The following is a 57,671-nucleotide window of genomic DNA, read 5'->3' on the forward strand; positions in this document are numbered from 1 at the left end:
GGCATCACGCCCGGCTTTTTTATGGCTGTGATCAGTCAGTTATGGATTGGAATTCCCCCACATGACGCAAACATTAAGCAGAACCTCCCCGCAGGCAGAAAGCGCCTTTGCCAAGACGCAGAGCCAGTTCTTTACAAGAGGCAATGCCGTTGAAGAGCAGGTTCTTGCAACTGAGGCCCGCGAAGTGAAGGCAGCTCCGCTGCGGGCTCGGTGACACAACAGACAGACCACCGCAAGAGAGGGACGTTAACCCTCACGAATAGCGTGCCACGAGGGTCTGAGATGCAAGGCCCCAGATTCAAATACGATTTCAGGTGTTCAACTATGTAGGAGACCCCATGCCGGAAAGCATGGCCGAACAGCGTTCTCTTTTGGAGCGAAATCCGTTCAGGTAGCAGGATCTACGGAATGGCCTTTACGAGTCCCTCCCGTGCTCTCTCCTATGAGTGAGCATGTACGGTGAAATGACCACGGGATAAGTCAAAGCAAATATTGTTGCTCTCATCGCGACCTAATTGTCTCCATCTTCCTAGGCGAGGAAGACATGGCGGAAGAAGGCTTCTATGAATCGCTCCCACGATGACGACGATGTCGCGTTCGCGCAAGTCGTTGAAAAGCTCAACACTGAGCTGACCGCTAATCTGGAGTAGCTCGAACCTACAGACGAGCCCCGCTTGTTGCAGCAAGACTACGTGAACGAAGTAAGTAACGTCTTTTGCTTATGTGATTTTGGTCATGGCAGCACCTCCCTAATCGGCATCAACAAACGCTTTTAGAGTATGCATGGAACAATAGCCGTAGCCTGGAACTATGTGACCAGCATCACAAGCTGGGAGGGGCAACCATGGCTATTCGGATGCGCGTGTGATACAAGTACTAGTCGAGGCGGTTGCCTAAGATAACCAAGGGTAGAATATTGAGTAGAACAGCCACTAACGAGCCGATGTTTTGGGATCTGCCTGTACAAGCAGGTAACAGCTTAATTTTTGGACCAAGAGAAGCTCAGCTGTTCATGATGACGCAATGGGCGGGAGTGAAGGACAGCGATTTCGCCGCAGCGGCCAAGTCGGTGCTCAACGCTCTCCACGGCCGGGCATCTCCAGACCATGCTCGTGAGCTATTTGCGAAGGCGATCAAGTCAGCTCGCCTCTGATCGGCCGCAGCAATCAAAGTCGTTGCGAAATAGCTGCCAACAATCTCTTTAACGCGCCATCGAGATCAAACTCGACTTCCAGCAATTCGCCCAGCGTCAATGGGCGCAGCTCAGGGCTTGGCAGAGCGCGGCCAGCTGAGCCGGGCCGGGTGCGGCCGGTCACGAGGCATCCAAACGATCAGCCCATGGTACAACATTGGGCCGCGCATCGTCGGCAAGTGAACGAGCGGAGAACAGCGAGCCCAGATCCGATGAACGCGGGCGTAAAAACACGGCGCATCTGATTAATGAAGGGATGGGCAACAAGCGCTGCGGCCCCTCACCTCCGATTGGCCCTCTGCGGGCCAGTTTTTTTTGCTAACCATGACCCTGTCTCCTGTGAGGGATTGGGGAGAACCTTCCGGATCAGCGTTTTCTAAGGACGGCCGGTCCACATGCGCCGGGCACGGTCCGCCGGCCGTCGGTTCAACCCTGACGAACTGGTGCGGCCTGAGGCTCGCTTTTACCTTCCTGCCCTTAAGTCCGCCATCCTGCTTGTCCGGCGCCGCGGCCCCGAAAAAAGCAGGGCGCCAAGATGACTACGGGCGATGTTCTGACCAAGCTCCTGGCGGCCTGTGGACCGGGAAGCATGCAGGATCTGCGCGACCGGGCGATCTTGATGGTTGCGTTTGCCTCCGGTGGACGCGGCCGCAGAGAAGTGTCAAGGGCTGCCCCACCAGCAGCTGACGGTGGAAGAGCCGGTCGCCGCGCACGATGTGAGTCCCTCCCCTCTCGCCATCCGCCTCTTGGTCGCACCGACAGACGGCGCCGAAGAGCTGCGCAAATGCTTGAGGGCCGCAATCGCGCCCAAGGTGGAAACTGGGCACCTTACTCGCAACAACTACTCCTGGCCGAAAGGCCACGGTACTGCGCCTCATTCCCTGCTTTCTCGGCTAACCAACGGTCACGGGGTTTGCAACTGGCTGGTCTCGGCATGAGCTCGACTGCCAACATGCCGTCTTCCAGCAACGGAATGCTCGCGCAGAAAAGCTGCATCGGGCCCACCCCATCACTTACCTCGAAGGTCAGCTTCGCCCTGCCATCCAACTTCACATGCTCGGATACCTTCCTGACGATCGCGGCAAACTTCCCCGCGGTCATAGGCGTGCGTCCGTCCTCGTCAACATCCCAGAGCTGGACGAAGATTTCGGACCACGCCTCTGGGTTAGCTCCGCAGTCCAGAGCGGAGAAATGCCCCGCCTTGACCTCGGTGACATGGTAACCGGGTTTAATCGCGCGGCCGTCATAGGTGAATACCAGCGGAAGGTCTTGGTTGGCGTCGCTCATTTCGAGCAGCTTCCCGAGACTGATGTCACCAGCATCGGAGAGAGTCTTGTCTATAGTATCCATCTGCGCTACTCCTTACGGTTCAATAGTACAAGGATCGTTGAAGTATGGATGACCGTCAAGCCCTCGCGTCATTTTCGGCGTTGTCTCAGGAGACCCGCCTCCAGGTCGTTCGGACACTCGTCGTCGCAGGTCAGGACGGCCTGGCCGCCGGCTCGATTGCGGAGGGGCTGGACGTCTCGCCGTCAAACCTCAGCTTCCATTTGAAAGAACTGGGCCATGCGGGTCTGATCAGTCAGCGGCGGGAATCTCGATCCATCGTCTACAGTGCCAGCTATGATGCTCTCGCCGACCTCGTGAAATTCCTGATGGAAGATTGCTGTTCGGGTCACCCAGGCATCCGGGCTTCACTTGAGCGCTCCGAAGAGTGTTGCGACGGGTCGACGAAAAGCCAGGAAGCGACCGTTGCGTGACATCAAAATCCCCGCGGGCATCGTGTCGGCGCTGGGCCTGACGCAGATCATCGGATACGGCACCCTCTACTACTCGTTCTCGATCCTGTCGCCCGCCATAGCCAAGGACCTCGGCCTCAGCCTCGAATGGGTCTTTGGCGTGTTCTCGCTGTCGCTGTTCGTCGGAGGGATGTTCGCACCCATTATCGGGCGGCACATGGACAAGGTCGGAGCCGCGACAGTGATGACGGCAGGGTCCGCCATCGCGGCCGCGACTCTGGCGCTGTGCGCATGGTCGCCCTCTGTCATGGTCTTCGCCCTTGCAATCGTCATGCTGGAGATATCTTCGGGGATGGTGCAGTACCAAGCTGCGTTCGCGACGCTCGTCGAAAACGAGCCCAGGACCGCATCCCGGAGCATCACTTACCTAACCCTGATAGGCGGGTTCGCATCGACGATTTTCTGGCCAATCTCGGCGGCCCTCACCGGTTATTTCACATGGCGTGAAATTTACCTCGTGTTCGCAGCCCTGAACCTGCTCGTTTGCATGCCGCTGCACTTCTGGATCATGCGTGCAGGCAAGGCCGCTTCTCGTCTTGATCCGAACAGGGCGCCCAATATCGTTGTCGGCGCTCTACCTCCCGAAGCCCGCCGACGGAGCATGATCATGGTGTCCTTCGCGTTTGCCATCCTCGGCTTCACACTTGCGGCGATCCTAGCCCACCTGGTGCCGATGCTGCGGACGCTTGGCCTCGGCACCATGGCAGTCGTAGTCGGATCGATCTTCGGTCCCGCACAGGTCGCCAGCCGTCTGATCAACATGATCTTCGGCACGAAGCTTTCACCACCCATGCTCGCGGTGACCTCAGGGCTGCTTATGGTCAGCGGAGTCTTCATTCTCGGACTTTCGGGCAACTGGCTACCGGGCGCAGTAGCCTTTGCTATCTGCCTTGGCCTTGGTTCCGGTATCAACAGCATCGCACAAGGCAGTCTGCCACTGTATCTGTTCGGCTCCGACGGCTACGGAGCGGTAACAGGCAAGATGGCGGCGGCCAGGCTCGCCATCGGAGCCACCGCGCCGTTCATCTTTGCGATCGCCATGCAGAACCTCGGGATCAGCATGGCCCTCATCGTGAACGCGGCACTTGGTTTCGTTGGGGTTGTCGCGTTCGGGGTCGTCGCGACGTCTACCCGACGACCAGTGGTATCCGCCTCCCAGGTGTCAGACCAACCTCAGTGAGGCACACTGGGCTTCGCGGATAATCTCGTTCTCCATAGTTTTGCGCCCGAGAATGCGCTCAGCTTGAGCACTCAGTCGTCCAGCTTCTTCACCTCAGAATTACGGATCACCGTACTCGCTGCACTTAGACGTCGGGCCATCTTCGTACGCTGCCCTGCACGGACACGCCCGCTCAGGTACTCCGCGATCCTGAAGAGGCGAAAGAATAAGGACGGCAGAGGGATCTGGAGGCCGTGATTTAAAGGCAGTGTACGGTGCCTTTTTGCAGACTAGCGACTCAGGAAAGTTGCTATCTACGCTCAACGCCGATCCTAATTATAAACGGGCAGCGTAGTTGGAGGCGTGAAGTCCGAAGTTGGGGAACTCGTCGCGCACCCACTGGCCAGCAAAGCAGCAAACAAAGCAATAATCTTCATGTCGACCTCCGGTGGTATCCATCACCGTTCTAAGGTCACCACCCTATTGTTTCGTTAACGCAGGCACGCTCTCCTGAGCGCCAGGATAACCAGGTGCTATTGAGTGCTTCCGACGGAATTTCTAATTTAGACGCCCCTTGAAGGCAATCTTAATCACCTTGTGGTCAGGTGCGCAAAACGGGGGATTCCATGCTCAAAATACTGCGTCCTATAATCGCAATCATCACGCTCGGCTTCGTCTTTGCCTCCGGAGCGCATGCGCAGGAATGGCTCGTTCAAAGAGCTACGAAACAGGTTCAGTTCACGATCGACAAGCAAAACTGGCATGCCGTGGTACAGGGGCAGACCATTCCCAACAAGGCATGGATTTCAACCGGCCCACGCGGCAGGGCCGTCCTCTCGCGAGGCCAGGAGCGGATCCAGATACAACCAGGAACTCTCGCGGCAATTATCACAAGCGGCTATTTGACCCGTAAGACCGAGATTGTTCAACAAGCCGGTAAACTAGTGCTGGAGATAGAAAAGCGCGCCCGGCCCCATACGTATGTTCACACGCCGTTTTTGGCAGCCGTCGTCAAAGGAACAACCTTCGAGGTTGCGGTCACGGCAAAACAGGCGACTGTTTCTGTTGAAGAGGGCCTTGTGGAAGTCACTTCCTTCACCGGAGGACAACGAACGAACGTGGGGGCTGGTCAGCGGGCAACCGTTAACGGAGCCCAGCGGATGTCCGTTGCAGGCGCAGTTGCAACGCCTTCGGTTGTCTCGGTATCACCTCGTGCGGCGTCGGTGCCAGTTCTTGGGCAGCAAACTCCGATTGGTCGAGAGCCTGATGACACCGTGCAAGGACCGCAGGGAGCGACCGCTAATTCGGAAAGCCCAGCTTCGTCGGGCACCACGCAGTCTTCCCAGAGATCTGAAGGAAACGGCGGGGGCAACGGGAGCGGAAACGGCAATGGCGGCGGCAATGGGAACGGCAACGGTGGTGGCAACGGGAACGGGAACGGGAACAACGGCAACGGCGGCGGCGGCGGCGGCAATGGCAATGGGAACGGCAATGGCAACGGCGGTGGTAACGGGAACGGGAACAATGGAAACGGTGGGGGCAACAGCAACGGCAACGGCGGCGGCAACGGCAACGGAAACAATGGAAACAATGGAAACGGTGGGGCCAACGGCAACGGGAACGGCAACAATGGAAACGGCAACGGGAACGGCGGCGCCAATGGGAATGGGAATGGGAATGGAAGGTGACAAGGATACGATGTCAGTTGAATAGGAGTTCAGACAGGCATGAGGCGGTCACTCAAATTCTCCGTTAAGCCTCGCAGGTTGATTGCCGCTGCCATTCTGCTCCTGTTGCCGTTCGTCCTACCGGGGATCCCGACGATCAGGCAGATTGACAGCGAGCTCGTCGATCTGCGCGCCGAGCTTTCTCCTCGAGCCGCGTCCGGCCGGTTCATTTTCGCGGCCATCGACAAGGAAAGCTTGGAGCACATTGGCGTTTGGCCGTGGCCCCGCTCAGTTCATTCCAAAGTCCTAGACGAATTGGTGGCGAGAGGTGCTTCTGACATCTTTCTTGATGTGGACTTTAGCACCGCATCGTCTCCCTCGGAAGATCAGGAACTCGCGGCGGCACTTGCTCGCGCGGGCGGCGGGGTACTTCTACCGGTTTTCGAACAAACCGAGCGCGCAGATGACAGTTCCGCAACAACGCTAACACAGCCCATAAGTCTTTTTGCCGATCTCGCGTGGCCGGTAGCCGCAAATGTTGTCCTTGACGATCAGGGACAGTTTTGGAGCTTTTCGAACAATCTTTCTCTAAATGGAGAAGAGCTTTTATCGGCCGCCGAGGTGCTTGCCGGCGCACATGATCAGGGCGCAACAGAACTACAAGTCGACTTCTCAATAGACCCTGCCACGGTCGATGTGATCTCAATCACCGATTTGCTTATGGGCAAGATTGCTCCCCAGCGTCTGGATGGGCGCGCGGTTGTAGTTGGAGCCTATGCGAGTGAATTGAAGGACCTGTTTCCTGTGCCGATTTACGGGGTGCTCGCGGGCCCGATGCTCCACATCCTTGCTGCGGAGACGCTCTTGCAGAACCGGCTTCCTCAACAGCTGCCAGTTTGGCCATCGGGCGTACTGCTCACGATAGTCATCATGATTGGGATCGTCGGGCTTCGCACAGGACGAGCCAGAACCGCCTGTATTTCGGTGTTTCTTTGCCTCTCGTTGATTGAGTTGATAGCCTACGTCCTGCAGAAAGAATGGTCTCTTCATCTGGGCACGACCAGCTATCACCTCATGCTCGCCATGGGCCTCGGACTTCTGCTCTCCGAAAAGGTCAACTTCAGTTCCTGGCTCCTCGAAGTTGCCGATCTGCGGCGACGCAATACGCGCCGCATTCTTGCGCGGGTAATCAGCGACAGTGCCGACGCCGTCATTGTTCTCGACGGAAGTGGACGTATCGTGGAGCTTAGTCGTACAGCAATGACATTCCTTGGCACCTCCAATCGCTTCGAACGAGGCGGAGAATTCGCTTGTTTGGCTCCAGCGCCGCTTGTTGGGCTGGTGGACCGGCTCCCAATGCATTCGCAGCCGGGTGAGAAAACTCTAACGTCCGCGAGAGATGAGCTCGTGCTAGCGACTGACGTCGGAGATCGCCATTTTGACGTTATCGTGACGACCTCGCGTCTTGAGTTGGACGAACCAAGAGCCGCCACGAACGCCTCCCTTGTCCGCTGCTTAACCGTTCGGGACATTACGGCTCGCAAAATGTACGAGGCCAAGTTACGAAGGCTCGCTCAGCTCGACGATTTAACCGGTGCATTCAATCGGCGGGAATTCGTCTCCCGGGTGAACCAGTCTCTGCAGCAGGGTGTAACAGTCGCGGTTGGGATCGTCGATCTCCATCGTTTCGCGACCATCAACGCGACCGTTGGCCGACTTGTTGGTGACCAGTTGCTGTGCGCAAGCGTCCGACGGCTCATGGCCGGTGCCCAGGCCTTCTCGAAAGACCCCGCATGCGCCAATGTCGGCCGGCTTGGCGCAGATGTGTTCGCTATAGCGGTAGCATTTCCCCCCGAGGGCGATCTGGCAACATTTCCACAATCTGTCGTGGAGCTCTTCAACAAACCCCTCGACGCCCTAGGATCCAGGATTCAACTGGATGTAAGGGTCGGTGTCTGTTTAGCAACGGAACGCGGAGGCGCCCTCGCCTCTGTGGAAGCCGCGGAGCTTGCACTGGACGCGGCTAAGGCGGTTGGTGGATCGGGCTGGCAAATCTACGATCCCGTGGCGGCGGCTCGACAAGCCCGTTTGATGCGCCTCGAGCGGGATATGCGCGCTGCCTTCAAAGACGGTCAGTTCTTTCTTCTCTATCAGCCGCAAGTTGAGCTTGCCTCCGGCAGGCTGGTGGGAGCAGAGGCTTTGATGCGCTGGAAGCATCCTGATCTCGGCCTCGTCTCACCGATCGACTTTATCGGAGTAGCAGAGGCGAACGGGTTCATTTGTGACCTCGGGCGCTGGGCTCTTGAGGAAGCTTGCTCGGCGGCAACTTCCTGGCCGCGCCATCTTTCGGTTGCGGTGAATGTATCAGCACTTCAATTTGCAAAGGGGGATCTCTGTTCAGATGCCCGCGAGGCCTTAACCCTCTCGGGCCTGGAACCTCATCGACTTCATATCGAGGTGACTGAGACCGCATTTCTTGTAGATCCAGAAGGACTTCTTCGGCAGGTCTCCAATTTGAAATCACAGGGTATAGGAATAGCGCTCGATGATTTCGGGACAGGCTATTCATCGCTTGCCTACATCTCGCGCTTTCCCTTCGACAAGATTAAGATCGACCAAAGCTTCGTGCGGGGGATTAGCCACAATCCTGCTCACCAAGCCATCGTCCGGGCGGTCCAATCGCTGGCTATGGGGCTGAATATGATCACCGTATGCGAAGGAATTGAGGAGAATGGCGAGCGAAGCGTGCTTGCGGAGTTCGGGTGCCAACAGGGGCAGGGCTATCTATTCGGAAAGCCACAGACCTCTGAACAACTGTCGTCGATGGAGGCAACCGGGAAGCATCCGATTGCATTAGTCTGACACAGAGGTTGCTTATTGCCGGCCGTAGCTTTCCCGGTCGACAGCGTAGATTGTCTGCGACGATCTGGACCTTTCAGAGGATTGACGAAGCGCGTCGGCGCGCTCGTGAAAATCGTTAGGAAGACGATGCATTGTCGACCGGCTGGTCGGCGATCTATCAGAAGGAGCGGTCGCGACAAGCATTCGATCTTCCGTCGGTTCGCTCAAATTAAACGCGTAGATAAGTAGGCGGGTGGAACCCACCCCGGTCTCTTCCGTTTAGCACTCGAATGAAGAAGGGGCTGTCCATACGGCATTTTTCCATCAGACCCCTGCCGGTGCGGCTGGCAATCCCCTTCCCACTGTCGTGTCGCCTAGTAATGGAGAATGGAATTGCCTGCCTGGAGTTATGAATTAAGTCCGGGCCGATAACCACGAGAGCCACCTTTGGCGATGCCTGGGATCGAAGGACCTACGGGGTAATCGAATACAGTATCAAGATCCTTTCCACGGTGTCCAAATCACGCGGCTTATCCAGTCCCTTGCCGATCTGGAGGGCAATTGCATGTCTGCGGTAGCGTGCGCAGCACCGTTCGAAAGGCGCGCCGCATGATAGCTGTCCTAAAATTCTGGCATATTACGACCATCGCAATCTGGGCGGCCGGGCTTATCAGCCTGCCCGGTCTGTATGTCCAGCGTGCCCATGTCGGTGACAAGGAAGCGCTCTATCGGCTACAGATGATGGTTCGCTTCGCCTACGTCACGCTAATCTCGCCAGCGGCCTTCCTGGCTGTCGTCACAGGCTTGATGTTGATTTTCGGCCAGCAGACATTTGCGGGATGGTTCTCCATCAAGATGTACCTCGTGGCGTGTCTTGTCATCCTGCATGTGCTGACGGGGCTGGTTATCATCCGGTTGTTTCACGAGGGTGAAACATATCCAGTATGGCGGTTCGTGATGGCAACCGCTGTGACCTGTATCCTTGTGCTTGCAGTTCTGTTTGTCGCTCTAGCCAAGCCAGCAATACATGCCGATTTCACCGGAAGCCTGTTTGAGCCGGGCGGGCTCCACCCTTTGATCGAAGCTGTCAATCCTTGGGCGACACCATGAGGCCAACACCATGATCGAAGATAAGTTTGCCTCCATGCCATCCCGCCATTCCGGTGATGATTGCCGCCAGCACCGAGACCAGGAGTCCATGGGGCAAGACGTCAGCACTTTCCGTCACTCGAAGGCCCCAGTTCAATCCGGCCACGGCAATCAGCATCATGGCGGCGATAGCGTGTGCCCAGCTGGCCACACGCTCTCTGATCCCGGCAACCGAAAGCAGTTCGATCGTGCCCACGATACCCGCTGCGACACCCATGAAGAACGCCCCACCGGAGGACCAGACGCCGACGCGGACCCAGAATTGATCGGCCGACCACCAGTAAAGGAGATCTACGGCCAAGGTGGCGAACACAAGTGCGATTGGAAAATGAACAGTCATTGCGTGCAATGGGTGTCCCGCCACCGCGATAGCCGAGCTCGCGTCCTTTTCCTCGATCTTCGATATGACCGGATTTTCGCTGTCGGCCGTCTCATCCATGAACTGTCTCCTGTCCTTCCCTTAATACACCTGTTCCGAAATTGGTTCCGAAAGGCTCTCTTGGGATCAGGTATCCTGCTCCTTGCAAGTTGTAGCGGAGATCTGTCGGCGCTTGATCCGGCCGGACCATCGGCCGGATCAATTGCCCACCTCTGGTGGGTCATGCTCGCAGGCTCAATCCTGTTGTTCCTGTTGGTGGTCGGCCTATTCCTGGCTACTGTCTTTGTCCCGCGCTTTGGACGTAGCATCTCGCCCCGCAACTGGATAATCGGCGGCGGCATTTTCCTGCCGTTGCCAATCCTTTTAGCGCTCACCTTTTACGCGCTTTGGCAGGGCGAGTATCTGTTGCGTGGAGGCGGCGGTTTCCCCTTGCAATCCCCCCTCCGCGTCGAGGCCCACGGCACAATGTGGCAATGGCGCTTTTCATATCCCGATATCCGCGGCGCAACGCCCACGTCAGGAACGCTTCATATCCCAACCGGAAGGACAGTAGAAATTCGCGTCAGTAGCAGCGATGTGATCCACAGCTTTTGGGTTCCGCGTCTGGCTGGGAAGATCGACGCCATCCCTGGTCATACGAACTATCTGCGGCTGCGTGCGGACAGGCCAGGTCGGTACGGCGGCGTGTGCTCGGAATATTGCGGAACCGGTCATGCGGGGATGCGCTTTGTAGTTCAAGCCCATACACAAGAGGACTATCTGGCGGCGCTCGCCGAGGAGGGCGGCCGATGAGCAGGAGCGGCGAGCAGCATCGATCCCCGGTGGCATCACATCATGCCCTAGAACGAATATGGGAGACGAAGCCAGGCTGGGGACGGCTGGCCGCCGTCAATCATAACACCGTCGGCAAGCGCTTCATGCTGACGGCTATTGTGTTCTTCGCGATCGGCGGAATTCTGGCCATGCTTATCCGCACGCAGCTAGCATCATCCAAGAGTGCCTTCATGGATGCCGAACAGTACGCGCAGGTGTTCACCATGCACGGTACCATCATGATGTTCCTCTTCGCCATCCCGTTCTTCGAGGGATTGGCCATCTATCTTCTTCCGAAGCTCCTCGGCACCCGCGACCTCGCCTTCCCGAGGATGAGCGCCTACGGCTATTGGTGTTACCTGTTCGGCGGGAGCATGTTGATTGTCGCTCTACTCGGCGGCGTTGCGCCGGCCAGCGGCTGGTTCATGTATACCCCGCTATCGTCGTCGGTCTACTCACCCGGGATCAATTCCGATGTCTGGTTGCTGGGCATCACATTCGTGGAAATATCCGCTCTCTCCGCGGCGATCGAAATCATGGTTACCATCCTGAAGCTGCGAGCGCCCGGCATGTCGCTCGACAGAATGCCGATCTTCGCATGGTATATGCTGGTCGTGGCTACAATGATGGTGATTGGCTTTCCGCCACTGATACTGGGATCCATGCTGCTGGAGATGGAGCGGGCCTTCGATCTGCCCTTTTTCGATCCGACCCGCGGTGGCGATCCGCTGCTTTGGCAGCACCTGTTCTGGCTCTTCGGGCACCCGGAAGTCTATATCATTTTTCTACCGGCCGCCGGTGCCATCTCAACGATCCTTCCGGTGTTTGCGGGCATCCCGCTGGTCGGTTACCGCATAATCATCGCTGCCCTGGTGTCCATGGCTTTCCTGTCCTTCGGTCTGTGGGTCCACCATATGTACACTGTAGGCATTCCGCATGTCGGACTATCCTTTTTCTCGGCCGCCAGCGCTCTGGTCGCCGTGCCGACCGCCATCCAGATCTTCGCTTGGCTGGCCACCATTAGCCACGGAACCCCTCGATTTTCTGTCCCTATGCTCCACATTTTCGGATTCTTTTTCGTCTTTGTGATCGGCGGGCTGACGGGCGTTATGTTAGCCATGGTTCCGTTTGACTGGCAGGCGCATGACACGCATTTCGTCGTGGCCCACCTGCACTATGTGCTGGTCGGCGGCTTCGTGTTTCCAATGCTTGCGGGGATTTACTACTGGCTGCCGCATATCAGCGGGCGCAGACCGGTCCAGCATCTCTCCCACGCCGCCTTCTGGATGGTCTTTATAGGCTTCAACGTCACATTCTTCATGATGCATCTGACCGGACTTCGAGGCATGCCACGGCGGGTTTTCGAATACCCACCGGAGGCGGGGTGGGAGGTGCTGAACTTCATCTCCTCCATGGGCAGTTTCGTCATGGCAATGGGTTTCGCGCTCATCGCGCTCGACTTCATCCTGATCTTCCGGTTTGGGCGCCCTTTTCGCCGAAACCCATGGCGTGCAGGAACGCTCGAGTGGGCGATGCCCACCCCTCCTCCCTCCTACAACTTTGCTTCCCTGCCGATCGTGGATCGACGCGCCGACCTTCTGGAGCCGGATCGGCTGGGGCCGCTGCTCGCGTCTGGGCAGGGGTATCTCGGCTTCACCCGCAATGGACGAATGGAACTCTTGGGCGTGGAGATCGTAAGCGGCCGACCAGAACAGGTCGTCATCTTGCCACACCGCACATATCTTCCGCTCGTGGCGGCCCTCACCACCGCAGCGTTTTTCCTTTCGATCCTCTTCAAGCTCTATTGGTTGGCACCGCTCGCATTGGCTGCCACCATTATAGTCTTCCTCGGATGGACACGCGACACGGCCCTGAACCATGACACGGGACTGCTGGCGATCGGTCACGGCCAGGCGTTGCCATCGCATATACAAGCAGAGCGTCCGCCGTCATGGTGGGCAATGGTGTTCGCGATCATCGCCGATATTACAGCTTATGTTTCACTCCTGTTCGGTAGCCTTTTCCTCTGGATCTCCGCGCCCAACTGGCCCCCACAACAAGGCCTGGAGGTCGGAAGTGCCGTACCATTCGCTGTATTAGCTGTTGCTCTGGGAACCATTGTATTGGCCGGTCGGATGGCCAGCGCGTCCGGTCGATGCCGCGCTGGTTGGCTCTATCTGGCTGTTTTGGCACACGCCATTGCGGCAGCCATCCTTGTTTGGCTTGCCTTGTTCGTCGCTCCGGACCCTCGCACTCACGCGGCAGCAGCTTCAGCCTTTGTGGTCCTTCTCTATGCCGCGCTCCACCACGGGATCGGCACCGTTTTTGCGGGTTATGGTATCTGGCAGATCCGGAAGGGCTTCGTTTCAGACAAACGCAATCTCGACCTTCGATTGGGGGAAATCTGGCACACCTACAGCGCATTGTTGGGAGCCATATCCGCCTTATTTCCCGTGTTGCTCGCAGGTTTGATCAGTGGAGGCTCGCCATGATAAGCCATCCTCTGATCTCGATCATCACAGGTTTTGTGCTGTGGAGCGTGATCTTCCTGCTCCTCTATGGCGTACAGGCGACCGGCTGCCACCTCGCTTGGGATAGGAGTGTAGTGAGTGGGAGCTTTACTGCGCATCGCCTTGTACTTGTCAGCCTCCTCCTCCTGTCGTTTGGCTTCTTCCTCATCGCCTTTCTGAGGACTAGGGGACGCCACTTGAGTCGCAGATCGACCGACCCAACAATCAAATTTATGCATGAGGTTGCGAAATATGTGTGGTGGTCTGCTTTGTTTGCCATACCGTTCTGCTCTGCAGGTGTCGTCTGGCTGACCTTGTGTGGCACGTGACCTCTTGCCGTCTCCTTAGAGCATCAGACGCTGGGTCGTGGCTTGGACATCGAGATTGAGCGCGCGCATTTTTGTTTCTCGAAGTACGGTTTCCAGCACCAGCTGTCGTGGTCACTGATAGCTCTCGATCTAAAAGCGCGCCCTTCGGGACTCAATACTGGAGCGGAGACTGGGCGACCATCGCTTTCGTCGTCCGCACCGCGCGCCTACTTGACCCGCACAGCCATCGTTAGGGGGCATGAACAGAGCCAGGTCGATGCTCTGCTCAATTGGAATGATCTGGCCGGGTAACGTTTGCTAGAGACTGCCCTAGGCCCACCGATCTTCCGATGCAATGGAACGGCCGATTGCGCACCTGGTTAGCTCCGTGATGTCATCCATACGCCAACCAATGTCACCGCGAGCCCGGCAAACATCGCGAAGGTCAAAGGCTCCGAGAACAACATCCACGCCCACAGCATTGTAACGGGTGGGCTGAGGTAGATGGCGGCGCTCACCTTTGCAACCGGGAACAGCCGAAGACTGGTATAGTACACGGAATAGGCTAGGAAGGTTGCGATCAGCACCAGCCAGACCATTCCGATTGCAAACTCTCGTGTCATTGGCGGCACAAGGCTACCCTGCGTCAATGCACACAGGCCAAAGAGAACCGAAGCCATCAGGGTCTGGATGCAAAGGCTCTGATGGACTGGCATATGCTGCCTCTTGCGTCTCCTGTGCAGGACCGAGGCGATGGCAAACACCAGCATCGAACCCGCCGTCAGACCGTATGCCCAGGCCGGAGCTATGCCGAAACTGAGGCTGTCGTAGGATACGATCAAGACGCCGACGACGGCAATCGCGGTGCCCCGCCACTGACGTGCCGTCAGCCGTTCACCAAGGACGGGTTGTGAAAGGGCGGCAACCGCCAGGGGAAGAAGGTCGGCAATAAGCGCGACCAGCCCGGTGGGCACGTTTTGCTCTATGGCGAGCGCGAAGCCTCCCAGATATAGGAAGACCGCCATGATGCCGAACAACGCCTGATCTATCAGCGCACGCATCGTTATTCTCGGTCCGATTGCCAACGCGAAGGGCAGGAGGATCAGTCCTGAAAGCAATGTCCGCCAGAAGAGCAAAAGCATGACGCTTGCCTCCTGGTTGGCATACCGGATGCCGACGAAGCCTGAACTCCATCCAATGATGAGAAGCGTGGCGAGCAATGGCCATAACAGAGGATGGCGACTGGCAGAGACGGCAGTGAGAAAGTTGTCGGTCATTGGGGCCAATAGCGAGGAACACGAGCTACCGGTAAAGGGAAAGCGCAGATATCGCACATGACAAATATCGATGAGCACATGACATCTCTTAACTCACTGTCATGACCTGAAGTTCGTGGTAAGGATCGTTCGACGGACGTAAGAGGGATATGGCCATGAACGAGCTGAACAGTCGCCGCCTCGAAATCGACGCTCTGCGGGCGCTTTCCGCAATTCGTCAACACGGCGGAATTACCAAAGCAGCAGCTGCACTCGGTCTATCCCAGTCCGCCGTGAGCCATAAAATCAAAAGGCTCGAGGTTAGTCTCGACTGCGCGCTGCTCGGACGGAAATCGGGAGGGCCGATGTTCACGGCCGCTGGCGAAGACCTGCTGGACTACGCTGGCCGCATCCTTGAATTGCACGACGAGGCGATGATAAGTCTCTCCAAAACACCGCTCGCCGGGAGACTTCTACTAGGCCTCACCGAAGACACCGCATGTACTGATCTCGCTCGCATCTTTGGCCGCTTTCGGCGGCTTCACCCAAACGTCACGCTCCGCACCAAGGTACGCATGAGCTTGGTGCTTCGCGCCATGCTGGAGCGCGGAGAACTTGATGCCGCAATCGTCCAGGTCTTTAGCCACGAGGTGCGACCGAACGATGTGGTCCTCTACAGGGAAAAGCTTCACTGGGTGAAGCATCCCGAGTTGATGATCGGGAAAGATGAACCGATCCCGTTTTTGTCGTTCGATGACGAATGCTTCTATCGACAGTGGGCGCTGGACATCGGCCAGGTCGATACGGTTCTCGAAACGGTATTCGAGTGTTCAAGCGCCGCTGGAATTGTATCCGCCGTGAATGCGACAATGGGTGTAGCGTTGCTGAGCGACCGCCATATCCATGGCGAGATGCAGATCATGACCGACCGTTTACCTATGCCGCCATCCCTTGCTTACGTTGTGCGGCGGGCACGTAGGTCTAGAAATCAGGCTCTCGAGAGCCTTATCGTTGAAATCGTGAGGGTCGTCGGTCGTCACGGGGGATTAGCCCTGACTGGCTGAAATGAGGTATAGTTACCTAGCCCTCAAGGCTGAAATCCACGCATCCGACAATCAAATCTCAGTCAAGGTGAGGCGCGACTTCTGAAGGTCCCCACCAAAGTCTCCCGTAGCCAGTGCCTTTCCGACAATACGTCACCAGGGCAACCTCAAGCGAACGATAGAACCCGATCGCTGATCCGCTGCAAAAGCTGTTGCCAAGGCGGTCGGAGTTCCCTGTCGAACCGGCGAAGGCACGGTCAAGGCAAAAGAGACACCGAGAAATGCCTTTGTAATCTCCTTAATCAAGTTTCCGACGCTTCATCAGCGGTCTCGATGAGGCATGTCTGAACGGTGACCGGCTTCACCTCGATCGCCTTACCGCAACGGCATGTCCCAGATTTTTTACCCCGGACCGAACCCACCCCACTCGGGAAGTCGAGCTGGGACCCCGGTTCGCCGCCCTCCTCACCAACTAACAAATCTGCGACTTGCCGCCCTCCATTGCATTGCGGCCTTATCAGGTGCGGTTCGATCGTCCCCGATCATTGCGACAGCCATCGAGGCCGCAATGGCGCGGCCCCGAACAACGAAAGGAACATGACAATGGCTACCATCGGCACATTCACCTCCACCGAAAACGGCTTCACGGGCTCTATTCGCACTCTCGCCCTCAATGTCAAAGTGCGCATCGCGCGGGTTGAAAACTCCTCGGACAAGGGCCCGCAGTTTCGCATCTACGCGGGCGCCGTCGAACTCGGCGCTGCCTGGCTGAAGCGATCTGAACAGACCGATCGCGACTACCTTTCGGTCAAGCTCGACGACCCGAGCTTTCCCGCTCCGATCTACGCAACGCTCGCCGAGGTAGACGGCGAGGAAGGCCTTCAGTTGATCTGGTCCCGCCAGAACCGGGACTGAGGAAGTCGAGGCTCCGCCATTCGGCGGGGCCTCTCTACTAAATAGCCGCTACACGCACAGATTGCGTAACATGAAGTCTTCGCCATTCAATTAATTTTCCTCGTCTCCATCACAGCTTCGGGCGGAAACGTCCCTTAACAATGAAAGCGGCTTATTCGCTGAGGCTGGACAACACCTCTCTTGATGTTCCAAGTCTTTGCCAATTTCCGCATATCGCGCCAGCTTCTGATCGCCTTCTCAGCCGTCACGTCGGTGGTGCTGATGTTCTACGCCGTAGTGTTGCTCAAAAGAATGCTAGGTGCACGACTACCGGCCGGGACGAGCGTCGGCCATTCCCCAAGCGGTTGCGCGCGCTTCTTCCATGGATTATAGTCAACATAGTCATTATGGTTAGGAGCGACCTTATGCAGCCATCAGTACATGAGGATATGAGCTGGACGGTGGCCGGTGCCAAGGCGAAATTGTCGGAGGTCATGGAGAGAGCGCAGTCGGCGCCCCAGACGATCACCCGGAACGGAAAGCCGAGCGTGGTCGTCGTCTCAGCAGAAGAATGGCAGCGGAAAACCGCCCGCAAGGGATCACTTGCGGAGTTCTTGTTGGAATCGCCTCTCCACGGCGCTGATCTGGATCTTGAGCGGCAACGTGATGAACCCCGTGACTTGTCGCTGTGAGGTTGCTCCTCGATACGAATGTTCTGTCGGAAGTCACGAAGCCCCGTCCCGACGAGCGTGTTCTGCAATGGCTGCATGGGCTTGATGAAGACCGCACATTCATCAGTGTCGTGTCGATTGCAGAAATTCGCCGGGGCGTTGCTTTGATGGACAGCGGGCGAAAACGTGACGCCTTGGCGGAGTGGCTAGTGCATGATTTCCCGCGACGGTTCGACAGCCGGGTTATTCCGGTGGCAGGGTCCGTCGCCCTTGCCTGGGGTGACCTCATGGCGCTTGCCAAGCGAAATGGTCGGGGGCTCGCCTCGTTGGACGGGTTAATCGCCGCAACCGCGATCGCACACGATCTCATCCTTGTGACGCGTAACACAAAGGATTTCGCAGGCTTTGGGCTCGAGATCATTGACCCCTGGAAAAGCTGACTACGTCGAAGCAGGCCAAACCCAAACCGTTTTCTAGGCCCGCCAACGGCACTGGTCTTGGCCGTCGCGACAATGGGTCCCTATCGGCGCTCCCACCGCCGGACGATAGTCTCGTGATGGTCATGGTCAGACCTCACCTATCCGAGCGCGAGACGGGTGAGGCGCGCTTCCGTGACGCAAGGAAGCTGGTGAATGCCGCGAAGGTTGCGCTGGGAGAACGCGGACTTGAGACCATAAGCCTTCCCAGAGGCAATGTCGGCCCAGGCTCGGCGTGCGATAGCGTGGAGGCGCGCGCCATCGAGAACACCCTTGCATGCCGCTATATCGTCGCTGTTGTACCACCGAAAAGAGGTCGGTTTTGTCCTGCGGTTCTCGACGGCCATGGTCTGCCCTCCATTTCTGGAGAGAATTGTCACTTTGATCTCCGTTCAAGGAAAGACAATCTTCGGTAAACGCTGCACGCTTGTTTGCCGCAGATTTACAGTAACCCGCGGTGTATGGGCGCTGTGGATCGCGATCTCAGCGCACGTGTGTGCAGATCGGATCTGCGCATGAAGCCATGCCGCATGGGAGGGCCTGCGGGTCGATGTTCTGTCCGCGTGCCTCCCTATTCAGCGGCGGTGCGGTCGCTTGAGGGTGTATCGAATGCCGGGCAGATCCGGCACTTTGGAAAATCCTCTCGGTGCGCGCCCATTGGAATGAGAAGACGCACGTCGCGTAGCCGAGCCGCGTCGATATGGGCGGTGATAATACCAACACCATCAGAGGCACGCGCCACGACCTGTCCCCAGGGATCGCAAATCATCGAATTGCCGTAGTAGCTTCGCGTCTCGCCATTGGCGGCACTGTAGGAACCCCATTGTCCGCAGGCGACGAAGTAGCTCTGGAACTCGATTGCTCGCGCCCGGCATAGCACCTCCCAGTGATCCTTGCCGGTCTGCAGGGTGAACGCGGCCGGCAGAACGATCACATCGACTTGTCTTGATGCCAAAGCGTCGAATAGGCGTGAGAACCTCAAATCGTAGCAGATGGCGCAGCCAATCCTCAAACCATGCATTTCATAGACGAACAGGTCCTTTCCTCGGGCGACCGTGGCCGACTCCAGATAAGCTTTCCCGTCTGGCGCCGTGATATCGAAGAGATGAATTTTCCTGTAGCGGCCAACTTCTTCGCCCAAGTCGTTGAAGATCACGGAGGTGTTGAATATTTGCGTCTGGCCCGCGATGCGCTCGAGAATGCTCCCGGCATGAATCCAGACCCGATGGCGTCGCGCGACCATTCGCAACATTTCATAAGCCTTGCCACCGGGGATGCTATCGGCCGCCATGATCTTCTGTTGGGCAGTTCCGCCGGCCCAGTCGAAATGCTCCGGCAGGACCAATAGGTCAGGATTATCCCTTTGGATCGCCCGCCTCAGGAGAACCTCTGCCTGTTCCAGGTTACCTGCAACGTCGGGTTGGGAATTCATCTGGATCAGCGAGACCTTCATCGGTGTCCCTCCTGTTTGAAGTCGAATATGGATAGGCCGGCGGCTAGATGAGACCGCAGTTCCTTGGATCGGTTTTGGCGCTCGAGGGCTTGCATCGCCAGCAAATGCATATGGCCTGGCGCGGCGGTGAATATGCCGGACTCGTCTGCGAGAATAGCGTAGCCCGGTAGGACGACAGCACCACCGCAGGAGACAGGGACATTGATCGAGCCACCAATTTGGTAGGCGCGGTTCGTTGTCTTGGGCGAAACGCCTCGACACCAGACGGGAAGGCCGACCTCGTGTATTTCTGCAACGTCGGTGCATGGTCCATCGACAACGATCGCCGCTGCGCCTCGCGCCTTTGCCGCCGTTGCGACACCCCCTCCCACACAGGCAATGTCATCCTGGTCGACACGTGCAATGACCAGAACATCACCTGGTAGCAGTACATCTATGGCCTTGTAGATGATCGTGCCATCACGACCTGGTGCCGCGACCGTCACGGCCCGACCGGTAACCTTTGCGGGGAAGACCGGTCGCATTGTCGATGTCAGGAAGCCCAAATGCTCGATATGGCCTATCGTGGCTGTCTCAACGTCCTGCATGAGATCGCACAGATCCGCCGGGAGGGCCGGTGAGCCCTCCCCGATTCGATATTGTTTCATTGGATGAACCACTCGCTAGCATCAGATCGGGCGTTCGCCGGACGTTGTCGTCCGGTGCATGATCCTTGTAAAACCTGGATCGAACGAGTCGCGACGATGCATTGTGCAGCGATTGTCCCACATCATGATATCGCCCCTGTCCCACTTCTGGACAAAAACCGGCCCGCCTTCGGTCGTATGCTTCCAAAGTCGCGCGAGGAGCTCGTTGCTCTCATTCAGGGGCATGCCGACGATCCAGGCCCCTTCTATCGTACCCCCGAGATAAAGCGATTTTCGCTCGGTGTCGGCATGGGTACGCACAAGAGGATGAACCACGCCCTCCCACTCGCGGAAATCCTCACTGCGAGGCACGCTCTTTCCCAACCGGAGTTTCCCGGTCTTGTCGTAGACGCGCTGGAAGAAAATCTGGCGCCCATCAACGGCCTTGAGAAGGTCGTCGGGCAGCGTTTCATAGGCGAGATAGGTGGAGAGGAAGTAAGTGTCGCCCCCTTCTGGCGGGACCTCCACGGCATGTAGAATCGCACCCGCGGGAGGCTTCTCGTAGAACCATGTATCGGTGTGCCAGGTCGCCTCACTATTGCCCATCGCCCCGGTCGGTTTTCCATCCTTCATCGTGTTGGCGATCACCAGGATCTCCTTGTGAACAGGGTGTCCGCCTTCCTGGAGCTGCTTTGGATGGATGACGAATTCGCCGAAGTGGCGAGAAAAAGCGATATGCTGTTCATCTGTGATCGCAGCGTTCTTGAAGCGGAGGACGCCATACTGCAGCCAGTACTTTCGCACTTCCGCGATGTCATCCTTATCATAGGCATTGAAGTCGAACCCGACGATATCGGCGCAGACATTGTTTCCATCCTGCACGACGGAGACCTTCTTGATGTTAAGCATGCGTTGTCCTTTCCATTCGCGGTTTGCATTTGCACAGTAGGGAAGCGTGACGGCGTGACGCCAATACGCAGATGCTTCGATTGATCGCACAGCTGGAACAATGGTTACCGCGACAGAAGCTGGACGGCGTCCGGATCGATCGAGAGGAAGACCGCCTGGTTGACGGCGAGCCCCGGTAGGCGGGTCGAACGAACCAGCGACTTGAGGACCGTGCCGTCCTTCAATGTGATGAAGCAGTCGAAATAGGCGCCAAGATTGACGATCCGGCTAAGCGTTCCCTCGAGGCGATTGGGGAGTGGAGGAATTCCCTCGTCCGTTACCGCAAGTCGGACGGCCTCGGGACGGATGCAACAGTAGCGCGCATCGTGGCCGGACATGCCGTCTGGTATGAACACGCTCAAGGTGAGCCCCTTCGTCCCCAGGGAGACGAACCAATCATTCTCAATTTGGCGAATATCGGAAATGGGGAGAAGGTTCGACTTGCCGATGAAGTCGGCGACGAAACTTGAGCGGGGATGTTCGTAGATCTCAGCCGGGCGACCCGTCTGGGCGATGACACCATCCTGCATGACCACGATGCGATCCGACATGGCCATCGCCTCGTCCTGATCATGCGTGACGTAGACGAAGGTCATCGCGAGTTGCTCCTGGATGTCCTTCAGCTCGACCCGCATTGCTTCCCGCAGCTTCAAATCAAGGTTTGAAAGCGGTTCATCAAGAAGGAGAAGCGATGGCTCCGGCGCAATGGCACGCGCAAGTGCCGTGCGCTGTTGCTGCCCGCCGGAAAGTTCCTTTGGGTAGCGGTTTTCAAAGCCATCGAGATGGACGCGCCGGAGCGCATTCTGGACTGCATCGCGAGTTTCGCCGGCGGGTCGCTTTTTCATCTTGAGGCCGAAGCCGACGTTCTCCGCGATCGTCATGTGGGGGAAGAGCGCGTAGTTCTGGAACACCATGCCAATGCCTCTCTTTTCGGGAGGCACCCCTCTTTGGCTCTTTCCGCGAATGCGGATCTCTCCACTCGAAGGCTGGGCAAAGCCAGCGATCATATTGAGCGTCGTCGTCTTGCCGCATCCGGATGGCCCCAGGATGCTGACAAATTCTCCCGTGGGTATCGCGAGGTCGATATTGTTGACGACGAGATTGCTTCCAAAGGTCTTCGTGACCGAGACCATTTCGATGTCATTCGAGTTCATTTGCTTCCCCCGTGAATTTGAGCTGAGAAGCCGCCTATTCTCTCAAACAGGAGGATGGCAGCAAGGATGAAGGCGAGAGACGCCACGTTGACCGCGGCAAGGACGGGGTCGAGGCTGTATTCCATGTGATTGATCACGGTGATCGGAAGCGTCGTCTCGCCGGGCCGCACCAGAAAAACCGAAAGCGGAATGTTGTTGAAGGACAGGATGAAGGCGAATGTCATGCCCGAGAACAAGCCCGGCTTGATGATGGGCAGCAGGATGAAGCGTATCCGCTGAAACGAAGTTGCACCGAGAATGCGTGCGGCCTGATCCAGCCTTTTGTCGAAGTTGTACATCGCCCCTGCAATCATCCGCACGACAAACGGAAGCGTGAGGACGATATGCGCCATGATCAGTCCGGGCGTACCCAAAAGAGCATAGAACCCGGCTGATGAGAGGAACAGCACGATCGCGACACCCTTGACGATCTGCGGAACCGCCAAGGGAGAAACCAGCAGCGCCATGATCGCCTCGTGCCCTGGGCATTTCCGGTACGCTACGACATAGGCTGCAAGCAGGCCAAGCAGACCGCTTAGAACCGTCACAACGGCTGCAAGCTTGAGACTGAGAAGAAAAGGATCAAGCCAGCGACTGGCCGTCAATGCTGCGAACCAGCGCAACGTCCATTGCGATGGATCGAATGTAATGGTCGCTGTGGGACTGACTGACGCAGCAAAGACCACCAGGATTGGCAGAGCGATAAACGCGAGGATCAGGATCAGCGACAGCTGGAAAAAGATCGATAGGAACCGGTCCATTGCCATCCCTCAGATATGGAGTTTTCTGTGGAGGCGCGCTTCCACACGCGCCCCGATGAAAGCGATGGTCAGCATCATCACAAGCAGGATGACCGCCATGACGGCAGCGAACGGCCAGTCGATGTAGAAAAGGACCTGTTCGTAAACCATGGTCGCAATGACCTTGAAGCCCGCGCCACCAAGAAGGGCCGGCGTCGCATAGGCACTGGCAGCCATAGTGAACGCGATCAGCAGCGAACTCACGATACCGGGCACGGACAGCGGCAGGATGATATGCCGGATGATCGACACTCTCGATGAGCCCAGGATTTGTGCGGCACGCTCCAGATTGGGATCAATGCCCTGAATACTCGTCAATAGCGACAGGATCCCGAAGGGCAGGACGACATGCGTCAGCCCGATGACCACACCGATAAGGTTCTTGGACAAGGGCAGAGGTTCGGAGATCAGCCCTGACCATGTCAGGAGGTTGTTGATCGCACCGTGATCTTCCAGGATAACCAGCCATCCATACGTCCGAAGGACAACTCCTGCGAGTTCCGGGGTGATCGCAAGCGCGAAGACGACCACGCGCCATCGTGAGGTCGATCGCGCGAGATAGTACGCGACCGGATAGGCCATGACGGTCACGCAAAGTGCGACAAGACCCGACATCAGCGCGGTGCGCCACAGACCGGCCAGCATTAGATCGTCGCCGAAAAAGCGCACGTAGTTGTCGAGCGTCAGTATCCCGGTATCCGCATCGTGGAAGCTCAACCCGATCATCATTCCCATGGGAATGGCGAACGCAATCATCAGGACGATGAGCGGCGGCGCAAGCGGGAAATATCGACTGAGCCGGACGGGGAGATGGGTTGGCTGGCGCAGGGCAGACAATGTCTCGATGGATGACATCCTCACATCACCTCGCCTGTGTCACGACTTCGCGTTCCCACCGAGCACCCCATTCGGGCAGCCGCTTTGACAGCTCGGTCAGGTCTGGCAGTAGCAGCGCTTTTAAGTCCGCTTCGGTCGTTATCTGCCGCGCCCGCACATCATCCGGAACGTCGATATCGGGACGGGCGCTCCCGACTTTGTAGCCGGTAACCCAGGCCTCCTGGCTCGTCTTTTCCAGCCAGAAGTTCACGAACTTGAGGGCCAAGTCCTTGTTTTCCGAGCCCTTCGGCACGTTCAAGGTGGCGATGAGCGGAACAGTTCCTTCCTTCGGCCTTACATAGTCAATGGGTATTCCACTATCCATCAGCAGCTGGGCACGGCCGTTCCAAAATGGCATCGCCCATGCACGGCCGTCCTTGATGTAGTTCTCCATGACCGCAGACGCCTGCTCGAAGCCGATCGAATGCTTGGCGAGCTTGGCCGTCGCTTCGAAACCGGGACCGATGTCATCGAGGAGATCCCCTCCATGGCTCACCGACATGACTTCGACGAGGTAGGCGGCCATGACGTTCTGGAACGTCGGCAGGATGACCCTGCCTTTCAAACCGTCGTCCAAAAGGGCAGACCAGGATGTTGGCGCGACAGGCAGCTTGTCTTTCCTCCAGACGAGGGAAAGATACTGAAGTTCGTGGACCGCTCCACACTCACCAGCCATGGCCCGAACATTCGGATCAAGGGCTGCAATATTGGAGACAGCGTCGGGGGTTAGTGGCTCGAGTAGGCCGTCGCGGCAGCCATCGAGCGATTGCGCGGCTGTCATAACGACGACGTCGAAGCCTGGACGACCGGCAGTAGCTTTGATCTTCGCGTAGTCCTGGGATGCCGAGCCGACGGCGTCATATATGACTGTTACGCCGAACTGATGCTCGAAAGGCGCGATGATCCTTTCTCGGATGATATCCTCGTAGGGACCACCGTAGCTGTTGACGATCAACTCTTCCGCGGAGGCGCCATGCCCCGTCCCAATGATGCCAAGTGTGGCTAAGAGTCTGGAAATCTTCACGCCTGCGCTCCTCCATTGCTGAATGTCCTGCAACACTGGACGGCGGCGCCAGGTGATTACCAATACTGAATGGTCGCGATTGATTGGCTATGAGGATTGATCTTCTGCAGACCTGTTCCATCAATTGAGAGGGCGCATGCCCAATATGTAATAGATCGTCATATTTTTGTCGGTGAGCGAAGTATAATTGCACCTGCGACTTGGGGACTACTCATAATTGCAGCTGAGGTGCGCCCGAAATGAAGGCGCGTCGGGAGGATCTAGAATGGATGAATGGTTTGATAGGCTCATCGAACATGTAACGATGGCCCAGGATGATGCCATGGTGAAGGACGCGCTGGAGCAGCTGGCGCTCGAGGCAGGCTTCGAGTCCTATGCGTATCTGTGCCTCTATGCCGATAATCAGGAAGCAATCTCCAATTACCGGCTGGAATGGCAGCAGCTCTATTTTCAAAAGTCCTACGCAAGCATCGACCCGGTCATCCGGCGCGCATGGAATGGCATGGAGGGGTTTGCGTGGTCCAATAGCGCCTCCCACACCGTCTCGAAGGAACTGCGTGCCTTCTTCGGTGAAGCCGCAGAATTCGGCATCCAATCGGGCATCACGATCCCGATCAGGACGGGGTTCTCACGCTTCGCCATGCTGACGCTTGCATCAAGCAAGCCAGGCTTCGCATCCAGCTGTACCTTTAGTCCGGTCCTGGCTGCAGCTGCTATAGGTCAGTTGCATTGTCAGTTGCGCATGCTGCGCGCACGGCCGACAGATCAGACCAGGATCCGCCTGAAGGCGGCTGAACGCATCTATTTACGCTGGTGCGCGGAAGGCAAACGAATGAGGGATATCGCCGTCATCGAAAATGACACGCCCGGTAATGTCGCCTTTCACCTGCGCAATGCCAAGGCTGCGCTCGGGGCGACCACGCTGCCGCAGGCCACAGCCATGGGGACGGAATTGAGGATCATCTAAGCGAGTTTGACTGCGAGTTGACCAATTGGATCTGTCGTCCAACATCTGCGGGCTACTTCTCGAAACCCTGTAGATTCACCATGGTCTTCAGCCGTTCGACCGGTCAAAAAGTAGGTGGGGGCCGTTGGCAGAACAGGCCATCCGCGTCCATCGCTAGCTGGACAGGCGATGTCCATCAATACGCAGGGTAACCAGCAAACCTCCGCTTGACCATTCGTGCTTAAGAGTTCCGCCTAGATGGCCTGCCAACGTACGGCGTAAAAGCTTGCTACCGTATCCACCGGGTCCCTCCGGCGCGATGACTTCGGGGCCACCTCTCTCCGTCCACCGGATTTCGACGTCATCTCCGATCATCGTTCCTGATACGTCCAAGGTTCCTTCAGAGACGGACATAGCCCCATACTTCAGGGCATTTGTCGCCAACTCGTGGATGACCAGCGCCAGGCCCGTCGCCGCCCCCTCGCCAACACCAATGCGCGGGACTGCCACTCTTATCCTTCCGGCGAATGCTCCATCGTCGTCATATGGAGCAAGCAAGACGGTGAAAATATCCCCGAGGAGCGCAGCATGGCCCTGCCCGCTCGGTAGCGGCCGAACGAGATCATGGGCTCGACCGAGCGCCGTCAGGCGATTGGTCAGTTGCTTCGTCATATCCTCAATCGAAGTAGAGGAACGCGACGTGATCAAGGTTAGGCCGGAGGCAATCGCTAGAAGGTTCTTGACCCGATGGCTCATCTCCCCAGCAAGAAGCTCCTGGCTTTCTTCTGCCTGCTTGCGCCCTGTGACGTCCAGAAAAATGCCCGTCATGGTGCGGTTCTTCATCCCGTCATCATTCCCTTGTCCACGTGCTGATATCCACCGAACCTCCATGCCCACGAGAATGCGGAAGTCGATCTCGTAAGGTCCGATGATGGCTCTGGTTGCGGAGAAAGCCGCTCTTACGCGGTCCCGGTCGGCAGGGTGAATCTTCTCAGAGAGATGTTCAAAGCTCAGGGGGACATCTCGTGTCACATCCCAAAGCGCATACCCATACCTGTCCATCAGCAGGCGGTCTGTGTCTACCTGCCAAGACCACAAGGCCACGCCGGCGGCTTCAATGGCGCGATGAAATTGTTCTAGCCCCCAATCGGGATGGCTGTCGTCTGTGTCCGATGTCACGGTATTGTTAGACCTTCCTGGTGCGCCTTGCTGAAAGAGTTACTGAAAGCGGCAACCCGGCACTCCTCATTGATAGCACGAGGTTCGCGCCTGCAGGGTCTTTTCTTAGCGTGCATGCGGGGCGAAGAACCTCAGTTGCCTCAACCACACCAACGAAATCCGAAGTGTATCGTGAAGATGCCGTCGAAGGGTGCCCGTACAATTCAAGATCTCACGCTGCGCTAGACTGCGGAACACCGGAGGAAACGACCTCTGGTGCGCCGTCCAGAGGGGCGATTTTGAGTGAGATGATGAGGCAAAAGGGACGCGGCGGAAGGGCGACACCTCCCTTTCCGCCGCGACTTGTCAACTTCGAGACAGGACGATCACAAACTCCCCTTGCCTCCCCCAGATAGAATTGACCCTTCGGTCTTCTTCAACCGACGGAAGCAACGCTCGCCCGCCTCGATGGTGTCGAAGCTCCGGTGACGGAAGTCTATACGGGAACTAGCGCGCCTTCTGGACGTTAGGGGGGCACTCTCGATCCCGAGTAGTGCCTGGAGCACCATTATGACAATCCCCGTCTCGACCCACGGTCCCCACACCGCCGTCACAAGCAGCGCGTCGGAAACAGAAGCATATAACAAAGTCAGCTGGGGGGCGATTTTCGCGGGTGTCGCGATCGCTCTCGCTGCCCAGTTCCTCCTGAATCTAGTTGGCGTCGGAATCGGCGCAGCCGTCCTTGACCCGACGACTTCCGACAATCCGGCAGCCAGCACATTCTCCATTGGTGGCGGTATCTGGTTTGTCCTGGCGGGTATCGTGGCGGCATTCCTCGGTGGCTACATCTCTAGCCGCCTTTCTGGACGCCCGAGCAAGTCGACAGGCGGATATCACGGCCTAACGACCTGGGCGGTTACGACGCTGGTCGTTCTATACCTGCTGACGACTTCGATAGGCGCTCTTGTCGGCGGTGCGTTCAGCGGACTGACAAGCATCATCGGCGGAGTCGGTCAGACTGCGGCAACAGCGGCTACAACCGCGGCGCCTGCGCTCGCCAATACAGCCAACCCGATGGCGGGAATTGAAGAGCAAATACGTTCTTCCACGGGCAATGACCCGCAGGCTCTTCAGAGCGCTGCCATATCGTCGGTCAGGGCTCTTGTCACGGGAGACGAAGCAGCGGCCGAGGAAGCACGCACTCGTGCGGCTGACGCGGTTTCCAAAGCACAGGGTATTCCTGTCGATCAAGCCCGCACACAGGTTGAACAGTACGAGCAGACGTACCGCGAGAACCTGGAAGCCGCCAAGCAGCGGGCTGCCGAGGCTGCCGAAACGGCTGCCGCTGTCGTGTCGGCAGGAGCCATACTTGGCTTTATCGCGCTGGCACTGGGTGCCGTTGCTGGATGGTTTGGCGGCGTATCGGGGACCAAGCGAAATGCTCTCCTCGTCCGTCCAGCTCCAGCCCGCACCAGGTGACAACAAATCGGCGGGATCCTCCCCCGGTTTAATAACCAACAGAACGGAGCCGTTATGGCCGACGTAAAGAAACTTGACGATCTTTTCCATGACACCCTGAAAGACGTCTATTTCGCCGAGCGAAAGATCGTGGAGACGCTGCCTAAAATGGAACGGGCCGCATCCAATAGCCAGCTGAAGGCCGCCTTCACGAAGCACCTCAGCGAAACCAAGGTCCATATTGAACGTCTTGAGCAGGTGTTCCAGATCATCGGAAAGAAGCCCGAACCAAAGACCTGCGCCGCCATTCTGGGTATCACCGACGAAGGCGCAGAGATTATGAAGGAATACGCAGGCTCGCCTGCGCTCGACGCTGGGCTCCTGGCCGCGGCACAAGCGGTAGAGCATTATGAAATGTCGCGCTATGGCACGTTGCGTACCTGGGCTCTGGAACTTGGTTTGAATGACGCCGCAGGTCTGTTGCAGACAACTTTGGATGAGGAACAGGAGACCGATCTCGCGCTGACCTCAATTGCGACCTCTGTCGTGAACCAGAATGCGGAAGCCTGAGGCAGTATCGAACTAACTCGTCACCGATCGTTCGAGGGACATCGGAACCATCAGTCCCACCGAACGATCGGTTGATTTCTCGCCACATGAAAGCGCTCCGGTCGCGGGCTGTTTGGCGCCATTTGAGCCTGCACCAGAGGATGCGTTGTCGGCTTGGCCGCAGGGATGGTTACAATCCGCGGGCGTGGTCTAACGAAGTATTCAGGTGGTTGGCGGGACCCGCAGATGCGGAAACCTGCCTTCGGCGATGTACCTCTCTTCCTCAGGTGTCGATATCCTCCCGAGCTGCTCGTTGCGATGAGGATGGCGTCCGAACGCAACGATCACCTTGCGCACCTCGACCGGCTGTTGTGCGGCAAACTCATATCCCGCCCGAAGAAACTCCGGCGCTTCCGCCAGAATATCTTGTGCCAACCCCACCACTTTCTCGATCCGCTCGAGATGATCGGGGCCTTCGCAATGGGCGAGTGGCAGATTGTACATTGTCTTGTACCAAGGTGTGGTCAGAGCGTCGTAGTGGCCGTTGGAGTAACCTTCTAAAGCTACCGCGAGAGCCTGTTCGTCGAGGGAGAAAGCGCGGGCCGTGCTGCGCCAGATCGACCGCGGAAACTGGTCGAGCACGAGGATGAGCGCCAGCCTGCCAAGGGGGGCGCTCGACCAATGATCCAGTTCGCCCCGCGATGCCCGTTCAGTCAAGTCGGTGTATTGGGTTATGATCGCTTCGTCCGCTCCACCGCGCATCCTCCACATCCAATATTCGCGATGTGCGGCGTCGTCGAAGTCCGGATTGAGCCGCTCCGGAAACCAGAAGTCCAATACTCCGTACCATTCGGGGTTTTCGTTAACTTTGCTCATGACCCACTCTTTTGATCAATGCTCCGCTTCCGAACCAGGAAAGTCAGCACGCGCACCCGTTAACTCAGCCAGCCGTTCTTAACGTGATGCGGCGACCAGCGAACATCCGGGGAACACCTTCGAAGCTAGTGCTGGAATGTTCAGCCAAAAGCCACTACTAGGCAAGGAGGGTTTTCAGGGTGCATCAGATGAACGTGGTAGCAGAGACGGTGATTGCCGAGCACTGGCCGATCGGCGGCGGCGAATTGGGCGAGCGGGTGCGTTGTCATGACTGGGCCTCAACGTCCCTTGGCCCCATATCGGACTGGCCGCGTCACCTTCGCATCAAGGTAAGCTCGATCATCAATTCCCCGATCCCGCAGGTTTTGATGTGGGGTAGCGACCACGTCATGATCTACAACGACGGCTACAAAGAGATCGCCGGCGGCTATCATCCGGGTGCGCTCGGTGGGCGCGTATCTGAAATCTGGCCCGAAATATGGGACTGGAACAGCCGGATACTCGAAGCGGGACTGAGGGGCGAAGTACAGTCGTTTCGCGACCAGCCTCTCGTTCTCAACCGCACGGGAAAGCCCGAAACTGTCATCTTCGATCTATTTTACACGCCGATATACTCTGAGGATGGCAAGGTTGATGGTGTGCTTTGCACCGTTCTGGAAAACACAGAAAAGTACATCGCGCAGACCGCGCTAGCTGAAAGCAAGACCGAACTTATTCAGCTGACGAATGCGCTGCCCATTCTGGTGGGGTTCATCGATAATGATCTCACCTACCGGTTTGCCAACGATGCCTACATGGAGTGGTTCGGACGAACGCCTGCAGAAGTCGTTGGAAGCTCCGTCGCGGACGTTCTCGGCCGGGACTACTTTGAAAGCAGATTGCCGTTGCTGCAAAGGGCGATGGCAGGCGAGACAGTCGTCACCGATACGTTGATGACCAGACCTGACGGCCAAAGCCGTCATGCCGAGGTCCGTTATATCCCGCGCCGAATGGAAAACGGAACCGGGGGGATCTATGTTCTCATCATTGACGTTCACGACCGAAAGAGTTCGGAACTCGCGCTTGCCGAAAGCAATGGTCGCTTCAGGGCGGCCATGGACGTTGTCCATGGTGTCCTCTGGACCAACACTGCAGACGGAAGAATGGTTGGTGAGCAGCCGGGATGGGCGACGCTCACGGGACAGGCACCCGAACAGTATCAAGGGTACGGTTGGGCTGACAGCATCCATCCGGAGGATAGAGCCGGAACCCTCGCCGCCTGGAAAGCAGCGGTTTGCGAGCGGCGAACCTTTGTGTTCGAGCATCGTGTCCGCCGCTGTGATGGCGTGTGGCGGTCGTTCCTCATTCGCGCGGTGCCGATCGTCTCGCGGACAGGCGATATTGTTGAATGGTTGGGCGTCCATACTGACATAACTGAGCAGCGGTTGGCGGAAGAGGCTCTGAAGGAACGGACAAGCGATCTCGAGCGGCAGGTGCAGCAGAGGGAGCATGCCGAGGAACAGCTGCTCCAATTGAACGAGACGCTCGAGTCACGTGTCGTCGAGGAGATAACGGAGCGCCGACGGACAGAGGCAAAACTGCAGCAATCGCAGAAAATGGAGACAATCGGCAAGCTTACAGGAGGCATCGCTCACGACTTTAACAACTTGCTCCAGGTCGTGTCAGGCAATCTCCAGCTGCTGATGAAGGATGTGGCAGGAAACGAACGTGCTGAGCGGCGCGTCACCAATGCCCTGGCGGGCGTCAGCCGTGGCGCGAAGCTGGCGAGCCAGCTACTCGCTTTTGGACGTCGCCAGGCGCTCGATCCGAAAGTCATAAATATTGGCCGCTTCGTCAAGGGTATGGATGACCTACTCCGGCGTTCGATTGGAGAAGCAATCGAGATCGAAACCGTCATTGCAGGCGGCCTTTGGAATTGCTTCGTGGATCCGACGAACATCGAGAACGCCCTTCTTAACCTCGCAATCAACGCAAGGGATGGTATGGGCGGAACGGGTCGGCTCACCATCGAGGCCGGCAATGCCTATCTGGATGACGCATATGCGTTGGCTCATGACGAGGTGACACCGGGTCAATACGTGGTGCTTTCGGTCAGTGACACTGGGACAGGCATTCCTCCGGAAATACTCGACCGGGTGTTCGAGCCCTTCTATTCGACCAAAGAAGAAGGCAAGGGAACGGGCCTTGGCCTGTCGATGGTCCACGGATTCGTGCGCCAGTCCGGAGGGCACATCAAGCTCTATAGCGAAGTCGGTCACGGAACGACGGTCAAGCTCTACCTTCCACGCGCCACGGATACGGAAGACCGGGAAGTTGTCGTGCAGACTGGCCCCGTAGTTGGAGGTACCGAGACGATCTTGGTCGTTGAGGACGACGACGAAGTGCGCGAGACCGTCGTGGAGACCCTGACGGACCTTGGCTACAACGTCCTCAAGGCTCCAAACGCGGATAATGCCCTCATCGTGATCGAATCCGGGGCAGCGATTGATCTTCTGTTCACCGATGTGGTGATGCCCGGCACCCTCAAGAGCCCGGAGCTGGCGAAGAAGGCCCGCGAACGTCAACCAGACCTGGCAGTTCTCTACACATCGGGATATACCGAGAACTCGATTGTGCACGGTGGTCGGCTTGATCCGGGCGTCGACCTTCTTTCGAAGCCCTACACCCGCGAGGCGCTCGCAAGGAAACTGCGACACGTGCTTTCCAATCGAGCCCAGCGTATCCAGGCTGCCAATCCCTCCCACGTCCCCGTCGAGATAATCGGACAGCAGCCGGTGCAGATATCGGTACTCCTGGTGGAGGACGACGACATCATCAGAATGAACACGGCAGAATTAATCGCCGAGCTCGGACACACGGTAACCGAAGCCGCGACTGGTGCGGAGGCCCTCACGCTTCTCGACAACCGGGTCATAGACCTCATCGTGACGGATCTTGGATTGCCGGACATGGGCGGGGCCGATCTTGTGGCGGAAGCTCGTCGCAGGCATCCCTCCATAGGTGTTGTTTATGCAACGGGTTATGATCGGACTTCTGCCGATCTTCCCGCGGATGCCGTCGTCGTGACCAAGCCATACGGTATGGAAGCATTGCGCGAGGCTGTGGAACAGGGCCTTGTGGCTATACGGGGGGCGTCCGGTTAGGCCGCGTGGCTCGTGGTTCGGCAGCCGTACCTAACCGATCCTGCGGCTCGGAGCAGGCGCAACCTGCCAGGCACCACTGACGCGCAGCCGAGCCAGCCAACTCGCTACGCGGAGGTCTTCCGTTCACGAACGGGTTGCCGAGATAATCAGCGCTTCGGTGTGCGCTGATTACGGGTTGCGTGCGACCGGCGGGGCAATCGCGGCCTCTGTCGAAGCTTCTGGGTACACGGGACAATCGCTGGAGTTCTATATAGGCCTGTTAAATTCAGGGGGGCTGGAAACGGATCTGGCGCACGCAAGATCTCATATCGCTCCGACGAAACCAGATGGCCCTGCCACATCGCAATGGTTCATTTCCCGCCGTGAATACGATCTGCTCGTCGGCCCGCATGCGCAGCACTTCGTGTGGCAGGATCAGCGGGCGGGATGTGAGAAGCTTTGAGCGCGTGCGTGACGATCCCCGCGACTGGGTGCTACGACTGACCTGGTCGATTTCGACGGTCGTCAAGCCACATCGCCGCGAGATGTAGTCCGCCGTTTCGGAATCGTTGATAGCAGCAAACGAGATCCAGCTGGCGCTCTCGAACCATTTGCTCGAAGCGTCGCGGCCACCGTAGGTCTCGCGCAGTTGGCCAATCGACTGATAAATCATCGTCAGCGTGATGCCGTACTTGCGGCCGGCATCGCGCGCGGTTTCAAGGATGCGCATGTAGCCAAGTCGCGCCACCTCGTCGAGGAGAAAGAGAGCGCGGCCTTCAATGGCGCCATCGCGGTTGTAGATCGCGTTGAGAAACGATCCGATAATCACCCGTGCCAACCCCGCATGTGTTTCGAGCGTCTTAAGGTCGATGTTGATGAAGACATCGGTCCTGCCCGACGCAATGTCGTCCGTCGAGAATGCCGATGCGGATACAAGAGATGCGTAGTTTTGATAGGAAAGCCAATGGGTCTCCTTGATCGCATTGGCATAGACACCGGAGAAGGTTTCGGGCGTCATGTTGACGAAGGCGGCCACGTTCTCCTTCACGAACTCGGATTCCGAATTGTCATAGATATCCTGCAGGCGCTGGCGTAGCTTCGGCTCGGGCTCGGAGAGATTGGCGCGCACCTGGCGCAGCGTCTGCTGCCCGGTTGGCGTGTGACCGGACAGGCAGACGTCGGCAATCATCGCGGTGAGAAGCTGAAGACCAGAGGAACGAAAAAAGTCGTCACGGATGCCGCTCGCACGTCCGCTCTCGCTTATGATCCAGGATGCGACGGAGGCGATATCCTCTTCCTTGGTGCCGCCAAATCTGCCGATCCAGTCCAACGCATTGAAGCCGGTCTTGGGCTGTCGGGGATCAAGGATCCGGATCCTTCGTCCCGCCCCTTCCCTATGGTGCGACACCATCGGGGCGACTTCGTTCGAGGGGTCGAGAACGATCAGCGTTCCGCCCCATCTAAGTGCGGTCGGAATCGTCACCGACGTCGTCTTGAAACCGCCCGAACCCGCGAACACGATCCCATGCGAAGAACCAAAGGAACCGTCGAAGCACAGGAGTGGGCCCTTGCCGCCCCTTCCCCAGCTATCCCGATCGTCGGCCCGGAACCCGCAGGTTGCTGTACCATCGTGGTCAACGCGATATCGTTCGCCAATGATGATGCCGCCGGCCTCGGAAAAGATCTTCTCGGCCTTGCTCAGCTTCATCCAGTCGGCCTCTCCATGGACTGCGCGTTTTCCGGTGATCCGCTTTGGTTGAGGGCGGACAAAGGCTGCGTTGCCGATCAGCGCAACCCGGAGCGCGAAGCACCCCGCCATGAGTGCGCCTGCCGCGCCAACCATTGTGGCGGGATCGAGATTGGTGAATACGGATTGATCAATGGGGACCTTGTCGGCGAATGCCGAAAGGCGCCATACCTCTCGCGCAGCGGCGATGAGGACAGTGCCAAGGCTTCCTACGACCGCACCCCAGCCGGCCGCCCGGATGGATGCGGATCCCGCAAATGCGAAAAGTGCGATTATGCCGATAGCCGCGGCGGCGAGATAGGGTGTCGCGTTTCCCACCCGTGCAAGCATCAGCCTTGCGGCGTCGGTCTTGCCGAAGGTCACGGGCCATTGAACGATATCTGTCGATCCAACCGTGACCGCGATCATCAGCGCCGCCGGGACGATGAAGAGGAAAAATCTACTGGTTGTCATTGCCGAAGACCTCTGCTGCGATCGCTATCAGCCTTGCCCGCTCACCGGCATCCGCTTTCAGGCGATGGCCGAGCTCTATCAGCGCACCGAGCAATATCGCCCGTTTCTCGAAGCGAAGACCTGCTTTCACGATCAAACCCCCGAGTTGGATCTTTTCGCGCGTGTCCTTCTTGCGGGCATCGGATGCCATGGTTCTTGCCATTCGCTCAAGCCTCGCCAGCGCCGCTCTGAGCCGCGTCGATTGGGACCGATGACGTTTCGGTGCGATCAAGCCCTCCCCTCTCTCTCCCGTTCGATCCTGGCTTGCGTTCGAGAAACCGATTTGCCACTTCCTCGAAAGCTGCCTGCAGCTCGCCCTCATCGATTGCGATCTCGCCAAGACGGGCCTTGAGCGCGATCCGGCCAATCCGTTCGGCTTCACGTGTCTCCGCTGCCTTCAGTGCTTCCTGGAGTTTGGTGATTTCCTCACGGATTTTCGAGGATGGCTTCTTCATTCGGTTTGTCTCCTGTGGCTGGAATTCGATGCTGGAAGGAGAGATTCTCAGACCGGAGTGCGGGACGCACTACTGTGAATCCTACAATCGCCAAGGGCGATGCTTTGGTGAATGATCCCGACCGTTCCGAAGGAGCGGCTTCCAAGGGCGCAATTATACGTCGCTGATGCGACGGTCTGCTTCTGTACCCTGGCGGGGCCTCCGCTTGCGACCAACCCGTTGCAAGTGTTCAATCATAGAAGGCGATGCCACCCATGGCCGTTCCGCATTTCTCAGTCAGCATCGTGGCCCGCGGCTCCGGCCGCAGCGCGGTGCTGTCTGCGGCCTACCGGCACTGCGCCAAAATGGAATATGAGCGGGAAGCGCGCACGATCGACTACACCCGCAAGCGGGATCTGCTGCACGAGGAGTTCGTCATCCCGGCCGAGGCGCCGGAATGGCTGCGGTCCATGATCTCCGATCGTTCGGTGTCCGGTGCCTCCGAAGCCTTCTGGAACACGGTCGAGGACTTCGAGAAACGCTCCGATGCCCAGCTCGCCAAGGACGTGACCATCGCCCTGCCAATCGAGCTTTCAGTGACGCAGAACATCGATCTTGTCCGGGATTTCGTCGAAAGGCACATCACGACCCAGGGAATGGTGGCTGATTGGGTCTTCCACGACGCGCCAGGTAATCCGCATATCCATCTGATGACCACACTGCGGCCGCTGACGGCGGATGGGTTTGGGCCGAAGAAGGTGGCCGTGACAGGAACGGATGGAAATCCGCTGCGCAACGATGCGGGAAAGATCGTCTACGAACTCTGGGCCGGTGGGCTCGGCGATTTCAACGCATTTCGTGATGGCTGGTTCGCCTGCCAAAACCGGCATCTGGCATTGGCGGGTCTCGACATTCGCATCGATGGTCGATCCTTCGAGAGGCAGGGCATCGACCTTACTCCTACCATCCACCTTGGCGTCAGCGCCACGGCAATCGACCGGAAAGCAGACGGAGCTGCGGAGCAGGTTTCGCTTGAACGGCTGGAGCTACAGGAACAGCGGCGAGCCGAGAATGCCACACGCATCCGGCGCAATCCGGATCTGGTCCTGGATCTCATCACGCGAGAGAAGAGCGTCTTCGATGAGAGAGATATCGCCAAGATCCTGCATCGGTACATCGACGAAACAGGTCTCTTCCAAAGCCTGATGGCGCGTATTCTCCAAAGCCCGGAGACACTACGTCTCGATCGCGAGAGGATCGACATTGCGACAGGCCTGCGTTCACCGGCCAAGTACACGACGCACGAGTTGATCCGGCTGGAAGCTAAGATGGTCAATCGGGCGATCTGGCTTTCCCAGCGGTCGTCGCATCGCGTTGGGCAACAGGTGCTCGAGGCGACATTTGCACGCCAAGGTCGACTGTCGGAAGAGCAGAGGACGGCCATCGAGCACATAGCCGGAGGGGAGCGGATCGCGTCTGTGATCGGCCGCGCCGGCGCCGGCAAGACGACAATGATGAAAGCGGCCCGGGAGGCCTGGGAAGCGGCCGGTTATCGTGTCGTCGGTGGTGCGCTTGCGGGCAAGGCGGCGGAAGGCTTGGAGAAGGAAGCCGGTATCGTTTCCCGTACGCTTTCGTCGTGGGAATTGCGCTGGAGCCAGGGCCGTGATCAGCTCGACGGCAAGACGATCTTTGTACTCGACGAGGCAGGGATGGTATCGTCCCGGCAGATGGCGCTGTTTGTGGAAGCAGCCACGAGGACGGGCGCCAAGCTCGTGTTAGCGGGAGACCCAGAGCAGCTACAGCCGATCGAGGCCGGTGCTGCCTTTCGGGCGATTGCCAATCGTATCGGTTATACCGAACTCGAAACCATCTATCGCCAGCGCGAGCAATGGATGCGCGATGCTGCGTTTGATCTTGCTCGTGGCAACGTCGGCAAAGCGGTTGAAGCTTATCGGGCCAATGGAAGGATGATAGGGGCCGAGCTGAAGGCTGAAGCAGTCTCGAACCTGATCGAGGACTGGAACCGCGATTACGATCCTGCGAAGTCCACTCTTATCCTCGCACACCTGCGCCGCGATGTCCGGATGCTGAACGAGCTGGCGCGCGCCAAGCTCATCAAGCGCGGTATTATTGCTTCCGGTTTTACCTTCGAGACGGCAGACGGCAATCGCAACTTCGCCGCCGGCGACCAGATCGTCTTCCTGAAGAACGAGGGCTCGATCGGTGTCAAGAACGGCATGCTGGCCAAGTTGGTGGAGGCAGCTCCCGGTCGCATCGTCGCGGAGATCGGTGACGGAGGGCATCGCCGCCAGGTCTTGGTCGAGCAACGCTTCTACAACAATGTCGATCACGGCTACGCCACCACGATACACAAGAGCCAGGGCGCGACTGTCGACCAGGTCAAGGTGCTGGCCTCCCTATCCCTCGATCGCCACCTGACCTATGTCGCGATGACCCGTCACAGAGAAGATCTCGGGGTCTACTACGGCCGCCGGTCCTTCGCCAAGGCGGGTGGCCTGATCCCGACCCTTTCTCGTAAGAACTCAAAGGAGACGACGCTCGATTACGCGGCCGGAAGCTTCTACCGGCAAGCGCTTCGCTTTGCCGAGGCGCGCGGCCTTTACCTCGTCAGCGTCGCCAAAACTGTCCTCCGCGACCGTCTGGAATGGACTGTGCGCCAGAAACAAAGGCTCGTCGATCTTGCAGGCCGGCTGGCGGGCATCGGCGCCAGGATCGGCCTTGCCGAGAGCACTGCAAAAGTAATCCCAACTACAGCCAAGGAGGCCAATCCCATGGTAGCCGGGATCACCACCTTCCCCAAATCGATCGACCAGGCTGTCGACGACAAGCTCGGGGCCGACCCGGCGCTGACAAAGCAGTGGGAAGAGGTGTCGATGCGCTTCCACCATGTCTATGCCCAGCCTGAATCTGCGTTCAGGGCTGTCGATGTAGCCGCGATGCTGCGAGATCAGAGGGCGGCGACGAGGACGATAGCCAGGATCGCTGCAGAGCCGTTAGCGTTTGGGGCGCTCAAGGGAAAGACCGGTGTCCTTGCGAGCCGTGCCGACAAATCGGATCGGGACCGTGCACTCACGAACGTCACGGCGCTTGCAGACAGCCTGAGCGACTTTCTTCGCAAACGGGGTGAAGCGGAACGACGAAGTTACGCGGAGGAGTTGGCCATCCGTAGACAGGTCGCCTTGGAGATCCCTGCCCTGTCGGCCAATGCGGAGCACGCGCTCGAACATGTGCGCGGTGCTGTCGCTCGCAATGACCTTTCCGCAGGCTTTGAATATGTGCAGGCGGACAAAACCGTGGCAGCTGAACTCGACGGCTTTGCGAAGGCGGTCTGCGAGCGGTTTGGAGAACGAACCTTCTTGCCGCTTGCGGCCAAAGACACGAATGGGGATGCGTTCCAACGGGTCACCGCCGACATGAATGCCGTGCAGAAAAACGAAGTCCGGCAAGCCTGGGCAATGATGCGGACGGTGCAGCAGCTGTCGGCCCATGAGCGCACTGTGACAGCACCGAAAGCGTCCGAGGCGATGCGCCAGGCGAAGAGCCAGGGGCTGACCTTCAAATGACGACATCGGTCGAAAAGCCCATACCGCTCCGAAGCAGACGAGGGATGTTCCTCGCGTGGCTTGGCGCATCGCTGCTCATCACGTGCGCCGCGTTCATCCCCTTTGGGATGGCCGGCTTCCGGGTCAACGTCACCCCGAGCGAACCGATAGGCCTTTGGCGCATACTTCCATTGAATCGCGCGACCCGTAGCGGTGATCTCATTTTTATCTGCCCGCCGGCCAGCGCCGCCATGCGCGAGGCGCGCACACGGGGCTATCTACGCCATGGGCTTTGCGCCGGCGGCGTCGCGCCGCTGATCAAGCGGGTTGCGGCGACATCCGGTCAGGTCGTCGAAATTGATGATGATGTTCGAATTGACGGGCGGCGGCTTTTGCACTCGCAGCTGATGGTCAGGGACGGACAGGGTCGACAGATTGTGCCCTATGCGGGCGGTGTCGTTGCGTCAGGCACTGTGTATCTGCATTCCGATTTTCCGGGGTCGTTTGACTCTCGATATTTCGGTCCCCTGCCGGGACGACATGTTCTGGGACTGGCGCAGGAGGTTTGGACCTATGCGCCGTGATCATCTTCGCTTCGTTTCTCTCGTCGCGATCACGACCGCAGTCGGCTGGGTTGCCTGGAGCGGGAATGTGCTTCTGCTCGCGGTGGCTGTCGCCTTCCCCGCCCTCTGGTCTCTCGCGAGAACGCGCGGGCAAGCGGCCACCGTCTCGGCGGTCTACTTCCTCGCCGCATCGCGTGGATTGCCGCAGGGCGTGGCGAGCTTTCATTCATCCAGTCTCTGGACGGGCCTGCTGCTGTGGCTGGTCGCCTCGGCGGCGTTCGTGATCGTGCACTCGGCACTTTGGACGAGCCGCGCTGGATGGCGGCGGACGGCGCGTTACCTCGCCGCATCTATCGCTATGGCGATCCCGCCCTTCGGGATTGTGGGATGGGCGCATCCGATTTCGGCGGCGGGCGTTGTATTTCCAGCGTGGGGGTGGTGGGGCTTGGGTGCGATGACAGCCGGCCTGGCGCTCATGACGACACGCTATCGGCCGGCTGCAGCCATCGCTATTACAGGGTTATGGCTGTGGTCCGCCGCTGGGTGGACAACACCGATTCCACCTGCGTCGTGGCAAGGTGTCGATCTTGAATTTGGCGTGTCCTTGGGCCGCGACACCAGTCTCACGCGGCAGGAGGCGCTTATGGGCCTCGTCCGCCTTCATCCACCTGGGACCACGCTGGTTCTTCCCGAAAGCGCCCTTGGCTTGTGGACGCCGACCGTTCGCCGCCTCTGGGAGGGAAAGCTCGCCGGGACAGGGATCGTCGTCATCGCTGGCGCGGCGATTATCAACGAAAGCGGGTATGATAATGTGCTGGTGACGACATCGTCGCATGGCAGCGACATTCTTTATCGTGAGCGCATGCCTGTCCCCGGATCCATGTGGCAACCATGGAAAAGCTTGATCGGAGACGGGGCCGGCGCCCGAGCGCATTTCTTTGCAAATCCTGTTGTCGACCTGGGTGCCGTGAAAGTCGCGCCGCTGATCTGCTACGAGCAGCTTCTCGTTTGGCCCATCCTGCAATCCGCTTTCCATCGCGCCGACGCCATCGTCGCGGTCGGCAACGGTTGGTGGACCGCCGGTACATCGATCATCGAAATTCAGCGGGCAACCAGTGCGGCATGGGCACGGCTGTTCGATCTGCCTCTGGTGCTTTCATTCAACACCTGAAACATGGAGCTCGCATGCTGGATGCTGCGTTGATCAACGACTGTGCCGACCCATCGCTGAAGCCGGCGATCGTCGAGCAATTCGTCGAAGCGGTGGGATCGGACGACCCACTCGCCATTACCGTGAGGGCCGCAGGTCGTCTGATCCTGGTTCCGAAGCCGAAGACGCCGGCGGAAGCCATTGAGATCGTGCGAGAAAACATCAAGCGATCCAATGTGCGGGTGGGCCTGACGCAATTTCCGGCCGCAGTTGGCCTCACAGGCGTATCAGAATTGAAACCGGATCTTGTTGAACCCTGCTCCAACCTTCGCATCGGAACAGCAATGTTTGCCAGGATCCTCCGCATCGTTGCCCGATGGTATGGGAACCCGACCAGCGACGAGGTCTTCCCTCAACTGTTCGATGATGCGGTGCATTCTTGGCGGACAGGAGAATTCGAGGGACAGAACGTGTTTCAGGCGCAGGATCCGGGAGGAGCGGTCATGCAGACGGAGCCAGGGTTTTCAGCACCGGTCGGCGAAGTCGATGGCGCGGAGGCCGGTCCGGATGAACCCTCTCAGATACCGAGCGAACCGGATGATGCCGGCATCCGGATTGATCTGAGAAGGATCAATGGTCAGAAATAGCATGTGATGAAACTCAAAGTTGGCCGCATTCTATCGATCCCGTTCTAAATTGGAGGTCGCACGAATAGAGAATAGCGTGCGCAGGCTTCACATTAGTCGGCTGTGGCAAACGTCGCTGAACCAGCTATTCGGGCACCTTTTGACCAGTGGTGGTGCTCGCTGAATTATTGTCACGCTCGGGCGTCGCTTGTGTCACCTGGTTTCCCGTAATGGTCGAAGCGACATCGGCGGCCATTGCCTCCAAGAGTGCGAGATCCTTATCCTCGAGGTTGCGTGGTTCTGTGTCGAGCAGGCACAAGGCTCCGAGAACCAGGCCATCCACGGTCGTCACGGGGGCGCCGGCGTAGAACCGCGCCGCCCATAGCTTCATGGCCGGATGATCGGCGTATCGGGGGTCACGCTTCGTGTCGCCCACAATAAGCACTTCGCCCGTGCTCACCACTTGATCGCAAATGGCCTCATTTCGGGGCATGGTGATCATCTCGGTCCCGTTACGGGTTCGCTTGCCGGGCAGATCTTTGTTTTGCCCGACGATGAATTCATCCACATCATCTATGACGGAAATGACAGCAAGACCGACGTCGAAAATGTCGGCCGCTCGTTTGGCGAGCCCGTCCAGTTCCTCACGGGCATGGCCATCGAGGACCTTGGTATCGTGGAGCGCCTTGACCCGTTCCTCATCATTCTCCGGGGCCTCGACCGTCTGGGTTGCGCGCAATACTTCGGGCGCGATCATGCTTTGTATGCGCCTTACCGTCTCTTGTATGGAGTTGGCGGCCACATCGGCACCAAGCTGTTCGAACCATTCATCTTCGAATTTGACGGCCGGCGCGTTCCAAAGCGCCAGTACGATCTTCTTACCTGGCCAGCGCTTACGAAGGCGGCGGCAGAATGTTCTCGCGGCGGTTTCCGGCTCTCGGCTGAAATAGCTGATGCAGACGATATCAATGCCGTGCAGATCCAGCTTGTCCAGATAGCGGGCCGTCAGCACGCCCTCGCGGCGCTCGGTTGCGGGAATTTCGCTTATCGCCAGCGCATGCACGAGCATTTCACAGGCGACGCTGTCGATTTCCCACTTGCCACCGATACATGCCACGCGCGGCGGTGCCGCGGGGTCGAGGGTCGGCGGATATTCTTCCCTCAGATCATCCAGAAGCACGTCCATGCCGTTCGCTACGCGCAGGCGATGCTCGGCCCGGGAATTGCTTAGATAATCGTCGCTGACGCGTCGCAGAACTTCAATGCCGTGGTCATTGTAGAAGTCGACGATCCCATCTTCGACGACAGCCTTGTCGACGATTTCGAGAGCTTCTTCCGGATCGCCTGCGAGTAGTCGCTGATAGATCCTTGTCGGGATGTCAAGAACGGGGGCGGAGCCGAGCAGCGTATCGAGAAATTGGAGCTGCGGATGGCTCCTGCCCACGACCAGCAAACATACGGTGAGAGGCGTCGACAGTATAAGACCCACCGGCCCCCACAATGCTGTCCAGAACGTGGCAGCGGCGATGAGTGAGATAGCGGAAAGCCCAGTGCTTGTGCCGTAGAGCATAGGCTCCACGATGTTGTTGCTGATGAGCTCGAGAGCCAGGATGAGCCCCAAGGTCAGCAGCACCATATTCCACCCGGGATCCACGGCGAAGGCCAGCGCAAGTGGGAAAATCGCGGAAAGCATGGGCCCAATATAGGGCACAAAGCGCATCAGCGCGGCGAGTGCCCCCCATAAGAGCCAGCCGTGAACGCCAATCAACCACAGGCCGAGGCCCATCGGAATTCCGTAGGAGATGTTCACTACTACCTGCATAAGCAAGTATTTTGATATGCGTTTTCCAGCTTCCTGCATGGCATCGGTTGATCGTTGCAGGTTTCCGCCGAGAAGCCTGATGAGGCGATCACGCAAGTCGCTGCGGTCAAGCAGGACGAGAAACACGAAGACAAGCACGATGCCAGCCGTTGCAATCGGCTCCAGTGCCGGAGCGAGCCATTCAAGGGCGGTCTTGAGCGGCGTATAGGCCGGATCGACGATCTCAACACGTTGGGGTGGAGCAACTTCCATGCTGGAGGGCACATCTTCATCAGCAGCGCCACTGACCTCGGTCTGAACGGCCTCCACTGTCTCGAGTGCTTCATCCAGAACGCCAGGCCCCTTCAACCCCGCGCTGAAATCATGGACCTTCTGGCGAATGGTCGCCCGATAAACGGGCAGTTCGTCGGCAAGGCCGCGAACCTGCGAGGCCACAAGAAAGCCGATCCCAGCCACCAGCACTAAGAGAACCAACATGACCGTGATGACGGCCATCACCCTTGGAACACCTCGACGGCTGAGCCACGTCACAAGTGGGTTCAGCGCGAAGCCAATCAGGAAAGCCACGGCAAGGGGAATTAGGACGCCTTTTCCGACATAAAGGCCGCCGATGAAAACAGTCGCGGCCACAAGCCATGCAGCTAATTGCACTATATCGGACTGAACCGCACCGTTTTGCGCAGCGCTGTTGGAAGATGGATCAACACCCATGGCTCCCCTCCCCTGGTCGGTCCAGCGGCTCAACGGCCCGCATCGTCCGATGGACGACAACGCGCATCCGGCCAGTTCGTTGCGAGCGCTTCAGATTTGATCGGCTCGAACGGCTGGCAGTTGTCGCAATCTTCAAGCCGCGCTCATTTGTGTTGCCCCAGCGGAGACGATAATGGCTTCAAGCAAGATCAGTTTTTCAGCCCGTTCCACCGTGTGCTTGCGTTCATTCCAATCCTTGATAGGGCTTAGGCAGGAGCCGATCGCCCGTGGGTGCAGACATGGACGATGATCGAGACTATGTCGAAGAACGACCTTTCCTGGTGAGGCGTCTTAGGACAGGCACCCGACGGCACCGCGGCTCGACGGGACACGATCTCTGGTGGGCATCATCCCGACCTGTGGGACCTGCTGCCCAGAGCAGATTGATCCTGATATCGCGGTTCCCCCTTGGTCAAATTCCGGCGATGTCACGTTGTTTTATCAACGCCCGGGAAAGGCTTGTCGTTGACAATGCGCTTCAGGGGCAGGCCTTGCTTCTTCAGCAGTCTGAACAGTACGTCTTCACTCATCTCACATCGCCGTTATAAGTGTCCGCCAAGACCTTATAACGGGCTGGCTGCTACGAAAAAACCTCGGAAGGCCGGGGTTAGAGGCGCATGTGGTGTTCAGTTTCAGTTCGAGGCCTGCTCGGCCTGCCTGTCGGCCTGACCGGGGTCTCACAGCTTGCGGGTTAGGGATTTGTTTTCGGGTTCGATCCGATCGATGGACCTATCTGACAACTGATGCTTTGGTCCCCTTCGTTATGAGACGTGGGACAGAACTACCCGAGACTGGCAATAATGAGTTCGATCTCAACGGTCCTTCAGCCCCAGGCCGCCACGGTTGCTCTCCTTGACTAATAGCGCGACAACATGTCTGACGCGCGGCAGCGTGCTTCCTTGGCCCGATCACTTAAGAGACTGATCGAGGGATTTCTCTCTCAGAGAAATGTGATTAGATAGGCGAATGAAAGACGAGCGTTCGACCGATCAAGAGGCACACGGCCCCCGGCATCCATACCGCTCAATGCCCAAGTCGGAACTGAAGGCATTGGCCATTTCCGCCATTCGGGAACATCGCCGGCTCATCGAAGCGGATGAGGCTGTCTATGCGGAATGGATGCGTGCCTACGATGATCCGACCACACCCAGTTCCATTCTTAAGAGCCTGCAGGATGAATATGTGGCCCGCCAAGAAAGAGCAGAGGCTCAGCAACATGAGCTTTCTGAAATTCTTGAGGTCCTCGGACATGTTCCTGATGTCGCCCTCGATTGCAACGAGTCCGACCTAAAATAGACCACGATCCTTCAACAGAGCGACAAGCTGCGGCAATGTTCTAGCATCAAGCTTCTGACGCGCGTTGTCGAGGTAATGTTGAACCGTTCTCGCATTGATACCTGTCAGCATCGCGGTATCGAGGGTGCTCTTACCCTTTGCAGCCCAGATGACGCATCTCATCTCACGCGGCGCCAAGGACCTCTTAGGGGTGATGATCGTGGCCGCGCTGATCATCCTCAATCTGTAGTGGACCGCCATGACGATCTGAACAGAGGTTCTGGAGTCGAGTAGGCTGGAAATGCTCACCTTCCTTTCGTCGGAGGCGAAGGTGAGCATCATCGTTGAGCCATAACTTCCTTCAACAGGGATAGTCACACCGGAACGAATGCCGTGGTCGATTGCCTCATCACGAAAACGCGTGAAGTGGGAGGACCCTCGAGATGCCCAATCTTCAGCAGCCCAGGAAAAGACGCCGCCCCAACGCTTGGCTTCAGTAATGACCGGATCCACACGTGAATAGTCATTGCCGAGATAGATGTCCTGCCACTGTCCCGGATACGAGTTGAACGTCTTGATCTCCAGACCCTCGGTCTGAAGGTAGGAGAAACGGTCACAACCGCAAGATTGAGCAAATTCCTTGAGAGCGCTCTTGATCATATGCTCGTCCTGAGCAGCCTCGATCATGTCGATAAGCGAGCGAAGATTTCCGTCCACGGACTATCCTCCTATCTTCAATGCCGGCTGCTGGGATACTCTGAAGGCCAACCTCCCGCAGTGCGAGCGGCCTATGCGGCAACAGCCGGTTGGGCATCGGATTGCTAATGTACAATCCAGCATGGCACGACACTCGGGATGCTAAATTACGTCAGGCAGTCATGCGAGCGTGTACAATAGCCATCTTGGGCTAAAGCGTCTTTCAAGCTCCGTCAATACAAAAAAATGACAATTAATCAGAAATTACGATTAAACGCCACTGTCAGAATTTCTGTATTGAAGGTTCGCGCGGAAATACGATGTCAGCGATAAGCGGATGGAAAGATGATGTCTTGCTCGACAATAACGCTAAAATTATAGCCTGGCCGGATCCGTATGGTCGGCTGAACATCTAAGTTTTTTGAGATGGTTTGTTCGGCCAGACGTCCAAATGACTCCGCAAAATTTCGACGCGCCGCATCCGATGCCGTGTCCTGCGTCGCCAAGGTCGAACTCTCCGGCATGGACGTATCTATGCCGGTACCGATCAATGCGATGAGAGCGGCGGATCCGAACGTCCGCCAGAGATGCCGATCGACCTTGTCCCTGAATCCTGCGTAACCCTCGGTGTCGGTGCCCGCCATCCCGCCGATCTGAAGTGTCGATCCATTTGGAAAGATAAGATCGGTCCAAATCACGAGGACGCGCTGCTGGCCGAACGAGATCTTTGAATCGTAGCGCCCGAAAAGTTTGGCACCTTGCGGGATCAGGAGGCGATAACCCGTGGCACTGTCGTATACATTATGGCTGACCTGCGCGGAAACCCTTCCGGGCAGGTCGGAGTTCACCCCGGTGATCAAGGTTGCGGGGATGACGGAGCCACGCTTCAGCTCGTAGCGCGACAATTGCGGTACGACCTGGTTTGGAAGGTAACCCAGATCCTTGATATCCTGATTGAAGAAGTCTTCCTTGGTGGCCTGCCTATTTGGGTCGCCGGTCTGGCCCAAAAGACCGGACTTCATCGCTGAATCATAGAGTTCAGAGGTGCTGTTCGATGGTTCGCCCACAGGTAGGCGATTGTTTTCCGTGATCTTGGTGGTAGATGCCCCCAGCTCGGAAACGTCGACCGTCAGGGGTGAGTCGAGGGCAGTGGTCTGGGCTTGTAGTCGCGCCATCCTTTGGCGTTGGATCTCACGGAAGTATTGCTCATCCTGTTCCCGTTTCAGCCTTGCTTTCCAATCCTCTTGCTGTTCGATCCTTGAGGGAATGACCGGCCGGACCTCCTCAGGTTCGACGACAGGCTTTTGGCGTTCCGACCCTCGAGTAACCGAAGGGTTTGGCTGGAAGACCTCCTGCTTTTCAGGTTCTCCGATAATGCCGTCGGTAATTCCGCGTTTGAGTTGGTCTCCGAAATTCGTTGCTGGCGTGCTCGATGCGCTATCCAGATCGGCGTCTCGACTGAACGATAGTCCGTGCCACGAAAGGCCGATGATCACTACACCGAAGAACAGGATGACAATGACGATCGCGATCACAATAGGGAGCCGATTGAGCCGGCGCATCCCCTGTTGATTTTGGGCATTGTTGGGTGCGCCGAGCTGAAGTGACTGAGCCATCCTCGTCCGCTCCCTCATTTTCGCTGTATGATGGAAAGGGGGCTGGAAGGCGTCGCCCCACTCGCGGTTGCCGTATAGGCGCGACCAAGTGAAAGCGATGAGGTCGTCAGCTGAGCGAGGATCTGACCGTCAAAGCTGTCAAGCGAATAGGAGACCTGGATCGGCGCCTGGTCCTTGCCGCTCTTCCCGTCTGTGATGACGCTGTAGCCCCAGCCCTTGAGCGCGGCCCCAAGGGCTGTCGCGTATTCCGTGGTGTCCTTGTCAATCTTGATCGCCCTTGTGCGGGCCGATCCGATCTGCTCGGCTAACCGGCTTGCCATATCCCCGGCAATAGCGTCTGCAGCCGGGCCTGTCACCACGACCGGCGTGGAGCTGGTGGTGAGTGGATGGTCGGCTGTCTGGCAGCTCGAGACGAGCACGGCCATGAGGAGGACGAGAGGAGCGAGTTGCATTGGATTATCCCCTGCGCCGAATGGTGATTTTTTGCTGGCGCCGGCCGACCCCTGATATGAGGACCGCTCGCTCCACCGCGTAGTCGACAACCATCATGCCGCTCTTCATCCGATAATTCACGATCCGGTTTTGACCGCCGCTCACCACGAAGAGGACAGGAGCGTCCTGACTTGAGATCGATCTGGGAAACTGGATGTAGGTCTTCTCGCCATCCGAATAAACTCGCTTCGGCTTCCAGGCAGCGCGACCATTTACAGAGTAGGAGAAGTTCAGCTTGTCGGGCGCAGCACCTGGGATGCCGCCGGCCTCCAGCCGCGCATTGATGTCGGCAAGCTTCGTCGAGACGTCCTCTGGATATTCGAATCCGATGCGTGCCATGTACTGGGTCGGATGGGACTTCAGCTGGATATGGTAGGTCCGGCGAGAGGTCGTCACAACCATGGAGGTGACAAGCCCAGCCTCCGAAGGCTTTACGATCAAATGGATAGCCTGCTCGCCGCTTGCTCCCGAAGTCGCCGGTTCGACCTTCCAGCGGACGGTGTCGCCAACGAGGACGTCACGGACGATCTCACCCCCCTGGAGTTCGATGTCGCAAACTTGTAGCGGCGAGCAAATGACGGAGGGCTGGATCTCGCCGAACAGGAACACGACCTTGCCGTCGGATCCAGTTGTCACCAAGCCAGGCGTGCCCCGCCACTTCCTGGATATGCTAGTACCCTTCACCTCGTTTGACGTCATGGATTGCGCGTTCACATCGGCTACCGCGGTTAGCCCTATCATGCAGCCGAGGGCCGCGATCATTCCTGTTCTGGGCATGTGGAGGTTCCTGCTTTTAAAGCTGCGCCGTCCAGTCAAAATCCCGGACATAGAGGCCGATCGGATTGAGGCGGATCGTCGTTTCGTCAAGCGGTGCAGTAAGGGTGACCGTTGCGATGCCGCGGAACCGCCGGGTCGCTGTTTCCTTGCCCTTGCGATCGCGTTCATACTCGGTCCAATCGATCTGGTAGGTCTGGTTGGAGAGCGCCACGATATTGTTGACCTCAATGGCAACGGTTGAAGACTTGGCCTTCTCGAACGGCGAATTGCCGCGAAACCAGGCGTTGATCTTCTGGGTCGATGGATCGGAGATGCGCAAAAGCGCATAGGTGCGGTCGATGTATTGCTTCTGAACCACCGCATCCGGGGTGATCGATCGGAAACTTGTGATGAAATTTGCAAGCGCTGCCCGCACAACGCGGGCGTCAGCATACTCGATCTGCTGCGGGAAGCCGCCCGTTACCGATGCTCCGAGCTTGTCTACTTCAACGATGTAGGGGACAAGCTTGACCTGCGTGCTGAGATACATCGCATAGGAGAAGCCGATCACGGCCATGCTGAGGCCAAGAATGCCGACCATCCGCCAGGCGCGCGCGGCCTGGACATAGGAGCCGTATCGCTCCGTCCACTCCTGTCGTGCGGCTAGATACGGGTTCTCGTAGATGCGGTTCGCGGCCATTCGGCATCCCCTTCTAGATCAAAGTTTGTCGTTGCGCTCTGGAGGTGGCGTCTTTCCGCTGAGCCCGCCGCGACTTTCGTCCAGCTTCGCATTGGCAAGACCGAGGATGGAGCCGGCATAGGCGCCAGGAGAGCCAATAGCTTTTTCCTTGGCTGCTGATCCCAAAGCCTGTCCGGCAGAACCAATTCCAGCGATTGTTCCCCGCATAGCGGCCTCTGCGATTGAAGAGCCCGCGGCTCGGGCTGCGCGACCGGCCGCAAACCCAGCGCTGGCTGCGCCGATAGCAAGAACGACTCCGCCTGCTGCGAAGGATGCCCCCTGTGCGCCGTGCCGGATCGTCTCCATGCCGCTTGAAACAGAAGCCCCTTGAACAACGCCTTGCATGATGTTCGGAACGTACATTGCGATAATGAAAACGACGACGGAGACGCCCGCGATTGAAAGGCTTGTAATGAATTGCTGCTCTGAACCCACCGGGCTTTGTGCAAGGCCGATAAGGACCTGTGAGCCGATTTTGGCTATCATGACCAGCGCCATCAACTTCATGCCAACGCTGAATGCGTAAATGAGATAGCGAATGGTAAAGTCCTTCGTAAAAGAAGATCCGCCGAGGCCGAGCATAATCATGCCCGCGAGCAGGCCAACATACATCTCGATTATAACGGACACGAAGATGGCGGCGACCAGAGAGAAGCAGATCATCACTACCACCATTGCAACTACGGCTGCGACTGCGAGTGCGTTATCCTCGAAGAGGCCGAATTGAACGTGCTCCGACATTTTGCTCGCCACCTCGATTCCGGCATCGAAAATGGCGGCTGGCGACGCCGACACGCCACCCGCCCCGATTTGAAACAGACTGTCGACAACCGCTCTGGCGAATGTCGGTCCCTGGTCTAGAATGAACGCAAAGAAACCAACGTACATGATCCGTCGGACGAGCTCGGCAAACCAACTATCGAGCGACGCGGCCTGAAGGGCTAACCAAACAGCGGCAATGCCTATTTCTATCACCGCCAGGAGCCAAAACAGCGAACGAGCCGCGTCCATTACGGTTGTTTCCCAGCCCTCTGCAGCTGTGACAACCTGGTTTTCAAGTTCGGAGATAACCTGCCCAGATTGAGCGAGCGCAGGCTCCCCTACGAGAACGACGCTCACGGTGGCAGTGGCGAGTACGATATAGAGGATCCGGATCACCAGCGCGGCTCCATCATCTGCCCTGTCGGAATTCCCCGGTTTGCCGGCGCAAAGAACTTTTCTCGACGGACTTGAGCGAGATCCTTGTCTGACTGCTCCGTTTGCAGCCACGTCCCCATCATGGTCATCTGCTGAGAAACCAGGCCGCGAAGCTTTTGCATTTGTGCGACCTGCTGGGCCGCAATCTTATGGCCGACCTGCAGTGCTTTCATCTGTCCGTCAGAGGACTCGGACATGCTCCTGAAAGCAGCCATAGTACTCTCCTCGCTGTCGAATTGATCCGCCGTGAGGCTTGCCGCTTTCAGCGTGCTGGCGATTGTGTTCCGGTTTGTGTCTGACCAGCTCTGGTAGCTTGAGGAAAAGCTCTCGCCCGTGGGGAGATTTTCTTTTAGGTCCACATAGCTTTTGAAGCGTTGCTGCAGGACATCGTCGGCATTGCCCATGGAGAAGGCGATGCCCTGCCCCTGGTCCACGATCGCACGAAGCTGGTTCAGATCACCGGCGACCTGGCCCCAGATGTGATCGGGCAGTTGCGCTGTGTTTTGCAGCATGTTCTCGTAGATCTTCAGTTGGTTGTGGATCTGCTCCGTCAGTTGGCTGATCTGGGTGAGCTGATTGTCCACCTGCAGCCCCGAGCTTTTCAGGAGATCGACGAGCTGAGCGTTGTTGGCGAGCTGGGTCCATTCAGTGGCTGCGCCCGTGGCCGAGCCGGCGTGGACAGTGGTCATGGATCCCAGAACGATCGCCGTTGCGGCGAGCCATTTGTCCACAGTTGAGCAGCGATGTGGCATCGGGAACTCCCCTCGTTTCAAGCCAATGGATTGGCCAGTCTCGGCCATGTTGGGACTTGAGTTCGCGAATGCGCTTCAGGTCCTCTTTTCCCGACGCTCCGACAAAGCTCAGTGCGACGGGACCAAGCGACATGTCGAACAGGCGTCGACCATCGGGTGTGGCAATATAATACTCTCGCTTTGGGGTCGCACTGGAGACGATCTCGATCTGGCGTTCGTTGAAGCCAATGCGCTCATAGAATTCCCGGGTTCCCGGCTCACGAGCAGCGCCGTTAGGCAAGCAGATCTTGGTCGGACAGGATTCCTTCAAGACATCGATGATCCCGGACCGTTCGGCGTCGGAAATCGACTGCGTAGCGAGGACGACCGCGCAATTTGCCTTGCGAAGGACTTTCAACCATTCCCTGATCTTGGCTCGAAACACCGGATGACCGAGCATCAACCAGGCCTCGTCCAGGAGGATGAGGCTCGGAGATCCGTCGAGACGCTTCTCGATCCGTCGGAACAGGTAGGTAAGCACCGGCACGAGGATGCGTTCGCCGAGGTTCATGAGTTGCTCGATCTCGAAGCACTGGAAAGCCCTCAGTGTGAGCCCATCCTCTTCCGCGTCTAGCAACTGGCCCATAGGTCCATCGACGGTGTAGTGATGGAGGGCATCCTTGATCTCGCGCAGCTGCACGCCACTGACGAAGTCTGACAGGGATCGACCGGGTGCCTTGGCCATCAAGCCAATCTGACGAGAGATGGCGTTTCGATGGTCAGGTGTGATCGTTACCTCCTGGAGAGCAACGAGCATCTCAATCCACTCGGTTGCCCATGCACGATCTCCGTCGGTACAGAGATCGAAAAGAGGACAGAACGCCAGCCCCCTCCCCTCCTCCGACGCATCCCCTCCCACTTCATAGTGATCGCCACCGCACGCCAGTGTGAGCGGTAGAAGGGAGTTACCTTTGTCGAAGACGAAGATCTGGGCGAATTCATACCTCCGGAACTGCGCTGCGATCAGTGCGAGCAGCGTGGACTTTCCCGATCCGGTCGGACCGAAGATCAGGGTATGGCCGACGTCATCGGCGTGCAGGTTCAGCCGAAATGGTGTCGATCCGCTGGCGACCTGCATGAGCGGAGGCGAGTTAGCCGGATAAAACGGACAGGGTGCGATCGGGCTGCCGGACCATACCGAGTTCAACGGGATGAGATCGGCGAGATTGCAGGTATTGATCAGCGGTTCCCGGATGTTGCAGTACCAGTTCCCTGGCAGGCTGCCGAGAAAGGCATCTGTCGCGTTGAGCGTTTCGATGCGGGCGCCGAAGCCCTCGGCTTGAACCAGACGTCGGAGTGCCTCGGCATTATTCTGCAACGTCTCCCGATCCTCATCGAAGAGGATCACGACCGGTGTGTAGTAGCCGTATGCCACCAGTTGGGACGATGCTTGGGCGATCGCGTCCTCGGTTTCGGCGACCATGGTCATGGCGTCCTGATCGAGCGACCGGCTCTGGGTCTGGAATAACTGGTCGACGAAGGGGCGCACCTTCTGTTGCCACTTCTTACGGGTTCGCTCGAGCTTTTGCCGCGCCTCTTCGGCATCGAGAAAAATGAAGCGCGATGACCAGCGGTAGGTCAGTGGCATCAGGTCGAGGCTGTTCAGGATGCCGGGCCAGCTCTCGGCCGGTAAGCCGTCGATCGCGACCACGCCCAGGAAGCGGCTTTCGACTTTTGGTGTTAGCCCGTGCTCCAGCTCGGCGGTTGCGATCCAGTCCAGATACATGGGAACATCGGGGAGCCGGATCGGATGATTTTCACCGGTAATACAAAAGCGGATGAATTGAAGAAGCTCGTCGTAGCGAGCGATCCTGTCCCCTCCTCGCTCGGAAACAGCGCGCGTTTCCATCCGCCTGATCGAGATGGCATTGGACAGATACTGCTCAATCTCCCGAATGGCGTCCCTGAAGACAAGGAGCACGGTGTCGGCATAGGACTTCTTACGGCTCTCCTTGTCGGAGTAGACGTATTTGCTAAGTGTGGCCTTCCTGGATTCTAGGGGCCGGTAGGTCAGGACCAAAGCGTGCGTGCTCTCGAAATGACCTTGGCTTCGGCCAAAATGCGCGCGCCTTTCCTCATCGATTGCCAGGGTGACCGGATCCGGAAAGTGGCATCGATCCTCTGACGGATAGTCGATGGTTGGGATTCGTATGGCCTCGACCTGGATCATCCATCCGCTGCCAAGCCGCGATAGGATCGCGTTGATCTGACGCGAAAGCTCATTGCGCTCCAGGTCCGTCGCGCTTTCCGAGTCCGGGCCGGCAAAATACCAGGCAGCCATAAGGCTCCCGTCCTTGAGAAGCAGGATGCCGTTGTCGATCAGGCCGGCATACGGCACCAGATCCGCGAAGGATGGACCGCTGTCGCGGAAGCGACTGAGTTTTGCCATTGCCGTTTCCTTAGAACTTGCGCCACGGTGACGCGGTAGGCCTGTAGTGTGGTTTGTAGGATATGTGCCGCACGTACACTTTCCGCATCAGCGGATCGGCCTTTGCCATCATGCGAAGAATACCAACGAGAACGAACCAGACGGCCGCTCCGAAAAGCGCGGAGTAGATAGTCAGGACAACGAAGATCAAAATGACAGCCGCGAGACCTGTGAGCAGCACCAGCTCTCGATCGGCGCCCATGAGCAGGCTCGGGCGTGACAGCGCCCGGTGAATGCGATTTCGGCGCAGTCCAGATCCGGATAGATAGTCAGCCATTGGTGTCCTCCCCAGCCGCGAAGGGTTGAGGGGAGGTCAGTTCGTCGGGTAGACCAATCGACGCGCCTGTCGCACCGAACAGTCCGACGATGGCAGTGGCGCCGAGAAGGATACCTGCCACCAGCACCACATAAACCAGCCGACGTGCGAAGTCGTTCAGCTCACCGCCGAAGATCAGCATGCCGCCGGCAATCGCGACGGCGGCCAATGCGATGTAGCCAGCAACCGGGCCTGTGATCGACTCTTGGATCTGTTCGAGCGGGCCTTCCCATGGAAGGCTGCCGCCGGAACTTGCGGACACCGGGAATACGGAAGCGAGGAAGATCGGAGTGGCGACGAGCAAAACGGCTGCAATGGACTTGTCAGGCGACATGGCGCGCTTCCTGTTCTGCTGTGAGCTGATCGGAGTGGATTTCGTATTGGTCGTCGCCGAACCGCTCGACATGGATGACGTCGCGGACCCGCCGGCCGCGGGACGTACGTTCGATGGAGACGATCAGGTCAACCGCCTCGCCGATTACCTCGCACATGGGCTGCTGGCTGGCTTCGGCAGTCAATTGTTCCAGGCGACGAAGTGCTGAGGTGGCGGTATTCGAGTGGATCGTCGCTACACCGCCAGGATGGCCTGTGTTCCATGCCTTCAGGAGGGTCAGAGCAGCACCATCGCGAACCTCGCCCACCACAATTCGGTCGGGACGCAACCGCATCGTGCTTTTCAGCAAACGGGCCATATCGACCGTATCGCTTGTATGGAGGAGTACCGCGTTCTCTGCAGCGCACTGGATTTCTGCTGTATCCTCCAGGATGACCAGGCGGTCTTCAGGAGCGACACTAACGATCTCGTTGATCACGGCATTTGCAAGCGTCGTCTTGCCCGAGCCGGTCCCGCCGGAAATGATGATGTTGAGGCGTGCCTCTAAAGCGCTGCGAATGGTACCAGCCTGGATCTCCGTCATGACGCCGGTGCGGACATAGTCATCGAGAGGGATCAGGCGTGAGGCCCTCCGGCGGATAGTGAAGGCGGGCTTGGTGACTATCGGGGGCAGCAAGCCCTCAAAGCGATGCCCGCCGATAGGAAGTTCGCCCGAAATGATTGGCTGATCGCTGTCGACTTCCGATTGGAGCGCATGTGCCACCGTGCCAATGACAGTTTCCGCGGCGGCGGATGACATTTCCCCCGCAGGGGCGACACCATGGCCAAGACGTTCGATGAACAGCTTCCCATCGGGATTGAGCATGATCTCGGCGACATTACTGTCGTCGAGCGCAGCGCAGAGTTGATCGCCGAGCGCCTCCTGGAGTTTGCGAACAAGCCTGGGGTGGGAACGAAGCTGTGTCACGCACCTCTCCTTTTGTGGCTGGCTGACGGGGGAGTTGATAAGCCTGCATTCGTCGTCTGGCGGAGCCGCAAGCCGAGGCAGGAAAGCCTCCTGCCGAACCAGAGGTCGCTGGCCGTCGCATTTGCGCGCGATTTGTCGCTCGGGGATGCCGGCAACTCGGGTGAGTGTCGTTTCCCGGGGAGAGCTTCTCCCTCCTCTTCATGGATAGTACTAAAGCGGAAGCGAGAACCGATCACCTGGCGCGCTGCGCCGACCGCCGGGTCGTGGACGCAGTTGGCGTGAACATGGCCTTTGGAGCCGTTGGCAACGCCAGCTTTCCAGCCGATACGGACGGGACCCAACTCAACTCCGAGATAGAAATGATTGAGGAGTAAGTGGGCTTGCCCGACATTTGTCGGGGTCGAGATCGCAACACCCTGCATGAATTTCTCCGCCTTGGTTTGTTGGCGGAGATTTCAACACAGACGGGAATCAGGCGACAGTTGTAGAATCCTACAAGCTTCTATCGGGTGAGTCGGACCCTCATTGTCATCCACGGTAAACGGAGCGGCCAGGTAGTGGCTAAAACACTCACGGTATAATTGTAGGATTCGCCGTAAAACAGACCGTGAACGTAGGAGAGGGAATGGTTCTCTAACATTATGAAAAGTCGGTTACATTCTAATTGGCTTTGATGTTCCAGGCCTTTTTGGTTAACCGGGCATTAACCAAAAAGGCCTTGCCCAAACGGCAGAATCGACGCTTACTGTTGGTGGCGAAACTATTCGGGTTTCGCGAAAAATATCGCCACTGGCATGGAATGGGTTTTGAGATGGCGAAAACCGCCGCAAAAGCAGCGCCTGTACTCGAAGGATTGACTGCTCTGTTGGAGCGCCACGCGGACGCTCTCTCCAGCCAGCTTCAGGCACATCACATCAAGGTTTTCCCGCCTACAGCCGAAAAAGGGATTCGTACATTTGGGCCGTCAGAGGCATCAAAACTGCTTGGAGTCGGCGAGTCATACTTGCGGCAGACCGCGTCAGAGATGCCAGAGTTGAATGTCAGTATGAGCCCTGGTGGCAGACGCATGTTCTCCATCGAGGATATCCATGCTCTTCGCAAGCATATGGACCTCGTGGGTCGCGGAAGCAGGCGCTATCTACCGCACCGTCGCGATGGTGAGCAGCTCCAAGTTATATCTGTGATGAATTTCAAAGGTGGTTCCGGCAAGACCACCACCGCCGCGCATCTTGCGCAGTATCTCGCTATGCGTGGATATCGGGTCCTGGCGATCGATCTGGATCCACAAGCCAGTCTTTCCGCTCTTTTTGGCAGCCAGCCAGAGACTGATGTTGGTCCGAACGAAACGCTTTACGGCGCAATCAGATACGATGAAGAGCGGGTCCCGATCGAGCAAGTTGTCAGAGGCACATATATTCCTGACCTGCACCTGATACCGGGTAATCTGGAACTGATGGAGTTTGAGCACGATACGCCGCGTGCACTGATGAAGCGGAAGGAAGGCGATACGCTCTTTTACGGACGGATCAGTCAAGTGATCGAGGATATCGCGGACAACTACGATGTCGTTGTGATCGACTGCCCTCCACAGCTCGGTTACCTGACGCTGTCGGCTTTGACGGCTGCGACCTCCATTCTTGTCACTGTTCATCCTCAGATGTTGGACGTGATGTCGATGAATCAGTTCCTGGCTATGACATCCAACCTGCTGCGCGAAATCGAGAATGCCGG

Annotated in this window: 52 protein-coding genes (1 of these 52 running past the window's edge); 24 read left to right on the forward strand and 28 right to left on the reverse strand. The window is 57.9% G+C overall.

Annotated features, from left to right (window positions below; all coding sequences use genetic code 11):
- Positions 1 to 61 precede the first annotated feature (61 nt).
- Positions 62 to 214 carry a hypothetical protein gene (locus LH464_RS19705; RefSeq protein WP_226788122.1) on the forward strand — a complete coding sequence of 51 codons (153 nt, stop codon included), beginning with the start codon at positions 62 to 64 and terminating at the stop codon, positions 212 to 214.
- 702 nt (positions 215 to 916) lie between these two features.
- On the forward strand, positions 917 to 1,153 hold the full coding sequence (locus LH464_RS19710) for a DUF982 domain-containing protein (RefSeq protein WP_226788123.1): 237 nt from the start codon (positions 917 to 919) through the stop codon (positions 1,151 to 1,153).
- Between the two features lie 867 nt (positions 1,154 to 2,020).
- Here LH464_RS19710 and LH464_RS19720 read toward each other — a convergent pair.
- Positions 2,021 to 2,542: a DUF6428 family protein gene (locus LH464_RS19720; protein WP_226788124.1), complete on the reverse strand. Its 522-nt coding sequence runs from the start codon at positions 2,540 to 2,542 to the stop codon at positions 2,021 to 2,023.
- 44 nt (positions 2,543 to 2,586) lie between these two features.
- Between LH464_RS19720 and LH464_RS19725 the strand changes: the two genes are divergently transcribed.
- The 5 genes from LH464_RS19725 (at position 2,587) to LH464_RS19745 (ending at position 9,768) form a co-directional block, all read left to right on the forward strand.
- Positions 2,587 to 2,952, forward strand: a complete 366-nt coding sequence (locus LH464_RS19725) for an ArsR/SmtB family transcription factor (RefSeq protein WP_226788125.1) — start codon at positions 2,587 to 2,589, stop codon at positions 2,950 to 2,952.
- Positions 2,945 to 4,171, forward strand: coding sequence for an arsenite efflux MFS transporter ArsK (gene arsK / locus LH464_RS19730; RefSeq protein ID WP_226788126.1), 1,227 nt, complete (start codon positions 2,945 to 2,947; stop codon positions 4,169 to 4,171). Before LH464_RS19725 ends, arsK begins: the two co-directional genes overlap by 8 nt.
- A 584-nt stretch (positions 4,172 to 4,755) precedes the next feature.
- Positions 4,756 to 5,838 carry a FecR domain-containing protein gene (locus tag LH464_RS19735; protein WP_226788127.1) on the forward strand — a complete coding sequence of 361 codons (1,083 nt, stop codon included), beginning with the start codon at positions 4,756 to 4,758 and terminating at the stop codon, positions 5,836 to 5,838.
- A gap of 39 nt (positions 5,839 to 5,877) precedes the next feature.
- Positions 5,878 to 8,679: an EAL domain-containing protein gene (locus tag LH464_RS19740; RefSeq protein ID WP_226788128.1), complete on the forward strand. Its 2,802-nt coding sequence runs from the start codon at positions 5,878 to 5,880 to the stop codon at positions 8,677 to 8,679.
- Between the two features lie 588 nt (positions 8,680 to 9,267).
- Positions 9,268 to 9,768 (forward strand): CopD family protein, encoded by a 501-nt coding sequence (locus LH464_RS19745; RefSeq protein ID WP_226788129.1) that lies wholly within the window; start codon positions 9,268 to 9,270, stop codon positions 9,766 to 9,768.
- Here the strand turns inward: LH464_RS19745 and LH464_RS19750 are convergent.
- Positions 9,746 to 10,246 carry a DUF2231 domain-containing protein gene (locus LH464_RS19750; protein ID WP_226788130.1) on the reverse strand — a complete coding sequence of 167 codons (501 nt, stop codon included), beginning with the start codon at positions 10,244 to 10,246 and terminating at the stop codon, positions 9,746 to 9,748. The two genes, LH464_RS19745 and LH464_RS19750, sit on opposite strands and share 23 nt — an antisense overlap.
- Before the next feature lie 60 nt (positions 10,247 to 10,306).
- Between LH464_RS19750 and coxB the strand changes: the two genes are divergently transcribed.
- Genes coxB through LH464_RS19765 form a run of 3 tightly spaced genes read left to right on the forward strand, consistent with a single transcriptional unit; the run spans position 10,307 to position 13,838 of the window.
- The gene (gene coxB / locus LH464_RS19755) at positions 10,307 to 10,978 is read left to right on the forward strand and encodes a cytochrome c oxidase subunit II (protein ID WP_226788131.1); all 672 of its coding nucleotides are present in this window, start codon (positions 10,307 to 10,309) and stop codon (positions 10,976 to 10,978) included.
- Positions 10,975 to 13,491: a cytochrome c oxidase subunit I gene (gene ctaD / locus LH464_RS19760; RefSeq protein ID WP_226788132.1), complete on the forward strand. Its 2,517-nt coding sequence runs from the start codon at positions 10,975 to 10,977 to the stop codon at positions 13,489 to 13,491. Before coxB ends, ctaD begins: the two co-directional genes overlap by 4 nt.
- Positions 13,488 to 13,838 carry a hypothetical protein gene (locus LH464_RS19765; protein WP_226788133.1) on the forward strand — a complete coding sequence of 117 codons (351 nt, stop codon included), beginning with the start codon at positions 13,488 to 13,490 and terminating at the stop codon, positions 13,836 to 13,838. Before ctaD ends, LH464_RS19765 begins: the two co-directional genes overlap by 4 nt.
- 359 nt (positions 13,839 to 14,197) lie before the next feature.
- Here the strand turns inward: LH464_RS19765 and LH464_RS19770 are convergent, their stop codons facing one another.
- On the reverse strand, positions 14,198 to 15,094 hold the full coding sequence (locus LH464_RS19770; protein WP_226788134.1) for a DMT family transporter: 897 nt from the start codon (positions 15,092 to 15,094) through the stop codon (positions 14,198 to 14,200).
- Positions 15,095 to 15,249: 155 nt separating this feature from the next.
- Between LH464_RS19770 and LH464_RS19775 the strand changes: the two genes are divergently transcribed.
- The 4 genes from LH464_RS19775 to LH464_RS19790 all read left to right on the forward strand — a co-directional run bounded on the left by LH464_RS19775 (position 15,250) and on the right by LH464_RS19790 (position 18,121).
- A complete protein-coding gene (locus LH464_RS19775) occupies positions 15,250 to 16,137 on the forward strand; it encodes a LysR family transcriptional regulator (protein ID WP_226788135.1) in 888 nt (295 codons plus the stop codon).
- Positions 16,138 to 16,719: 582 nt separating this feature from the next.
- On the forward strand, positions 16,720 to 17,031 hold the full coding sequence (locus LH464_RS19780; RefSeq protein ID WP_226788174.1) for a DUF736 domain-containing protein: 312 nt from the start codon (positions 16,720 to 16,722) through the stop codon (positions 17,029 to 17,031).
- Between the two features lie 404 nt (positions 17,032 to 17,435).
- The gene (locus LH464_RS19785; protein WP_226788136.1) at positions 17,436 to 17,702 is read left to right on the forward strand and encodes a type II toxin-antitoxin system Phd/YefM family antitoxin; all 267 of its coding nucleotides are present in this window, start codon (positions 17,436 to 17,438) and stop codon (positions 17,700 to 17,702) included.
- Entirely contained in the window at positions 17,699 to 18,121 is a 423-nt protein-coding gene (locus tag LH464_RS19790) for a type II toxin-antitoxin system VapC family toxin (protein ID WP_226788137.1), read from the forward strand. The genes LH464_RS19785 and LH464_RS19790 overlap by 4 nt, the downstream gene beginning before the upstream one ends.
- A gap of 137 nt (positions 18,122 to 18,258) precedes the next feature.
- On the opposite strand, the gene LH464_RS19795 is transcribed toward LH464_RS19790, so the two are convergent.
- The 8 genes from LH464_RS19795 to LH464_RS19830 form a co-directional block, all read right to left on the reverse strand.
- Positions 18,259 to 18,504 carry a hypothetical protein gene (locus LH464_RS19795; protein ID WP_226788138.1) on the reverse strand — a complete coding sequence of 82 codons (246 nt, stop codon included), beginning with the start codon at positions 18,502 to 18,504 and terminating at the stop codon, positions 18,259 to 18,261.
- Between the two features lie 224 nt (positions 18,505 to 18,728).
- On the reverse strand, positions 18,729 to 19,610 hold the full coding sequence (locus tag LH464_RS19800) for a carbon-nitrogen hydrolase family protein (protein ID WP_226788139.1): 882 nt from the start codon (positions 19,608 to 19,610) through the stop codon (positions 18,729 to 18,731).
- Positions 19,607 to 20,257 (reverse strand): RraA family protein, encoded by a 651-nt coding sequence (locus LH464_RS19805; protein ID WP_226788140.1) that lies wholly within the window; start codon positions 20,255 to 20,257, stop codon positions 19,607 to 19,609. The genes LH464_RS19800 and LH464_RS19805 overlap by 4 nt, the downstream gene beginning before the upstream one ends.
- Before the next feature lie 21 nt (positions 20,258 to 20,278).
- A complete protein-coding gene (locus LH464_RS19810; RefSeq protein WP_226788141.1) occupies positions 20,279 to 21,145 on the reverse strand; it encodes a TauD/TfdA dioxygenase family protein in 867 nt (288 codons plus the stop codon).
- Positions 21,146 to 21,249: 104 nt separating this feature from the next.
- Entirely contained in the window at positions 21,250 to 22,338 is a 1,089-nt protein-coding gene (locus LH464_RS19815) for an ABC transporter ATP-binding protein (RefSeq protein ID WP_226788142.1), read from the reverse strand.
- The gene (locus tag LH464_RS19820) at positions 22,335 to 23,138 is read right to left on the reverse strand and encodes an ABC transporter permease (protein WP_226788143.1); all 804 of its coding nucleotides are present in this window, start codon (positions 23,136 to 23,138) and stop codon (positions 22,335 to 22,337) included. Before LH464_RS19820 ends, LH464_RS19815 begins: the two co-directional genes overlap by 4 nt.
- A 9-nt stretch (positions 23,139 to 23,147) precedes the next feature.
- Positions 23,148 to 24,032, reverse strand: coding sequence for an ABC transporter permease (locus LH464_RS19825; RefSeq protein WP_390625020.1), 885 nt, complete (start codon positions 24,030 to 24,032; stop codon positions 23,148 to 23,150).
- A gap of 7 nt (positions 24,033 to 24,039) precedes the next feature.
- On the reverse strand, positions 24,040 to 25,077 hold the full coding sequence (locus tag LH464_RS19830; protein WP_226788144.1) for an ABC transporter substrate-binding protein: 1,038 nt from the start codon (positions 25,075 to 25,077) through the stop codon (positions 24,040 to 24,042).
- 265 nt (positions 25,078 to 25,342) lie between these two features.
- Between LH464_RS19830 and LH464_RS19835 the strand changes: the two genes are divergently transcribed.
- Positions 25,343 to 26,044, forward strand: coding sequence for an autoinducer binding domain-containing protein (locus LH464_RS19835; RefSeq protein ID WP_226788145.1), 702 nt, complete (start codon positions 25,343 to 25,345; stop codon positions 26,042 to 26,044).
- 153 nt (positions 26,045 to 26,197) lie between these two features.
- On the opposite strand, the gene LH464_RS19840 is transcribed toward LH464_RS19835, so the two are convergent.
- Positions 26,198 to 27,202: a sensor histidine kinase gene (locus LH464_RS19840; RefSeq protein ID WP_226788146.1), complete on the reverse strand. Its 1,005-nt coding sequence runs from the start codon at positions 27,200 to 27,202 to the stop codon at positions 26,198 to 26,200.
- 549 nt (positions 27,203 to 27,751) lie between these two features.
- On the opposite strand from LH464_RS19840, the gene LH464_RS19845 reads away from it, so the two are divergent.
- Both LH464_RS19845 and LH464_RS19850 read left to right on the forward strand, forming a co-directional pair.
- On the forward strand, positions 27,752 to 28,660 hold the full coding sequence (locus LH464_RS19845; RefSeq protein WP_226788147.1) for a PhnA-like protein: 909 nt from the start codon (positions 27,752 to 27,754) through the stop codon (positions 28,658 to 28,660).
- Positions 28,661 to 28,714: 54 nt separating this feature from the next.
- On the forward strand, positions 28,715 to 29,209 hold the full coding sequence (locus LH464_RS19850; RefSeq protein WP_226788148.1) for a YciE/YciF ferroxidase family protein: 495 nt from the start codon (positions 28,715 to 28,717) through the stop codon (positions 29,207 to 29,209).
- Positions 29,210 to 29,410: 201 nt separating this feature from the next.
- On the opposite strand, the gene LH464_RS19855 is transcribed toward LH464_RS19850, so the two are convergent.
- The gene (locus LH464_RS19855; RefSeq protein ID WP_226788149.1) at positions 29,411 to 30,064 is read right to left on the reverse strand and encodes a DUF924 family protein; all 654 of its coding nucleotides are present in this window, start codon (positions 30,062 to 30,064) and stop codon (positions 29,411 to 29,413) included.
- Between the two features lie 188 nt (positions 30,065 to 30,252).
- Here LH464_RS19855 and LH464_RS19860 point away from each other — a divergent pair, with 188 nt between their 5' ends.
- Complete coding sequence (locus LH464_RS19860; protein ID WP_226788150.1) at positions 30,253 to 33,207, forward strand: hybrid sensor histidine kinase/response regulator; 2,955 nt, start codon at positions 30,253 to 30,255, stop codon at positions 33,205 to 33,207.
- A gap of 265 nt (positions 33,208 to 33,472) precedes the next feature.
- Here the strand turns inward: LH464_RS19860 and traG are convergent, their stop codons facing one another.
- From traG to traC, 3 genes are read right to left on the reverse strand one after another with little or no spacing between them, the layout of a single operon-like run.
- Entirely contained in the window at positions 33,473 to 35,386 is a 1,914-nt protein-coding gene (gene traG, locus LH464_RS19865) for a Ti-type conjugative transfer system protein TraG (RefSeq protein WP_226788151.1), read from the reverse strand.
- Entirely contained in the window at positions 35,373 to 35,588 is a 216-nt protein-coding gene (gene traD / locus LH464_RS19870) for a type IV conjugative transfer system coupling protein TraD (RefSeq protein WP_226788152.1), read from the reverse strand. Before traD ends, traG begins: the two co-directional genes overlap by 14 nt.
- Positions 35,589 to 35,592: 4 nt before the next feature.
- Positions 35,593 to 35,880, reverse strand: a complete 288-nt coding sequence (gene traC, locus LH464_RS19875; RefSeq protein ID WP_226788153.1) for a conjugal transfer protein TraC — start codon at positions 35,878 to 35,880, stop codon at positions 35,593 to 35,595.
- A gap of 254 nt (positions 35,881 to 36,134) precedes the next feature.
- Here traC and traA point away from each other — a divergent pair, with 254 nt between their 5' ends.
- The 4 genes from traA to LH464_RS19895 are packed head-to-tail and all read left to right on the forward strand — an operon-like array spanning position 36,135 to position 41,782.
- Positions 36,135 to 39,443, forward strand: a complete 3,309-nt coding sequence (gene traA / locus LH464_RS19880; protein ID WP_226788154.1) for a Ti-type conjugative transfer relaxase TraA — start codon at positions 36,135 to 36,137, stop codon at positions 39,441 to 39,443.
- Between the two features lie 44 nt (positions 39,444 to 39,487).
- A complete protein-coding gene (gene traF / locus LH464_RS19885) occupies positions 39,488 to 40,006 on the forward strand; it encodes a conjugative transfer signal peptidase TraF (RefSeq protein ID WP_226788155.1) in 519 nt (172 codons plus the stop codon).
- On the forward strand, positions 39,996 to 41,156 hold the full coding sequence (locus LH464_RS19890; protein ID WP_226788156.1) for a conjugal transfer protein TraB: 1,161 nt from the start codon (positions 39,996 to 39,998) through the stop codon (positions 41,154 to 41,156). The genes traF and LH464_RS19890 overlap by 11 nt, the downstream gene beginning before the upstream one ends.
- Before the next feature lie 14 nt (positions 41,157 to 41,170).
- Positions 41,171 to 41,782, forward strand: coding sequence for a TraH family protein (locus tag LH464_RS19895; protein ID WP_226788157.1), 612 nt, complete (start codon positions 41,171 to 41,173; stop codon positions 41,780 to 41,782).
- A gap of 124 nt (positions 41,783 to 41,906) precedes the next feature.
- On the opposite strand, the gene LH464_RS19900 is transcribed toward LH464_RS19895, so the two are convergent.
- Entirely contained in the window at positions 41,907 to 44,294 is a 2,388-nt protein-coding gene (locus tag LH464_RS19900) for an AI-2E family transporter (protein ID WP_226788158.1), read from the reverse strand.
- Between the two features lie 1,005 nt (positions 44,295 to 45,299).
- Between LH464_RS19900 and LH464_RS19905 the strand changes: the two genes are divergently transcribed.
- On the forward strand, positions 45,300 to 45,629 hold the full coding sequence (locus LH464_RS19905; RefSeq protein ID WP_226788159.1) for a transcriptional repressor TraM: 330 nt from the start codon (positions 45,300 to 45,302) through the stop codon (positions 45,627 to 45,629).
- Here LH464_RS19905 and LH464_RS19910 read toward each other — a convergent pair.
- From LH464_RS19910 to trbB, 11 genes are all read right to left on the reverse strand, one after another.
- Entirely contained in the window at positions 45,621 to 46,325 is a 705-nt protein-coding gene (locus tag LH464_RS19910) for an autoinducer binding domain-containing protein (RefSeq protein WP_226788160.1), read from the reverse strand. The genes LH464_RS19905 and LH464_RS19910 overlap by 9 nt on opposite strands.
- A 302-nt stretch (positions 46,326 to 46,627) precedes the next feature.
- The gene (gene trbI, locus LH464_RS19915) at positions 46,628 to 47,920 is read right to left on the reverse strand and encodes an IncP-type conjugal transfer protein TrbI (RefSeq protein ID WP_226788161.1); all 1,293 of its coding nucleotides are present in this window, start codon (positions 47,918 to 47,920) and stop codon (positions 46,628 to 46,630) included.
- Between the two features lie 14 nt (positions 47,921 to 47,934).
- Positions 47,935 to 48,372, reverse strand: coding sequence for a conjugal transfer protein TrbH (gene trbH / locus LH464_RS19920; RefSeq protein WP_226788162.1), 438 nt, complete (start codon positions 48,370 to 48,372; stop codon positions 47,935 to 47,937).
- A 4-nt stretch (positions 48,373 to 48,376) separates the two neighbouring features.
- Positions 48,377 to 49,189, reverse strand: a complete 813-nt coding sequence (gene trbG, locus LH464_RS19925) for a P-type conjugative transfer protein TrbG (RefSeq protein ID WP_226788163.1) — start codon at positions 49,187 to 49,189, stop codon at positions 48,377 to 48,379.
- A gap of 16 nt (positions 49,190 to 49,205) precedes the next feature.
- Positions 49,206 to 49,868: a conjugal transfer protein TrbF gene (locus LH464_RS19930; protein ID WP_226788164.1), complete on the reverse strand. Its 663-nt coding sequence runs from the start codon at positions 49,866 to 49,868 to the stop codon at positions 49,206 to 49,208.
- An 18-nt stretch (positions 49,869 to 49,886) separates the two neighbouring features.
- Positions 49,887 to 51,056 (reverse strand): P-type conjugative transfer protein TrbL, encoded by a 1,170-nt coding sequence (trbL, locus tag LH464_RS19935; RefSeq protein WP_226788176.1) that lies wholly within the window; start codon positions 51,054 to 51,056, stop codon positions 49,887 to 49,889.
- Positions 51,057 to 51,061: 5 nt separating this feature from the next.
- Complete coding sequence (trbJ, locus tag LH464_RS19940; RefSeq protein ID WP_226788165.1) at positions 51,062 to 51,856, reverse strand: P-type conjugative transfer protein TrbJ; 795 nt, start codon at positions 51,854 to 51,856, stop codon at positions 51,062 to 51,064.
- On the reverse strand, positions 51,750 to 54,284 hold the full coding sequence (locus LH464_RS19945) for a conjugal transfer protein TrbE (RefSeq protein WP_226788166.1): 2,535 nt from the start codon (positions 54,282 to 54,284) through the stop codon (positions 51,750 to 51,752). The genes trbJ and LH464_RS19945 overlap by 107 nt, the downstream gene beginning before the upstream one ends.
- A 10-nt stretch (positions 54,285 to 54,294) precedes the next feature.
- Positions 54,295 to 54,600 carry a conjugal transfer protein TrbD gene (locus tag LH464_RS19950; protein WP_226788167.1) on the reverse strand — a complete coding sequence of 102 codons (306 nt, stop codon included), beginning with the start codon at positions 54,598 to 54,600 and terminating at the stop codon, positions 54,295 to 54,297.
- Positions 54,593 to 54,973, reverse strand: a complete 381-nt coding sequence (locus tag LH464_RS19955) for a TrbC/VirB2 family protein (protein WP_226788168.1) — start codon at positions 54,971 to 54,973, stop codon at positions 54,593 to 54,595. The genes LH464_RS19950 and LH464_RS19955 overlap by 8 nt, the downstream gene beginning before the upstream one ends.
- Complete coding sequence (gene trbB, locus LH464_RS19960; RefSeq protein WP_226788169.1) at positions 54,963 to 55,940, reverse strand: P-type conjugative transfer ATPase TrbB; 978 nt, start codon at positions 55,938 to 55,940, stop codon at positions 54,963 to 54,965. Before trbB ends, LH464_RS19955 begins: the two co-directional genes overlap by 11 nt.
- Positions 55,941 to 56,751: 811 nt before the next feature.
- Here trbB and repA point away from each other — a divergent pair.
- Positions 56,752 to 57,671, forward strand: partial view of a plasmid partitioning protein RepA gene (gene repA, locus LH464_RS19965; protein ID WP_226788177.1) — the 5' portion only. It continues 295 nt past the right edge of the window; only the first 920 of its 1,215 coding nucleotides appear in the window; the start codon lies at positions 56,752 to 56,754; its stop codon lies off the right edge, out of view.

This window comes from Pseudorhizobium xiangyangii (genome assembly GCF_020531965.1).
Lineage (GTDB): Bacteria > Pseudomonadota > Alphaproteobacteria > Rhizobiales > Rhizobiaceae > Neorhizobium > Neorhizobium xiangyangii.

Coding starts and splice junctions, on each gene's coding strand:
- LH464_RS19705 (WP_226788122.1), top strand. CDS start 62: ATGACGCAAACATTAAGCAGAACCTCCCCGCAGGCAGAAAGCGCCTTT.
- LH464_RS19720 (WP_226788124.1), bottom strand. CDS start 2,542: ATGGATACTATAGACAAGACTCTCTCCGATGCTGGTGACATCAGTCTC.
- LH464_RS19725 (WP_226788125.1), top strand. CDS start 2,587: ATGGATGACCGTCAAGCCCTCGCGTCATTTTCGGCGTTGTCTCAGGAG.
- LH464_RS19740 (WP_226788128.1), top strand. CDS start 5,878: ATGAGGCGGTCACTCAAATTCTCCGTTAAGCCTCGCAGGTTGATTGCC.
- LH464_RS19745 (WP_226788129.1), top strand. CDS start 9,268: ATGATAGCTGTCCTAAAATTCTGGCATATTACGACCATCGCAATCTGG.
- LH464_RS19750 (WP_226788130.1), bottom strand. CDS start 10,246: ATGGATGAGACGGCCGACAGCGAAAATCCGGTCATATCGAAGATCGAG.
- ctaD (WP_226788132.1), top strand. CDS start 10,975: ATGAGCAGGAGCGGCGAGCAGCATCGATCCCCGGTGGCATCACATCAT.
- LH464_RS19765 (WP_226788133.1), top strand. CDS start 13,488: ATGATAAGCCATCCTCTGATCTCGATCATCACAGGTTTTGTGCTGTGG.
- LH464_RS19770 (WP_226788134.1), bottom strand. CDS start 15,094: ATGACCGACAACTTTCTCACTGCCGTCTCTGCCAGTCGCCATCCTCTG.
- LH464_RS19775 (WP_226788135.1), top strand. CDS start 15,250: ATGAACGAGCTGAACAGTCGCCGCCTCGAAATCGACGCTCTGCGGGCG.
- LH464_RS19780 (WP_226788174.1), top strand. CDS start 16,720: ATGGCTACCATCGGCACATTCACCTCCACCGAAAACGGCTTCACGGGC.
- LH464_RS19785 (WP_226788136.1), top strand. CDS start 17,436: ATGCAGCCATCAGTACATGAGGATATGAGCTGGACGGTGGCCGGTGCC.
- LH464_RS19795 (WP_226788138.1), bottom strand. CDS start 18,504: ATGGCCGTCGAGAACCGCAGGACAAAACCGACCTCTTTTCGGTGGTAC.
- LH464_RS19800 (WP_226788139.1), bottom strand. CDS start 19,610: ATGAAGGTCTCGCTGATCCAGATGAATTCCCAACCCGACGTTGCAGGT.
- LH464_RS19805 (WP_226788140.1), bottom strand. CDS start 20,257: ATGAAACAATATCGAATCGGGGAGGGCTCACCGGCCCTCCCGGCGGAT.
- LH464_RS19810 (WP_226788141.1), bottom strand. CDS start 21,145: ATGCTTAACATCAAGAAGGTCTCCGTCGTGCAGGATGGAAACAATGTC.
- LH464_RS19815 (WP_226788142.1), bottom strand. CDS start 22,338: ATGAACTCGAATGACATCGAAATGGTCTCGGTCACGAAGACCTTTGGA.
- LH464_RS19820 (WP_226788143.1), bottom strand. CDS start 23,138: ATGGACCGGTTCCTATCGATCTTTTTCCAGCTGTCGCTGATCCTGATC.
- LH464_RS19825 (WP_390625020.1), bottom strand. CDS start 24,032: ATGTCATCCATCGAGACATTGTCTGCCCTGCGCCAGCCAACCCATCTC.
- LH464_RS19835 (WP_226788145.1), top strand. CDS start 25,343: ATGGATGAATGGTTTGATAGGCTCATCGAACATGTAACGATGGCCCAG.
- LH464_RS19845 (WP_226788147.1), top strand. CDS start 27,752: ATGACAATCCCCGTCTCGACCCACGGTCCCCACACCGCCGTCACAAGC.
- LH464_RS19850 (WP_226788148.1), top strand. CDS start 28,715: ATGGCCGACGTAAAGAAACTTGACGATCTTTTCCATGACACCCTGAAA.
- LH464_RS19855 (WP_226788149.1), bottom strand. CDS start 30,064: ATGAGCAAAGTTAACGAAAACCCCGAATGGTACGGAGTATTGGACTTC.
- LH464_RS19860 (WP_226788150.1), top strand. CDS start 30,253: ATGAACGTGGTAGCAGAGACGGTGATTGCCGAGCACTGGCCGATCGGC.
- traG (WP_226788151.1), bottom strand. CDS start 35,386: ATGACAACCAGTAGATTTTTCCTCTTCATCGTCCCGGCGGCGCTGATG.
- traD (WP_226788152.1), bottom strand. CDS start 35,588: ATGGCAAGAACCATGGCATCCGATGCCCGCAAGAAGGACACGCGCGAA.
- traC (WP_226788153.1), bottom strand. CDS start 35,880: ATGAAGAAGCCATCCTCGAAAATCCGTGAGGAAATCACCAAACTCCAG.
- traA (WP_226788154.1), top strand. CDS start 36,135: ATGGCCGTTCCGCATTTCTCAGTCAGCATCGTGGCCCGCGGCTCCGGC.
- traF (WP_226788155.1), top strand. CDS start 39,488: ATGTTCCTCGCGTGGCTTGGCGCATCGCTGCTCATCACGTGCGCCGCG.
- LH464_RS19890 (WP_226788156.1), top strand. CDS start 39,996: ATGCGCCGTGATCATCTTCGCTTCGTTTCTCTCGTCGCGATCACGACC.
- LH464_RS19895 (WP_226788157.1), top strand. CDS start 41,171: ATGCTGGATGCTGCGTTGATCAACGACTGTGCCGACCCATCGCTGAAG.
- LH464_RS19900 (WP_226788158.1), bottom strand. CDS start 44,294: ATGGGTGTTGATCCATCTTCCAACAGCGCTGCGCAAAACGGTGCGGTT.
- LH464_RS19905 (WP_226788159.1), top strand. CDS start 45,300: ATGAAAGACGAGCGTTCGACCGATCAAGAGGCACACGGCCCCCGGCAT.
- trbI (WP_226788161.1), bottom strand. CDS start 47,920: ATGGCTCAGTCACTTCAGCTCGGCGCACCCAACAATGCCCAAAATCAA.
- trbH (WP_226788162.1), bottom strand. CDS start 48,372: ATGCAACTCGCTCCTCTCGTCCTCCTCATGGCCGTGCTCGTCTCGAGC.
- trbG (WP_226788163.1), bottom strand. CDS start 49,189: ATGCCCAGAACAGGAATGATCGCGGCCCTCGGCTGCATGATAGGGCTA.
- LH464_RS19930 (WP_226788164.1), bottom strand. CDS start 49,868: ATGGCCGCGAACCGCATCTACGAGAACCCGTATCTAGCCGCACGACAG.
- trbJ (WP_226788165.1), bottom strand. CDS start 51,856: ATGCCACATCGCTGCTCAACTGTGGACAAATGGCTCGCCGCAACGGCG.
- LH464_RS19945 (WP_226788166.1), bottom strand. CDS start 54,284: ATGGCAAAACTCAGTCGCTTCCGCGACAGCGGTCCATCCTTCGCGGAT.
- LH464_RS19950 (WP_226788167.1), bottom strand. CDS start 54,600: ATGGCTGACTATCTATCCGGATCTGGACTGCGCCGAAATCGCATTCAC.
- LH464_RS19955 (WP_226788168.1), bottom strand. CDS start 54,973: ATGTCGCCTGACAAGTCCATTGCAGCCGTTTTGCTCGTCGCCACTCCG.